The sequence below is a fragment of the Pollutimonas thiosulfatoxidans genome (assembly GCF_004022565.1).
Taxonomy (GTDB): Bacteria; Pseudomonadota; Gammaproteobacteria; order Burkholderiales; family Burkholderiaceae_B; genus Pusillimonas_D; species Pusillimonas_D thiosulfatoxidans.
This window is the reverse complement of record NZ_CP022987.1, coordinates 3417328-3474998: the sequence shown is the minus strand read 5'-3', so window position 1 is coordinate 3474998 and position 57671 is coordinate 3417328. Positions and strand designations below refer to the sequence as shown.

General features: G+C 61.8%; 42 protein-coding genes (2 of these 42 only partly in view). 23 read left to right on the top strand and 19 right to left on the bottom strand.

What is annotated here, in order from left to right:
• On the top strand, positions 1 to 486 hold the 3' portion of the coding sequence (locus CKA81_RS16675) for an EcsC family protein (protein ID WP_128356310.1). It extends 351 nt beyond the left edge of the window; only the last 486 of its 837 coding nucleotides appear in the window; its start codon lies off the left edge, out of view; the stop codon is at positions 484 to 486.
• On the opposite strand, the gene CKA81_RS16670 is transcribed toward CKA81_RS16675, so the two are convergent.
• Both CKA81_RS16670 and CKA81_RS16665 read right to left on the bottom strand, forming a co-directional pair.
• Positions 483 to 995 (bottom strand): DUF4142 domain-containing protein, encoded by a 513-nt coding sequence (locus tag CKA81_RS16670; RefSeq protein ID WP_128356309.1) that lies wholly within the window; start codon positions 993 to 995, stop codon positions 483 to 485. The two genes, CKA81_RS16675 and CKA81_RS16670, sit on opposite strands and share 4 nt — an antisense overlap.
• 64 nt (positions 996 to 1059) lie before the next feature.
• Positions 1060 to 2184 (bottom strand): DJ-1/PfpI family protein, encoded by a 1125-nt coding sequence (locus tag CKA81_RS16665; protein WP_128356308.1) that lies wholly within the window; start codon positions 2182 to 2184, stop codon positions 1060 to 1062.
• A 40-nt stretch (positions 2185 to 2224) separates the two neighbouring features.
• Between CKA81_RS16665 and CKA81_RS16660 the strand changes: the two genes are divergently transcribed.
• The gene (locus CKA81_RS16660) at positions 2225 to 3241 is read left to right on the top strand and encodes a GlxA family transcriptional regulator (RefSeq protein WP_128356307.1); all 1017 of its coding nucleotides are present in this window, start codon (positions 2225 to 2227) and stop codon (positions 3239 to 3241) included.
• On the opposite strand, the gene CKA81_RS16655 is transcribed toward CKA81_RS16660, so the two are convergent.
• The gene (locus CKA81_RS16655) at positions 3218 to 4099 is read right to left on the bottom strand and encodes a LysR family transcriptional regulator (protein WP_394342522.1); all 882 of its coding nucleotides are present in this window, start codon (positions 4097 to 4099) and stop codon (positions 3218 to 3220) included. The genes CKA81_RS16660 and CKA81_RS16655 overlap by 24 nt on opposite strands.
• A gap of 112 nt (positions 4100 to 4211) precedes the next feature.
• On the opposite strand from CKA81_RS16655, the gene CKA81_RS16650 reads away from it, so the two are divergent.
• The 5 genes from CKA81_RS16650 to CKA81_RS16630 all read left to right on the top strand — a co-directional run bounded on the left by CKA81_RS16650 (position 4212) and on the right by CKA81_RS16630 (position 8315).
• Positions 4212 to 5636: an MFS transporter gene (locus tag CKA81_RS16650; protein ID WP_199287555.1), complete on the top strand. Its 1425-nt coding sequence runs from the start codon at positions 4212 to 4214 to the stop codon at positions 5634 to 5636.
• 271 nt (positions 5637 to 5907) lie between these two features.
• Positions 5908 to 6102 (top strand): hypothetical protein, encoded by a 195-nt coding sequence (locus CKA81_RS16645; RefSeq protein ID WP_128356305.1) that lies wholly within the window; start codon positions 5908 to 5910, stop codon positions 6100 to 6102.
• A 247-nt stretch (positions 6103 to 6349) separates the two neighbouring features.
• A complete protein-coding gene (locus tag CKA81_RS16640; protein WP_128356304.1) occupies positions 6350 to 6700 on the top strand; it encodes a type II toxin-antitoxin system RelE/ParE family toxin in 351 nt (116 codons plus the stop codon).
• Positions 6681 to 6998 carry a helix-turn-helix domain-containing transcriptional regulator gene (locus tag CKA81_RS16635; RefSeq protein ID WP_128356918.1) on the top strand — a complete coding sequence of 106 codons (318 nt, stop codon included), beginning with the start codon at positions 6681 to 6683 and terminating at the stop codon, positions 6996 to 6998. The genes CKA81_RS16640 and CKA81_RS16635 overlap by 20 nt, the downstream gene beginning before the upstream one ends.
• Positions 6999 to 7010: 12 nt before the next feature.
• Complete coding sequence (locus CKA81_RS16630; RefSeq protein ID WP_128356303.1) at positions 7011 to 8315, top strand: DUF445 domain-containing protein; 1305 nt, start codon at positions 7011 to 7013, stop codon at positions 8313 to 8315.
• Positions 8316 to 8320: 5 nt separating this feature from the next.
• On the opposite strand, the gene CKA81_RS16625 is transcribed toward CKA81_RS16630, so the two are convergent.
• Both CKA81_RS16625 and CKA81_RS16620 read right to left on the bottom strand, forming a co-directional pair.
• Entirely contained in the window at positions 8321 to 8725 is a 405-nt protein-coding gene (locus CKA81_RS16625; RefSeq protein WP_128356302.1) for a c-type cytochrome, read from the bottom strand.
• The gene (locus CKA81_RS16620) at positions 8722 to 9288 is read right to left on the bottom strand and encodes a ferritin-like domain-containing protein (RefSeq protein WP_128356916.1); all 567 of its coding nucleotides are present in this window, start codon (positions 9286 to 9288) and stop codon (positions 8722 to 8724) included. Before CKA81_RS16620 ends, CKA81_RS16625 begins: the two co-directional genes overlap by 4 nt.
• A 182-nt stretch (positions 9289 to 9470) precedes the next feature.
• Here CKA81_RS16620 and CKA81_RS16615 point away from each other — a divergent pair, with 182 nt between their 5' ends.
• Positions 9471 to 10067, top strand: coding sequence for a DUF488 domain-containing protein (locus tag CKA81_RS16615; protein ID WP_199287554.1), 597 nt, complete (start codon positions 9471 to 9473; stop codon positions 10065 to 10067).
• Here the strand turns inward: CKA81_RS16615 and CKA81_RS16610 are convergent, their stop codons facing one another.
• The gene (locus CKA81_RS16610; protein WP_128356301.1) at positions 10068 to 10763 is read right to left on the bottom strand and encodes an RNA polymerase sigma factor; all 696 of its coding nucleotides are present in this window, start codon (positions 10761 to 10763) and stop codon (positions 10068 to 10070) included.
• 152 nt (positions 10764 to 10915) lie between these two features.
• On the opposite strand from CKA81_RS16610, the gene CKA81_RS16605 reads away from it, so the two are divergent.
• From CKA81_RS16605 to CKA81_RS16580, 6 genes are read left to right on the top strand one after another with little or no spacing between them, the layout of a single operon-like run.
• Positions 10916 to 11458, top strand: coding sequence for a carboxymuconolactone decarboxylase family protein (locus tag CKA81_RS16605; protein WP_128356300.1), 543 nt, complete (start codon positions 10916 to 10918; stop codon positions 11456 to 11458).
• Between the two features lie 11 nt (positions 11459 to 11469).
• Positions 11470 to 12594, top strand: a complete 1125-nt coding sequence (locus tag CKA81_RS16600) for an acyl-CoA dehydrogenase family protein (RefSeq protein ID WP_128356299.1) — start codon at positions 11470 to 11472, stop codon at positions 12592 to 12594.
• Between the two features lie 2 nt (positions 12595 to 12596).
• Positions 12597 to 12758: a rubredoxin gene (locus CKA81_RS16595; protein ID WP_317135166.1), complete on the top strand. Its 162-nt coding sequence runs from the start codon at positions 12597 to 12599 to the stop codon at positions 12756 to 12758.
• Positions 12759 to 12772: 14 nt separating this feature from the next.
• Complete coding sequence (locus CKA81_RS16590) at positions 12773 to 13588, top strand: ABC transporter ATP-binding protein (RefSeq protein ID WP_128356297.1); 816 nt, start codon at positions 12773 to 12775, stop codon at positions 13586 to 13588.
• An 8-nt stretch (positions 13589 to 13596) separates the two neighbouring features.
• Positions 13597 to 14802, top strand: coding sequence for an ABC transporter substrate-binding protein (locus tag CKA81_RS16585; RefSeq protein WP_128356296.1), 1206 nt, complete (start codon positions 13597 to 13599; stop codon positions 14800 to 14802).
• A gap of 7 nt (positions 14803 to 14809) precedes the next feature.
• Positions 14810 to 15595: an ABC transporter permease gene (locus tag CKA81_RS16580; RefSeq protein ID WP_128356295.1), complete on the top strand. Its 786-nt coding sequence runs from the start codon at positions 14810 to 14812 to the stop codon at positions 15593 to 15595.
• Positions 15596 to 15639: 44 nt separating this feature from the next.
• Here CKA81_RS16580 and CKA81_RS16575 read toward each other — a convergent pair whose 3' ends face one another.
• The 5 genes from CKA81_RS16575 to CKA81_RS16555 are packed head-to-tail and all read right to left on the bottom strand — an operon-like array spanning position 15640 to position 23069.
• Positions 15640 to 19302 (bottom strand): hydantoinase B/oxoprolinase family protein, encoded by a 3663-nt coding sequence (locus CKA81_RS16575; protein ID WP_128356294.1) that lies wholly within the window; start codon positions 19300 to 19302, stop codon positions 15640 to 15642.
• A 15-nt stretch (positions 19303 to 19317) separates the two neighbouring features.
• Entirely contained in the window at positions 19318 to 20601 is a 1284-nt protein-coding gene (locus CKA81_RS16570; RefSeq protein ID WP_128356293.1) for a TRAP transporter large permease, read from the bottom strand.
• Complete coding sequence (locus CKA81_RS16565; protein ID WP_128356292.1) at positions 20591 to 21196, bottom strand: TRAP transporter small permease subunit; 606 nt, start codon at positions 21194 to 21196, stop codon at positions 20591 to 20593. Before CKA81_RS16565 ends, CKA81_RS16570 begins: the two co-directional genes overlap by 11 nt.
• A gap of 2 nt (positions 21197 to 21198) precedes the next feature.
• Positions 21199 to 22254, bottom strand: coding sequence for a TRAP transporter substrate-binding protein (locus CKA81_RS16560; protein WP_128356291.1), 1056 nt, complete (start codon positions 22252 to 22254; stop codon positions 21199 to 21201).
• A 17-nt stretch (positions 22255 to 22271) separates the two neighbouring features.
• Positions 22272 to 23069 (bottom strand): putative hydro-lyase, encoded by a 798-nt coding sequence (locus tag CKA81_RS16555; protein ID WP_128356290.1) that lies wholly within the window; start codon positions 23067 to 23069, stop codon positions 22272 to 22274.
• Positions 23070 to 23178: 109 nt separating this feature from the next.
• Here CKA81_RS16555 and CKA81_RS16550 point away from each other — a divergent pair, with 109 nt between their 5' ends.
• Complete coding sequence (locus tag CKA81_RS16550) at positions 23179 to 24057, top strand: LysR family transcriptional regulator (protein WP_128356289.1); 879 nt, start codon at positions 23179 to 23181, stop codon at positions 24055 to 24057.
• Here CKA81_RS16550 and CKA81_RS16545 read toward each other — a convergent pair.
• Positions 24054 to 25232 carry an aspartate aminotransferase family protein gene (locus tag CKA81_RS16545; protein WP_128356288.1) on the bottom strand — a complete coding sequence of 393 codons (1179 nt, stop codon included), beginning with the start codon at positions 25230 to 25232 and terminating at the stop codon, positions 24054 to 24056. The genes CKA81_RS16550 and CKA81_RS16545 overlap by 4 nt on opposite strands.
• Before the next feature lie 42 nt (positions 25233 to 25274).
• The gene (locus CKA81_RS16540) at positions 25275 to 26312 is read right to left on the bottom strand and encodes a DUF1338 domain-containing protein (protein WP_394342562.1); all 1038 of its coding nucleotides are present in this window, start codon (positions 26310 to 26312) and stop codon (positions 25275 to 25277) included.
• Positions 26313 to 26460: 148 nt separating this feature from the next.
• On the opposite strand from CKA81_RS16540, the gene CKA81_RS16535 reads away from it, so the two are divergent.
• Together CKA81_RS16535 and CKA81_RS16530 are read left to right on the top strand one after the other, a co-directional pair.
• On the top strand, positions 26461 to 27354 hold the full coding sequence (locus CKA81_RS16535) for a LysR substrate-binding domain-containing protein (RefSeq protein ID WP_128356287.1): 894 nt from the start codon (positions 26461 to 26463) through the stop codon (positions 27352 to 27354).
• Between the two features lie 88 nt (positions 27355 to 27442).
• The gene (locus CKA81_RS16530) at positions 27443 to 27724 is read left to right on the top strand and encodes a peptidylprolyl isomerase (RefSeq protein ID WP_128356286.1); all 282 of its coding nucleotides are present in this window, start codon (positions 27443 to 27445) and stop codon (positions 27722 to 27724) included.
• Between the two features lie 15 nt (positions 27725 to 27739).
• Here the strand turns inward: CKA81_RS16530 and CKA81_RS16525 are convergent, their stop codons facing one another.
• Both CKA81_RS16525 and CKA81_RS16520 read right to left on the bottom strand, forming a co-directional pair.
• Entirely contained in the window at positions 27740 to 28591 is an 852-nt protein-coding gene (locus CKA81_RS16525) for a M90 family metallopeptidase (RefSeq protein ID WP_128356285.1), read from the bottom strand.
• A 64-nt stretch (positions 28592 to 28655) separates the two neighbouring features.
• Entirely contained in the window at positions 28656 to 29558 is a 903-nt protein-coding gene (locus CKA81_RS16520) for a LysR family transcriptional regulator ArgP (RefSeq protein ID WP_128356284.1), read from the bottom strand.
• 123 nt (positions 29559 to 29681) lie between these two features.
• On the opposite strand from CKA81_RS16520, the gene CKA81_RS16515 reads away from it, so the two are divergent.
• A complete protein-coding gene (locus CKA81_RS16515; RefSeq protein ID WP_128356283.1) occupies positions 29682 to 30311 on the top strand; it encodes a LysE/ArgO family amino acid transporter in 630 nt (209 codons plus the stop codon).
• A 10-nt stretch (positions 30312 to 30321) separates the two neighbouring features.
• Here the strand turns inward: CKA81_RS16515 and CKA81_RS16510 are convergent, their stop codons facing one another.
• From CKA81_RS16510 to CKA81_RS16500, 3 genes are read right to left on the bottom strand one after another with little or no spacing between them, the layout of a single operon-like run.
• Positions 30322 to 41268, bottom strand: a complete 10947-nt coding sequence (locus CKA81_RS16510) for a type I polyketide synthase (RefSeq protein WP_128356282.1) — start codon at positions 41266 to 41268, stop codon at positions 30322 to 30324.
• A gap of 16 nt (positions 41269 to 41284) precedes the next feature.
• Positions 41285 to 44107 carry an ATP-binding cassette domain-containing protein gene (locus CKA81_RS16505; RefSeq protein ID WP_164878435.1) on the bottom strand — a complete coding sequence of 941 codons (2823 nt, stop codon included), beginning with the start codon at positions 44105 to 44107 and terminating at the stop codon, positions 41285 to 41287.
• Positions 44094 to 44930 carry a thioesterase II family protein gene (locus CKA81_RS16500; protein ID WP_128356280.1) on the bottom strand — a complete coding sequence of 279 codons (837 nt, stop codon included), beginning with the start codon at positions 44928 to 44930 and terminating at the stop codon, positions 44094 to 44096. The genes CKA81_RS16505 and CKA81_RS16500 overlap by 14 nt, the downstream gene beginning before the upstream one ends.
• Before the next feature lie 85 nt (positions 44931 to 45015).
• On the opposite strand from CKA81_RS16500, the gene CKA81_RS16495 reads away from it, so the two are divergent.
• The 4 genes from CKA81_RS16495 to CKA81_RS16480 all read left to right on the top strand — a co-directional run bounded on the left by CKA81_RS16495 (position 45016) and on the right by CKA81_RS16480 (position 56660).
• The gene (locus tag CKA81_RS16495; RefSeq protein WP_228255748.1) at positions 45016 to 45876 is read left to right on the top strand and encodes a phytanoyl-CoA dioxygenase family protein; all 861 of its coding nucleotides are present in this window, start codon (positions 45016 to 45018) and stop codon (positions 45874 to 45876) included.
• A 168-nt stretch (positions 45877 to 46044) separates the two neighbouring features.
• Entirely contained in the window at positions 46045 to 46371 is a 327-nt protein-coding gene (locus CKA81_RS16490; RefSeq protein ID WP_180015982.1) for an antibiotic biosynthesis monooxygenase family protein, read from the top strand.
• 21 nt (positions 46372 to 46392) lie between these two features.
• Positions 46393 to 49641: a non-ribosomal peptide synthetase gene (locus CKA81_RS16485; RefSeq protein ID WP_128356279.1), complete on the top strand. Its 3249-nt coding sequence runs from the start codon at positions 46393 to 46395 to the stop codon at positions 49639 to 49641.
• Positions 49638 to 56660 carry a non-ribosomal peptide synthetase gene (locus tag CKA81_RS16480; protein WP_128356278.1) on the top strand — a complete coding sequence of 2341 codons (7023 nt, stop codon included), beginning with the start codon at positions 49638 to 49640 and terminating at the stop codon, positions 56658 to 56660. The genes CKA81_RS16485 and CKA81_RS16480 overlap by 4 nt, the downstream gene beginning before the upstream one ends.
• Here the strand turns inward: CKA81_RS16480 and CKA81_RS16475 are convergent.
• Complete coding sequence (locus CKA81_RS16475) at positions 56624 to 57340, bottom strand: 4'-phosphopantetheinyl transferase family protein (RefSeq protein WP_164878434.1); 717 nt, start codon at positions 57338 to 57340, stop codon at positions 56624 to 56626. The two genes, CKA81_RS16480 and CKA81_RS16475, sit on opposite strands and share 37 nt — an antisense overlap.
• A 105-nt stretch (positions 57341 to 57445) precedes the next feature.
• On the opposite strand from CKA81_RS16475, the gene otsB reads away from it, so the two are divergent.
• On the top strand, positions 57446 to 57671 hold the 5' end (the start) of the coding sequence (gene otsB / locus CKA81_RS16470; RefSeq protein ID WP_164878433.1) for a trehalose-phosphatase. 614 nt of this gene lie beyond the right edge of the window; 226 of the gene's 840 nt are visible here — the first part of the coding sequence; it begins with the start codon at positions 57446 to 57448; its stop codon lies off the right edge, out of view.

The following is a 57671-nucleotide window of genomic DNA, read 5'->3' as shown; positions in this document are numbered from 1 at the left end:
GTGGCTGACGTGGCACGCAGCGAAGGCTTCGATCTTCAGGATTTTGCCGTGAAACGCGCCTGCATTGAAGTCTTTGCGCTGGGCGGCAACACTGAAGGCGACGACGGCACAGACACCGGCTATTACGTGACCCGCAGCTTTACGGCCAGCGTGGTGACGCACTTGTCCAAGCCTTTGGCCGATATCGCGGCCAAGCAGGCTACAGCCGCAGCCGGTCGCGGTTTCTCGATGGCTCCGCAACAGGCCGCCGTCTGGCTGGCTGCGCTGATCGAAACCGTGGCCTCGCGCTTTGGCGTCGTGATTACGAACAAATTCGCCGCCCAGGCCGTGCCGATTATTGGTGCCGTCAGCGGGGCCGCGGTGAACGCGCTTTTTACCGACTTCTACCAGGACATGGCGCGTGGCCACTTCACTGTGATGCGGCTGGAAGAGAAGTACGGACCTGAACAGATCAAAGCGGCTTATCAGGCTATTGCCCGGGCTTAGTTGGCGGCGCCCTTCAGTTTCCGGGCAGCATCCAGATGCTGTTGCAGCACGGGGACGGTACTTGCGGCGAATTCCTTCACATCGTCGCGTTCGGATTGCTGGGCCGTTTCGGTGAACAGGGCCACAGCCTTTTCGTGCTCTCCAACCGCTACGAGTTCGGTATATTTCTTATCAAAATCGGCGCCTGTCACTTGCTGCAGCTCTGCCAGCAAACCTTGTCTATCCCCATCCATCGCGACTTGTAGTACAACATTGTGCTGGGATGCGAGGCGCTTCAGATCCGCGTCAATAGCCTCGTGTTCTATCAAAATCTGCCGCGCGAACTCCTTGATTTGTTCCTGACTGGCGCTTTGCAAAGCCATTTGGCTGGCCTGCATCTCGAAAATGCCGGACACCGCAGCCTCTTGCAGGAAGCGTGTATCTTCGTCCGCCAGCGCGCTGTCTTGTGCACTGACTGCGGCCGGCGCAGCAAGCAACAGCGCCAAGACAAAAAACGCTATATATCTCATGGCTGGCTCCTTAAGGTTACGCTAACATCCGAGACTGGCCAGCAAGCGCCTTGCCCGCTTTCTACTAACGGATAGCGCCCGAGTATTCCATTTCCTGCATCACCCAGTCCCGACGGGCATCGCCGTAGCGGGCCGCGATTTCCGACAAGGCGGCGTCCAACTGCCGTACCGGCTTGATGTTCTTCGCCAGCGGCAATCGCGGCATATCGTGATCGCCAGGTCGAGCATCCAATATCAGGCCGCTGCGCAGGGTGACTGGCCCGGATGGCGACGCGGCAACGACCCGTACATGGCCGGTGCGTGACCAAGCATCGGCAGCCAGGGCCAGTGCGATGTCGTCCATGCCATCGCTTACGTCGATGGCACTCTCCCGGTCGCGCCAGAATGCCGCCTTGTTCAGAGCGTATTCAAAGCCACGCGAGAAATTCACACCAAAGGCGTCGCTGTCGTGAGCAGGCCCCCAGTATTCCACGCCTAATTCCTCTGCCAGGCGAGCCGCCTTGTCGGGTCCGCCCAGAGCCGCTACCAAGGCGAGCATGGTGGGCACCGAAGCCGTGATGCCGGTCGTAGTGGCAACGCCGCGGTCTGCAAGGTAGCGCCGATCAGGCACGTGGACGGCACCGGGGTGGCGCTCCTGCAAGGTGCTGCGGTCGTACCAATGGCCGGCAAAGCGGCGGCCGTCCAATAGTCCGGCCTGCCCCGCGACCCGTGCTCCGGAACAAACGGCGATGATGCGCGCCCCCCATTGAGCCTGCCGTTGCAGCCAGGCCATGACCGCGGGATCGTTGTCGGGCTCCATGGCCGGCACGATCACGTAGTCGGCACCTTGCGGGTGCAACTGGTCGAAGCCTGCGAAGTCCTGCGTAGCCTGGACCTGCAATGCTGGGTATAGGGTGACCGGCCCGCGGCGAGGAGCCACCATCTGTATGTCTGCAATATCGGCGCGCTTGAGGACCGCATGAGGCACTAGCAGGTCGGTCATTTCGGTACCCTGGTTTAGGGCCACGATAGCAATTACCTGGCGTTGTGTGCCTTGCGGCGCCATGGCCTCGATGAAGGCTTGCTTGTGCTTGGCGGCGTCGGCGCCGTCATTGCCCGTAGCCGCAAAAGAGGCCGCTACGCCATAGCCCGCGAGGAAAAATACTGCAATACTTAGTGCTGCCAACCTGCCTGATATTGATGAAAACATTGCCGCGCCCGTTCAGAACATCAAGGACTTCAGTCTATTCATGCACGCCTCCACCCACAACGACGAAGAAGCCGCAGTTTCTGCCAGAACAATTGTTCTGATCGCGTTCGACGGCGTCGAGGTCATCGACGTGGCCGGGCCGGCCAGCGTGTTCAGCAAAGCGGAGGAACTGCAACCGGGCAGCTATGTGCTGCAACTGGCATCTCCTGACGGCGGCACAGTCACTACAAACAGCGGCGTCACCTTCGCCGCCACCAAGCCGCTCGACGAACTACCTACGGCCATCGATACGCTGATCGTCGCCGGTGGAGACGAGCCGGCCGTCCGCGCCGTCATCGCGCAAGGGCATATCGGCCGCTGGCTGGTCCACGTAGCGCCGCAAACCCGGCGGATGGCGAGCGTGTGCAGCGGCGCATTCGCATTGGCTGCGGCAGGCTTGCTGGATGGCCGCGAAGCAACCACACATTGGCGGGTCTGCGAAATGCTCCAGGCGCTGCGGCCTCAGGTCCGCGTGCAACGTGAGCGGATCTACGTACACGATGGCCCGGTATGGACATCGGCCGGGGTGACGACCGGCATCGAATTGGCCTTGGCCCTGGTGGAAGACGACTTGGGGCATGAGGCGGCGATGGCGATTGCCCGCACACTGGCACTGCCCATGTTGCGTGGCGCCAGTCAACCCCAGCTAAGCCCAGCGCTACAGGCCCAAGGACCGGCCAGCCACCGTCTGCGCGAGCTGGTGGCGTGGATCAGCATGCACCCGCAGGACGACCTGTCCGTACAAACGCTTGCGCGACTCGCCATGATGAGCCCCCGACACTTTGCGCGGGCCTTTTCAGCCGAGATAGGCTGTACACCAGCACGTTTCGTCGAACAGACGCGCGTAGCCATCGCTGAACAACTCCTGCGTCAGACGCGATGGCCCCAGCAGCGCGTTGCTGAGCGCAGTGGCTTTGGTTCGGTCGATGCACTGCAACGCGCATTCATGCGACGGCACGGAGTACCCCCCACCGCCTTTCGTAACAGCGACGGCCTAAGCGATGGAAGTGCGCAGTAGCTGCTCGATCAGGTTCTTGACCACGGGCGATCGTTCGAAACCGCGATAGACAGCAGCCACCTCCGAGTTGATCGGTTCGCCCGCCAACGGCTTGAAGACCACATTAGGCATATCCAACGCGCCTTGCAGAATGTCCGGCACAATGGCAACGCCCGCGCCGAACGAAACCTCCGTAAGCACTTGCAGCAAGCTGCCTGGCCTGCTGGGCGCATCCAAGGCAAAGCGCCCGCGTCGGCTGACCTCTTTGGTGCCGCTGTCTTGCTCCGGAACGATAAAGGTTTCAGTCGCCAGCTCGCGCGACTTGACCGGCCCTGATGCCGAAGCAAGCCTGTGCTCGGCCGGCAGGGCTACGCAATAGCGGTCGCGCAGGACCACTTGCGAGCGCAGTGAACGATCCAACACGATAGGCAGGCGCACGAAAGCGATGTCGACTTGCCCGTCCTTCAAGAGCTCGGGCAAGCGTGCCATGGGCTGCTCTCTTACCGTAACCAACACCTGCGGAAACGCCCGCCTGAACAGCCGTAGCTGCTGCTGTAATACTCCCGAGTACGCCGCCGAGCCCACATAGCCGATTTCGATACGTCCGAGTTGCCCGCGTCCTGCCAACTGGCCCACGTTGATAGTGCGCTCAACCTGACGCAGCGCCAGTTGCGCTTCTGCCAGAAACGCCTCGCCGGCAGCGGTCAGGCTGACCGCCCGCTTGGTGCGGGCGAACAAGCGTGCCTGCAGCCGGCGTTCCAGCTGTTGGATCTGGACGGTGAGCGTGGGCGGCGATATGCCCAAAGCTTCGGCTGCGAGTGCAAAGTGCAAGTGCTCGGCAACGGCAACGAAGTACTTCAAGTGTCTAAGCTCGATCAAGGCAGCATCCTTTAATTAGACTGTAGCTAATTAACGGTTCAAATGATAGCAATGACTGGAATGCTGTTCTTTGCTTGAATGATAGGCTACGCTTCTTCTTCTGGTTCAACTGATGTCCACACTCGCACTTCCTGCCACCCGCTATAACAAGACTGCAGTACTGCTCACCGCGTCGGCAGGTTGCGCCATGCCCGTGCTGGACACCAACGTCGTAGGCATCGTGTTGCCGACCATAGCCGGCGACCTGAACGCATCGCTTGCCGATGTCGCCTGGGTAGTCAGTACTTACGTGCTTTGCTTTGCCGCCCTGCTGCTGCCTGCAGGTTCAGTCGCGGATCGCTATGGCCGCAAGCGGGTGTTCGTGGGCGGCATCCTGGTTTTCATGCTGGCATCGCTGGGCTGCGGCCTTGCACCCAATATTCCGGTCCTGTACATCATGCGGGCTATACAGGGCGCCGGCGCCGCCTTTCTGCTTGCCCCGGCGTTGGCCATCATCGCACATACCTTCCATGAGGAATCCGCGCGTATCCGCGCGTGGGCCACCTGGGGTGGCATCATGGGGCTGATGATGGCCGTTTCGCCATTGGTAGGCGGAGCCGTCGGCACTTGGCTGGGCTGGCGCTGGGCCTTCTTTATCAACGCGCCGATATGCGCCGTGCTGGCGCTGGCCGTATTTAAAACCATAGCGGAATCCCGCGATCCCACGCCACGAAGGCTGGACCTTCCCGGCATGGCGCTATTCACCGCCGGCATGTTCCTGGTCACCCGCAGCCTGATTGTGGGGCCCGAGCGCGGCTGGCTAAGCAGCGACGTCATGACAGGCCTGCTTGCCAGTGTCCTGGTTTTTTCGGCGTTTGCTATCGTGGAGCGGCGACGCGTCCACCCCATGCTGGACCTTGCCGTGTTCCGATCGCGCGCTTTCGCCGCGGCGGTCCTGGCCATGTTCGCGTACGCGGCCAGTGCGCAAGTCATGGCGGTGCTATTGCCCATGTATCTGCAAAACGCGCGGGGGGCGACCGCTATGCAAGCTGGTGTCGGGATGCTGCCTTTTGCCGTTGCCATGATGCTACTGCCTTACGCTGGCCGTGCTTTGGGCAAGCACTGGGCTTCCTGGAAAATCCTGACACTGGGCCTGCTGGTAGTCGCCTTGGGCAATCTGCTGATGATGTGGGCGGCAAGCGCCGGCGGCCTGCCCTTGCTGGTTGTGGCCATGGCGGTTCTGGGCAGCGGCGGCGGCCTGCTTAACGGCGAAACGCAACGGGCCATCATGGCCACCATACCGCGCGAAAAAGCCGGCATGGCTTCAGGCATCAGCACCACAGCGCGCTTCAGCGGCGTGCTGCTGGGCTTCGCCAGCTTGGCGGGAGTGATGTCGGCTGGCGTCAGTGCCACAAGCCAGGAACAAACAGTGCTGCCGGACTATTCTCGGCTGGCCTATGCGGCAGGTTACGCGGACGCCTTTCTATTGGCAGCACTGATTGCGCTCCTCTCGGCCATTATTGTCCGCGCCTGCATGGGGTCGCCCGTGAAAAACTAGGACCTCGCCTCGAAGATTTTCTGACCTACCGGCTACACCGGGTCAACAAGCTGAGCGACCGGGAAACCCACTGCGCCTATTTGGACGAGTGCGGGCTGCCGCTGGGCGAAGCGCGATGCGCGCTATCGCGAGGTTAATCGACGCCCATAAATTGTGTATCAGCCCCGACCGAGTGCCGTAATGCAACAACCCTAGGGTAAACCCTAGCTATTTACTAGGGTTTACCCTATAATGGGGCATCCACCCACTCGTTTACTTGCGGAGTTCAACAATGGCTAATTCTCTTTTTGGCAAGCTGGTGCCTGCCGGCAACCTGCCGGTCAACACCGGCCAGCGTGTTCGCCAGCAATCTTCCTGGGTAGAACGCGCCACCCGTGTGGTGCGCAAGCTCGACCGCCGTGCGCAAGGCTATTTCGCCGCACTGGCTGAAGCGCGTCGCCGCCCTTGGGATGACACGCGGATGTAATGCAACAGCCGGGCATAGGCCCACCCACAAAATGCCCCGAGCTTACTCGGGGCATTTTTTTTTGATCATGGCTTCTACCGACCGTTTTGAACGCTTGCGCGCTCCGCATATGAAGCAAGACCGATATGGCACCAACAGCACAGACCTGTAGCGATGTTCATGCGAGATGTCCATACTCAGAAGGCTCTAACGGACCAGCTGCCTCGCCAGCTTAATCTCATTGACCACTCTTCGTTAATAAACGAAAATGACCCTCTATCGGATCAAACACTACCTTACGGTCGACGGGCGGAACGATCAATACCTCCACTGGCTCAGTTGTCTCCGGGACCGTCGAGCACAGGTGGCGGTTATCCGGCGTATCAACCGGATCGAGCAAGGCAACTTTGGCGACCATAAGTTCTGTCGGGATGGCGTATGGGAGCTGCGAATCGACGTCGGTTCGGGCTACCGCGTGTATTACGCCCACGCCGGGCTACGCGTAGTCTTGCTGCTGTGCGCTGGCGATAAAGGCAGGCAGAACGGCGATATCCACCGAGCCGTACGTTATTGGCAGGACTGGCAACGGAGAAACAATGATGACAAGCAGACTACATGATGAAGCCATGGCTGAGTTGTATCGCAACGACCCGACACTGGCCCTTGATGTGATCAACAGCATTCTCGAAGACGGCGACCAGGCGGAGTTGTTGACAGTACTGCGCCAACTCGCCCAGGCGTTCGGTGGTGTACAAGCGGTAGCTGAGCAAGCCCATCTCAATCCGACGCAGTTATATCGGACCCTATCACCTAAAGGTAATCCTGCCTTGAGCAGTTTGGCCGCCATTCTTAAGGCGATGGGGCTGCGATTGGCGGTGCAGCCTCTGGACCCATCAGCACCTGCTCGTGTAGCTTGAAGCTCGAGTTCCATGCGGCCCTCTTACCTTCCCCCCAACGCGCTGGACCCCCGACGTACCGCCTTGCGCCGCATGAAGATAGGCGCCGCCGCGCTGTTGGTGGCGATGATTTGCGGATTCATCACCAGCCACCTCATGGGCGGCCAGGGGATGTGGGCATGGGTGCGCGCATTCTGTGAAGCGGCAACGGTCGGCGCGCTGGCCGACTGGTTCGCAGTCGTAGCGTTATTTCGCCACCCGCTGGGCTTGCCCATCCCCCACACCGCGATCATTCCGGAAAACAAGGAACGCATCGCCGACAACCTTGCGACTTTCGTACGCGATCACTTTCTTGAGCCCGAAACCTTGCTGGAGAAACTGAAAGTATTCGACCCCGCCGGCCGGCTTGGGCTCTGGCTGAGCGAACCCGCCCAGGCGCGCCAGCTTAGCGAAGCTGCTCGACAAGTGGCCGTTCAGGTGCTGGATCTGCTGGACGAGTCTGCCGTACGCAAGGTGATCCAGGAGTTCGTCACCACCACCCTGCAACGCTGGGACGCCGGACGCACCGCCGGCGACATATTTGGACTGCTTACCCGCGACGGCAGGCACCAGCGTCTGTTGGATCAGGCGCTACAACGCCTGGCGACTTATCTGGACAGCGAGGAGGTCAAGCAGCGGGCCTCCGACCTGCTGCTCAAGCACGCCCGTAAGGAATGGCCACGCGTTGTCGGCGCGGTAGGCCTGGTCTCATCCACCGATGTCATGGCCGATAAGCTGGCCGACAAACTGGCGCGGGCGCTGGTTAACGAATTGCACGACATCCTGGCGCAGCCCGATCACCCGGTGCGTCGCGACTACGAAGCATGGGTAAGCGACTACATCGAGCGGCTGGGAACCGACCCCGACGTGGCGGCGCAGGTGGAAGCGCTGAAGCAGCGCATTATTGCTAACCCGCAAGTGCAGGACTACGTGCAGAACCTATGGACTGAGATTCATGCAGCGCTGCGGCGCGACCTCGCCGCGCCGGAATCCCGCTTGTGCCGTCATCTGGAAAAAGCCCTGCTGGCAATGGGACGCAAGCTGGCCCAGGAGCCTACCTTGCGCGAGGCCATCAACAACCACGTGCTTTCAGGTGCCCAGCGGCTTACCGAGACCTTGCGCAGCGGCGTGACCGAGCATATATCGCGCACCGTCAAGAATTGGGACGAGCGCCACCTGGTCGACGAACTGGAGCTGAGCATAGGCCGCGATCTTCAGTACATCCGCTATAACGGCACCCTGGTGGGCGGACTGATAGGGGTGCTGCTGCATGGCATCGTGCTGCTGTTGAACCCCTGATTCCTCTACTTTGCCGCACACACCTCGGACGCGTCCTGCTGCTTCAAATACGCAATCAAGTCACTGCGCTCCTGTGCATCCGGAATACCCGCATACCCCATCGACGTGCCGGGCACCGCCTGCATGGGCGCTGCCAGAAAGTCGTCCAGCGTTTCTTCCGTCCAGACAAACTGCGCATTTTTCATGGCTTCTGAGTAAGAGAAACCGGGCACACTGCCGGCTTGACGGCCCAGCAGCCCACAGTGGCGCGGGCCTGTGCGGTCGTACGCCAGCGCATGGCACGCGAGGCAGCGGGAATAGACCGCCTCGCCCCGGAGGGCATCGCCAGGCGCTGCGAGTGCGAACTGCGTGGCGCCGAACCAGCTGAAGATGGCACCCAGCAGCAGCAACTGCCAGTGCGCGCCTCTCATACCATGAAGGCGGAAGGCACAGGCGCTTGTCCCAGCGCATGGCGCAGCACCGCCCAGTGCATGGCCTCGTCGCCCAGTATGCTGGCGGCCGCTTTAGACAGGTCGCGGTTATCGAAGACCGGGACTGCGCCCAGATAAGCGCTGACGGCTCCCTTCTCCAACATGGCGGCAAATTGCAATACATCCCCCTGGGACTTCAAGGTCTCAACAGGAAACGCGTACTTGTCTTTGGCGTCTACCGCTTTACCCCCCAAGGTCTGTATGGTTTTGGCAAGCAGTTCGGCATGCTCTTTATGGTGTCCCTGGAATACCACTGCCAGGTCCAGCACAGGTTTCTGCAGCAAGCCGCTTTCAGCGCCCACCTGGTAGGCAGCTATTGCCTCCAGCTCCGCCGCAAGGGCGGTATTGAGAATACGGACATCAGACGCGCCCGCATCCTGACCTTTGGCCAAGGCATCGCGGCCAGCCATCAAGGCGACGGCAGCGCCGGAAAGCAAAAGACCAGACTGGCCCAGGAAGGCGCGGCGTGCGTCGCGCGTCTGGGGGTTATGGACGAAACTCATGAACGACATGGCACTTCTCCTGAAAGAGGCAGCACGTCAGGTCGAACAAAAGCGCTCGCTGTTGCCGGGCTGTCATCGAATAAAGATCAACTGTCCAATTAGAGGACGCCCGGTCTGCTCGCGTTCCCGTCTTCTTGCCTTGGCATGCCTCTTGCCGCCAGCGGCTAACCTGGAGCTTAGCCATGAACCTTGCAGCACCTGAAAGCGATGACGATATCCTGCATGTGGAAAGTCGGATGGGCGACTTTATTCCGCGCTCGAAAACTATCTGGACGATAGGCCACTCCACGCGAACACTGGATGAGTTCGTCGCTGTACTGGAGCAATATGGCGTGCAGGCGATTGCCGACGTGCGCCGTCACCCAGGGTCGCGGCGGCTACCGCAGTTCGGCCAGGCGGCCTTGCAAGAAAGTCTGGAAAGTCGCGGTTTTGGCTATTTATGGATCGCCGAGCTGGGCGGGCGGCGACGCCCTGTCAAAGACAGCCCTAATGCGGCATGGCGCAATATTTCGTTCCAGGGTTATGCAGACCACCTGGAAAGCCATACCTTCAAGCAGGGTTTAAAAGCCTTGCTGGAGTTTGCCGATACACAACGAACAGCCATGATGTGCGCCGAATTATTGTGGTGGCGCTGCCATCGCGCGCTGGTATCAGATGTGCTGAAGCTGCATGGCATGGAGGTATTGCATATTCAGGACGACAAACACCTGACCGAGCATCCCTACACGTCGCCCGCCAAAGTTGAAGACGGTCGCTTGCGCTATGTGGCGACCGACTGACTATGAGCTTGCGCTCACCCGGGCCAACACGGTTGCCACGATACGGTCGCAGCGATCACCGGCAAATGAAAACACATCGCTGACGCCGTCATCCATTTGCTTGCGCAGGGCCTTGCGCAACAAGGCTCGCGCGCGGAAATAGCGGGTTCGTACGGTAGCTGGCGGAATCCCCAGGCAGGCTGCGGTTTCTTCCACACTGAACTCCTCGACCGCACGCAAGACAAAGACTGACCGGAACACATCGGGCAGGCGGTCTATATGGCCTTCCAGTATCTGGCGCGTTTGAGCGCGCAGCAACGTCGGCTCGGGCCGGTTGCAGGCTTGTTCATCCATGGTGGTGTCCGTCGTCATGTCGTCGGGTTGTGCATCGCTGTTGAACTCCAACCAGGTGGACAGCCGATTGATCTTGCGCAGACGCCGATTCGATTCGTTGACCACTATGCGCACCAGCCAGGTCGACAGCGCCGACTCGCCGCGAAATTGTCCCATGGCCCGGTAGGCGCAGAAGAACGCTTCCTGCACGGCTTCTTCGGCATCGGCATCGTTACGCAGGATGCTGCGGGCCACGCGATACAGGCGCTGGTTATAGCGACGCATCAGCTTGGTGAGCGCATCGGGATCGCCCAGGGCTATATGCCGGGCGATTTCGCTATCGGCCTCACGGGGAACGGCGCTGGGTACTAGGGTAAGAGTCATGGCGTATTAGAGGCAACGTGCATTGCTTGCGTTCCCGGAAGGATGGCGACATAACGGAACCGTATAACTTAATACCTTCATATTCGTTCCGTATTAGACACGCCTTCGTTAGACTGAATGGCAATAACGTTACTGTCATCAGGACTATCCCAATGAGCCGCATTACCATCCATACCGTAGATACCGCCCCCGCAGAGGCCCAAGACCGCGTCGCAGCGGCGCAAAAGAATAATGGCTTCCTGCCCAACCTTATCGGCGTACTGGCCAATGCTCCCACAGCCCTGGAAACCTACCAGGTTGTAGGCGCCATCAATGCGCGCACGGGCTTGTCTGCGGAAGAGCGCGAAGTCGTCCAAATTACGGCAGCCACTCTGAACGATTGTGGCTTCTGTGTAGCCGGGCACACCGCCCTGGCGCGCAAGAAACTGCAAATGCCCGAAGAAGTGATTCAGGCCTTGCGCAGCACAACCGCCATCGACGATCCAAAGCTGAATGCGCTGGCCCGGTTTACTGCCGAGGTCATCGAGACCAAGGGGCAAGTCAGCGACGCCATCCTGGCCAAGTTCCGCGATGTTGGATATTCCGAAGCCAATGCGCTGGAAGTCGTGCTGGGCGTCAGCCTGGCCACCTTGTGCAACTATGCCAACGGCCTGGCCCGCACCCCCATCAACCCGGAACTCCAGGCTCACGCCTGATAGGCAGCACCATGACTACAGCACAGCACGATAAGGCGCTGATCGACGCTGTTGCGGCACTGACCAAAACAGACCTGGCCCCATTGGCCAACGCTATCGATCAGGACGGCCTTTACCCCGCGGACTACCTGCGCAAGCTCGGCGCCCTGGGCGGTTTCGGGGCCAGCATTCCCGTTCAGCATGGCGGCTCGAACACTGGCCTGGCCACGCAAATTGGCATCACCAGCGCCGTGGCGCGCGAATGCGGCTCCACCGCCTTCCTGGTGTGGTGCCAGTCCAGCTGCGCGCAGTATCTCTTGAATACGCCGAACCAGGCCGTACGCGATCGCTATCTACAGGCCGTTACCCGCGGCGAGCTCTTGTCGGGCACCGGCATGTCCAATGCCGTGAAGCATCTGGCCGGCATCGAAAAAATTCACCTGAGCGCCCATCGGGATGGCGACGCCTATGTGGTCAGCGGTTCACTCCCTTGGGTCTCCAATGTGGGCAGCGACCACCTGGCCATCGTGGCGGCGTCCGTCGAAAACGAAGGCTACATCATGTTTGCCGTCCAGGGCAGCGCACCAGGATTAAGCCTGCACCCCTGCCCCGACTTTTCCGGGCTGGAAGGCACGCAGACGCTAAATTTACGCTTCAAGGATGTACGCATCGCCAACGATGACGTCCTGGCGCACCCCGCACAGTTCAAAAGCTATATCGCCGCCATCAAACCGGCCTTCGTGCTCGGCCAGACCGGCATGGGCTTTGGCATTGTGGAAGGCTCGCTCAAAACCATACGAGAAAGCAACATCGTCACGGCGCACGTTAACCAGTACCTGGACGATCAGGGCGAAGATCTGGCGCTGGACCTGCAAGCACTGCAGCAGCAGGCCGACACCCTGGCCGGCCAGGCGCAGGCGGGCACGGCAGCTGTGATTGATGTGCTGCGCTTGCGCGCCGCAACGTCCGAACTGACCTTGCGTGCCGCCAACGCGGCGGTCCTGCATGCTGGCGCCAAGGGATACCTGATGCGCCATCCTGCCCAGCGGCGGCTGCGCGAAGCGGTCTTCGTAGCCATCGTTACACCGGCACTGAAGCACTTGCGCAAAGAGATCCACGACATCGAGCAAGCCCAACGTCAAGCCGAGGCTGCCTGATCATGCAATGGATGTGCGGCCCATGCGGGCTGATCTACGACGAAACAGCAGGCATGCCTGAAGAAGGTATTGCACCCGGCACGCGGTTTGAGGATATCCCGGACGACTGGGTCTGCCCTGACTGCGGCGTCACCAAAGCCGATTTCTTTGCCATTCCCGACTAGACGGCTTCCCCTTCATGCAAACGCAAACAGCCCCTAACGGATCGATCGTCCTGGACGCTCAGGACATCCGCCTGAGCTACGCCCGCCCCAACCAACCGCCCAATACGGTCTTGCGCGACTTTTCCCTGCAACTGTCTGCGGGAGAAGTCGTTGCCATACTGGGCCCCAGTGGCGTGGGCAAGTCTTCCTTGCTGCGCGTACTGGCCGGACTGCAAACGCCGGACGCCGGGCAGGTACACGTGAAGGGCGAGTTGCTGCAAGGCCCGCACCCGCGCCTGGGCTTCGTGTTCCAGGACCCGGGCCTGTTGCCCTGGCTTACGCTGGAAGAGAACGTAGGCTTCGGTCTGGACTTCAAACATCAACCCAAACTGGACAAAACCGTACGCAAGACGCGTGTGCGAGATGCCATCGCCGAGGTCGATCTGCAAAACGCCAGCGAGCGCTATCCGGCGGAACTGTCCGGCGGCATGGCGCAACGCACGGCCCTGGCGCGCAGCCTGGTGCGGCAACCCGAAATACTGCTGCTGGATGAGCCATTCAGTGCGCTGGACGAGCTTACGCGCGGCGAAATGCAGAGCTTGCTGCAGCAGATCACCAGCAGGCATGGCACGTCCGCCATCCTGGTCACCCACGACATTGACGAAGCCCTGATCCTGGCGGATCGGCTGCTGCTTATCGGCGAATACCCCGGACGCCTGATCGGAGAGTGGCGCATGACGCAACCGCATCCGCGCGATCCACTGGCGCCTGCGCTTACCGCAGTACGTATCGAAATCATGCAGTTGCTGCGCGACGTACGCAAAGCGGCTACACGCAGCAATCACCACTAGGGACACCCATGAAAAAAAACAGCTCCATCATCACGCCGTCGCTGGACGCGCGCCGCCAGTTCATCAAGCTCTCGGGCTTGTTTACCGCCATGGGCGCGCTGCCTCTGCTTCAGATGCATAACGCCGCCCGCGCGGCGGAACCCGATGCGCCGGTGCGTATCGGCTATTTGCCCATCACCGACGCAACGCCCCTGCTGGTGGCGCACCACAACGGCATTTTTCAAGAGCAAGGGCTGAACGTCGAGAAGCCGCGCCTGTTCCGCAGTTGGGCCCAGTTGGTAGAGGCATTCCTGGCAGGCCAGGTCAATGTGGTGCACCTGCTTGCGCCCATGACGGTGTGGGCGCGCTACGGCAGCCAGTCCAAGGCGAAGGTGGTGGCATGGAACCACATGTCCGGCTCGGGCCTGACCGTGCATCACGACATCAACGACCTGGAAGACCTGGGCGGCACGACGGTCGCCATCCCGTTCTGGTATTCCCTGCACAATGTCGTCTTGCAGCACCTGCTCAAGAGCAAAGGGCTGGAGTCCATCAGCGACGGCGAACCTGGACCACGTCAAGTCAAGCTGGTTGTGATGGCGCCTTCCGACATGGTGCCCGCGTTGGCCAACAAACAGGTGTCCGGTTATATCGTTGCCGAGCCCTTCAATGCTTCGGCGGAAGTGCTCAAGGTTGGGAAGATCCTGCGCTTTACCGGCGACGTCTGGAAAGACCATGCATGCTGCGTTGTACTGATGCACGAGCAAGACCTCGAACAACGACCCGAGTGGACACAAAAAGTCGTCAACGGCGTGGTCCAGGCACAAGCCTGGATACAGGAACACCGCAGCGAGACCGCACAGATCCTGTCACGCGACAATGCCCAGCGTTACACCCCCCATACCTACGAAACCCTGGCGCAAGTGCTCGAGCCCGCACGCATGGACGCCGCCCTTTACGAGGGGTCGGGTGCCATCGTTAATACCGACTGGAAAGAAAAGCGCATCGACTTCCAGCCCTATCCCTTCCCCAGCTACACGGAAGAACTGATACGCAAACTGAAGACCACCCTGGTGTCCGGCCGCAACGAATTCCTGCAAGACCTCGATCCTGCCTTCGTGGCGCGCGACCTGGTCGACGATCGCTTCGTCAAGAAAGCCATCATCGACATGGGCGGCATGTCGGCATTCGGGCTACCTGAGTCCTTTGCCCGCCAGGAAACCATCACTGTCTGACCCTCGTATGATCAAGACACTCAAGTTCTTTGCCCCAGGACCCCGCATAGGCTTTGGCCTGGGCGGCCTGCTGGCGCTGGTCGCATTATGGGGAGTGGGCTCGCATTGGCTGCAGGGCAGTATGTCGATGGCCGCCTTGCTGGGGCCGCAAGAAGCGTTCAAAAGCCTTTACGAGCTGCTGGTGCAGAACCAGCTTACCGTGCATACCATTGTCAGCCTGAAACGCGTCTTGGTGGGACTGGGCCTGGCGCTGCTGCTGGGCGTGCCCATAGGCCTGGCAGTGGGCAGTTCGCGCGCATTGGAAAACTGCACCAGCAGCGCCTTCCAGTTCCTGCGCATGATCTCGCCCTTGTCATGGATGCCCATCGCCGTGATGGTTTTTGGCATCGGCGATGCGCCGATCTATTTCCTGCTGACCTTTGCCGCCGTGTGGCCGGTCATCCTGAATACCGCTGCGGGCGTACGGCAACTGGACACCCGTTGGTTGATGTTGGCCAAAAGCCTCAGTGCCACGCGGCGCGAGATGCTTTTCAAGATCGTGCTGCCGGGTATCCTGGGTCATATCTTGACCGGCGTCCGCCTGGCAATCGGCATTATCTGGATCGTGCTGGTGCCCTGCGAAATGCTGGGCGTCAGTTCCGGCCTGGGCTATTTCATTCTGGATACGCGCGATCGCCTGGCCTATTCTGAGCTGATGGCCGTCATTGTCCTGATTGGCGCGTTGGGCTTCATGCTGGATGGCATGGCGCAAAAGCTATACAAGTACTGGTCGCGCAGCCCCAGCAAGGCCTGACCAAATGCCAAAAAAATGGGAGCCGAAGCTCCCATTTTTACTGCCTACTGCGGCGTGCCGAAACCGCCGCCTCCCGGCGTCTCGATCACGAACACATCGCCCGGCTGCATGTCGGCCGACCCGGTCGCGCCCAGTTCGAGCCTGCTGCCGTCCGTGCGGATGACATAGGTCTTGCCAGGCTCACCCGGTTCGCCGCCTTCCAGGCCAAACGGTGCGATCCGCCGGCGATTGGCCAGGATGGACGCAGTCATGGGTTCGAGGAAGCGTACACGTCGTATACCGCCGTTGCCGCCGCTGGCCTTGCCACGCCCACCGCTGCCTTCACGAATGACGTAGCTTTCCAGCAAGACCGGGAAACGCCACTCCAGCACTTCGGGATCCGTGAGGCGCGAGTTCGTCATGTGCGTCTGCACGACATCGGTTCCGTCGAAGTAGACGCGCTTGCCGTCGGGGCCGCGCAAGATGCCGGCACCCGAACCGCCGGATATCGTCTCGTAATACTGATGACGATCATTACCGAAGGTGAAGTTGTTCATCGTGCCTTGCGCTGCGGCCATCACGCCCAGGGCGCCATAGAGCGCGTCGGTCACGCACTGCGAAGTCTCGACGTTGCCTGCCACCGTTGCCGCGGGCGGCAATGGGTTGAGCATGGAACCCTCCGGAATGATGACTTTCAGCGGCTTCAGGCAGCCGGCGTTCATCGGGATCTCATCATTGACCAAGGTGCGGAAGACATACAGCACAGCAGCCATGCACACAGCCGACGGCGCATTGAAGTTGTCCGGCAACTGCATGGAAGTGCCCGTGAAGTCGATCTCGGCGCTGCGATTGGCAGTGTCCACACGCACGGCGACGCGAATAAAGGCGCCGTTGTCCAGTTCGTAATGGAACTCGCCATCTTGCAGCACACCGATTACGCGGCGCACAGCCTCTTCGGCGTTGTCCTGCACATGATCCATGTAGGCGTGCACGACATCCAGGCCGAACTCGCGCACCATGCGGCGTAGTTCCTGCACGCCTTTCTCGTTGGCCGCGATTTGTGCGCGCAAGTCGGCGATATTCTGCGCCGGGTTGCGCGCAGGATAACGACACTCGGTCAGCAAGCGACGCAGTTCGGCCTCGCGCATGCGACCACCTTCGACGAGCTTGAAGTTATCGATCAGCACGCCCTCTTCTTCTATCGTCCGGCTGTTGGGCGGCATGGATCCAGGAGTGATGCCACCCACATCGGCATGGTGCCCGCGTGAGGCAACGAAGAACAATATGGTGCTGCCGTCTTCGTCGAACACCGGCGAGACGACGGTGATATCGGGCAAGTGCGTGCCGCCGTTGTAGGGATCGTTAAGCACATAGGTGTCGCCCGCGCGCATGCGTCCGGCGTTCTTGCGGATCACGGTCTTGATGCTCTCGCCCATGGATCCCAAGTGCACCGGCATATGCGGCGCGTTGGCAATAAGGTTGCCGTCCGCGTCGAACAAGGCGCAAGAGAAGTCCAGGCGTTCCTTGATGTTGACCGAGAAGGCCGTGTTGGCCAGTGTCGCCCCCATCTGCTCGGCGATCGACATGAACAGATTGTTGAAAATCTCGAGCATGACCGGGTCGGCCTCTGTACCGATGGCACGCCGTCCGGCCTTGGGCACCGCCCGTGTCAGCAGGATTTCGCCGCCGCCCAGGATTTCAAGTTGCCATTCGGGCTCGACGATGGTTGTGCCGTTGGCATCGCACACCACGGCCGGTCCCAGCAGACGCATGCCCGGGCTAAGATCATCCCGATAGAATACCGGCGCATCATGACGCTCTTTCTCGAAATAAAGCGCTACGCTGGCTTGCGCAACCGGAGCAGCGCCGTCAGCCGCCGCTGCAGCGGACTGCTGCGGAGCCACGCCGCTAAGGCCGATGGCTTCCACAGAAACCGCTTCAATGACGAGCCGCTTGTCGGGCATCAAAAAGCTATAGCGCTGGGAATAAGTCTGTTCGAAACGCTCGCGCATCTCGGCCGCCGTGCCGTAGTTGACCACCAGCGCGGCATCCGTACCTTCGTAGCGCAAATGGGCGCGCTGGATCAGTTGCGTGCGATCAGCCGGAATACCCTGGCTGGCGACTTCGTCGCGCGCCGCCTGCCCCAGCTCTGCCAGCACGCGCTCGCAAGCTTCAAGTTCGCTGCCTTCGAGCACCAGCTCTACGCTGGCCTCGCGCATGGCGGTGATATCGGCCAGGCCCATCCCATAGGCCGAGAGCACGCCCGCCAGCGGATGTATCAACGCCCGGGTCATGCCAAGTGCATCAGCCACCAGACAGGCGTGTTGTCCGCCCGCCCCGCCAAATGACACCAGCGTGTATTTGGTGACGTCATAGCCGCGCTCGACAGAAATCTTCTTGATGGCGTTGGCCATATTGGCGACCGCAATATCAAGAAAGCCTTCGGCTACTTCTTCGGGCGTGTTGACGCTACCGGTAGCGGCCTGGATCTCGGCCGCCAGCTCGGTAAACTTGCGGCGCACCGTGTCGACGTCCAGCGCTTCGTTGCCCTGCGGACCGAAGATCTTCGGAAAGAACTCGGGTTGCAGTTTGCCCAGCATGACGTTGCAATCGGTGACGGTCAGCGGACCGCCATTGCGATAGGCTGCCGGACCCGGGTTCGCACCGGCCGAATCAGGACCCACGCGCATGCGCGAACCATCGAAATGCACGATAGAGCCACCGCCAGCCGCAACGGTGTGGATGTTCATCATGGGGGCGCGCAGGCGCACGCCAGCCACCTCGGTTTCAAAGGCGCGTTCGAATTCGCCGTTGTAATGCGAAACGTCGGTCGACGTGCCGCCCATGTCGAAGCCAATAAGCGTACTGGTCCCCACGGCCTCAGCCGTGCGCGCCATGCCGACGATGCCGCCGGCCGGACCGGACAGGATGGAGTCCTTGCCCTGGAAGCGATCAGCCGCTGTGAGGCCGCCGTTGGACTGCATGAACATCAGGCGCACGCCGTCCAGCTCACTGGCCACGCGGTCCACATAGCGACGCAAAATTGGCGACAGGTAGGCATCGACGACGGTTGTATCGCCGCGCCCTACCAGCTTCATCATGGGGCTGACTTCGTGCGATACAGACACCTGATTGAAGCCCACTTCGCGAGCCAGGGCAGCCACTTGCTGTTCGTGCTGCGGGTAGCGATAGGCATGCATCAGCACAATAGCGATCGAGCGAAACCCTTCGGCGTAAGCCTCTTGCAACTGGCGGCGCACCGCATCGGCGTCGAGCGCCTGCAGGACATCGCCCTGTGCGGTAACCCGCTCGTTGACCTCGTCGATGCGGCTATACAAGAGCTCGGCCAGCATGATGTGGCGATCGAAGATACGGGGACGCTCTTGATAGCCGATACGCAAGGCATCGCGAAAGCCCTGGGTGGTAAACAGCACGGTGCGATCCCCCTTGCGCTCGAGCAAGGCGTTGGTGGCGACCGTAGTACCCATCTTCACCGCTTCGATCTCGCGGCCCGGTATCGTCTCGTCTGCCCGCAAGCCCAGCAGTTTGCGTATACCCGCCAACGCCGCGTCCGGGTACTGGCTGGGGTTTTCCGACAGCAACTTGTGCGTTAGCAAGGTGCCGTCGGGGCGGCGAGCAACAATATCGGTAAACGTGCCGCCTCGATCCACCCAAAACTGCCAGCGTTTATCGAAACCTGCCACGTCGCTCGTGGTGTGTGTAGCCATTTAGCTTTGTCCTTCTCAATAAAACTGTTGCGGCAACCAGGTAGCCACGCCCGGCACAAAGGCCAGCAATGCCACCATGGCCATCAAGGCGAAAACAAAGGGAATTGCCCCAAAGATAACGTCATTCAGCGAGCCACCCCTGCGCACGCCCTGTACGACAAACAGGTTAAGCCCGACAGGCGGCGTGATCAGTGCCATTTCAAGCAGCACCATAACCACGATGCCAAACCAGACCGGATCGAAGCCCATGCTTATCATCAACGGCGCGGTGATTGGTATCGTTGTGACCATCATGGACAGCGTTTCCAGGAAACAGCCCAACACCAGGTAAAACAGCACAACTGCCATGAATGTCTGCATGGGCGTCCAGCCCAGGCTCAAGATGGTGCTTGTCAGTTTATCGGTCAAGCCGATGCCCACCAGTACGAAATTCAGGAAGTAGGCCGCCAGAACGATCAGAATGACCATCGACGACGTACGTATCGTACTTTCTGCGGCCTCGCGCAGCATCGCCCAGGAAAGGCTTTTATACAACGCAGCCAAGGCCAGTGCTGCCATGACGCCGACGGCAGCAGCTTCTGTAGGCGTTGCGATCCCGGCATAAATCGATCCGACCACCACCACGAAGATCAGCAATGGCGGCACCAGGTTAATCAGCGACGCAAACCGCGCACGCCAGGTAGTTTCCTGACGGACGCCTCCCCAGGCGGGCCTGAAGTAGCAAGCAACGACCACGGTCAGCGAAAAGATGACCGCCAGTACCAGTCCGGGAAAAAAGCCCGCAAGGTAGAGCTGTGGCACCGAAGTATCGGTGAGCGTGCCGTAGATGATCATGTTGATGGACGGCGGAATCAAGATGCCTAGCGTACCGCCCGCGGCCAAGGTGCCCAGAAATAGCGGTGGCGAATAGCCGTGTCGCTCGCCCTGGGGAATCGCCACCGTTCCGATGGTGGCAGCCGTGGCCACGCTGGATCCCGATGTGGCGGCAAAGGCGGCACAGGCGCCAATGTTGGCGTGCATCAGACCGCCGGGTAGCCAGCCCAGCCATTTTTCCATGGCATCGTACAGGCGCTCGGCCATGCCGGCCCGCAGCATAAGCTCGCCCAGCAATATGAACATCGGTATGGAAACCAGCAGGAAATCGGTGCTGGTCGACCAAAATACTTCGCCGCTGGCTCTATATAAAGGCAGCATTGAATAGAGCTGATCCAGGACCAGCCCCAGTATGCCCATGGCCGCAGCCACAGGAACGGCCAGGGCCAGCATCCCCAGTAATAACATCAAGGCGTTAACGAGCATGGGGCACCTCTGATTGAATCGCCTGCAGCGTCTGCGGCGACACCTCGTCGCTGACTTCCTCTTCAACGCTGCGGATGCCTGCGATAAGGCGAACGCCTGCCGTGTCGCCACGGACCAGCAAACCTACTACGCGCAAGATGAGAACCACCAGAACAAACATGAACAGCATGAATCCGGCGACCCACAAGCCTTGCGGAATAATCAGCGGCGTCTGCAATTGTGTACTTGCAGTGGCATTCATGGTTGCCGAACTGATCAGCATCTGAGTGGCGAACCACGTCACAAACGCCATGAAGATACCCATCGCGATCAGGCCCAGCAGATCCAGCCAAACCGTCCAGCGCTGCGGCAAGCGAGAGTACAGAGCGTCTATCCGGATATTGGCGCGCCGCAACAGGGAAAACGACAGCCCCCAGCTCGTGCTGATGGCAAGGGCGTAGCCGGCCAGCTCATCGCTGCCGTGCAGCGATATATTCAGCAACTTGCGCATGACCACGTCAAGGGTGATGTAAGCGGCCACGGCAAACAGCAAGGCCGCGCTACCCCAGGTAGCGGCCCTGCTGAGCCGCTCGGCCCAGGTGTAGAGCTTTTGCATGATTAGGGCAGGGTAATGCCGACGACCGGGCCGACGGTTTCATTGAAATCGGCGCTGCACGCCGGGCCGCAGCGCTGGCTCCAGGACTTGACCACGACATCTTCAAGCAGCTTGTGCAGTGCATCGCGGTCGGCATCCGAGAACTCGACGGCTTGCATCTTGGCTGGATCTCCGTAAGGGCAAGGAGCGTTGCCTGTATTGCAGGCGATGCCTTCAGCTGTCTCTTTGTCGGCTGCGATCCAGATGCGGTCTTCGAGACCTTGAATTTCCTTTTGCAGGAAAGCCTGCGTCTTGGGATCAAGCTTGTCCCACGCCTTGTTGCTGACGCTATGCACGACCTGGCTCCAGCCTACCGGCAAGGTGTACAGATAGTCGCTGACTTCGTACCACTTGGCCGAATAGCCCGACAGCGTGCCGGTAATGGCGCAATCGACCACGCCGGTTTGCAAGGCTTGCACGACCTCGGCAAAGGTCAGCGTTACGCCCGTACCACCCAGCGCGCCGACAAAATCGGTAAGCGTGCGATTCCCCGTGCGCACTTTCTTTCCGGCCAAGTCCTTCAAGCCCGTGATGGGCGCCTTGCAATACAGCACCTGGCTCGAGAACGGCCATACGCCCAATAGCTTGGCGTCATATTTTTCCGCGTACAGTTTTTCCAGGACGGGGCGATAGGCTTCGGTGACCTTGCGAGCGGTTTCGATATCGGGGCTCAGGCCCGCCAAGTCGATCACTTCGTTACGCGGGTCGTCGCTGGCGAGGTAGCCGGGAGGGATGGACGCGAACTGGATCACGCCCTGCTGCATCAGTCGGCCGATTTCGCCGCCTTTCAGGCCGAGTTCATTCAGGCCCTTGATCTGCGCGGTAATCGCACCGTTGGATTTCTCGGGGATTTCCTTGGTCCAGAACGGGTATTCGAAGTCTTTGTACTGCGACAGGTTGCTCCAGCTACCGACAACGTTCAGTTTTGCCTTGGGCAAATCTTCGGCCACGGCGATTGTGGATACGCTAGCGGCAAGGGCCAGGGACAGCAATGGCTTAAGCCATTTTGAATGTGACATGTCTACTCCAGTTATCGTTAGAACAGCGAGATCTCGCTGATGCGAAGATCAGTGATCAGCATGGATCCGGGCGCATGGGTAATGCAAAACGGGGGTTTGCTGGTCTGCAGTACGGCTTGCGGCGTAACGCCACAAGCCCAGAACACCGGCACCTCGCCGGGTCTTATCTCGACGACGTCGCCGTAGTCGGGTTTGTTCAGGTCCGCAATGCCTATGGCTGCCGGATCGCCAAAATGCACGGGTGCGCCGTGCACGTTCGGAAAGCGGGTACAGATCTGGATGGCACGGATGGCGTCGGCCGGCGTCATCGAACGCATGGACACCACCATCGGACCTTGAAACCGGCCGGCAGGGGCGCATGGAATATTGCTGCGGAAGATCGCGACATTGCGCCCTTCCTCGATATGGCGCAGCCTGATGCCGGCGTCCATCAAGGCATGCTCGAACGAGAACGAGCAGCCGATGGCAAAGCCGACCAGATCATCGCGCCATAAGGACGAAACATCCGTCGTTTCCTGCACGCGTACGCCGTTTTCCCAGACGTAGTAGCCAGGCAGATCGCTGCGCAGATCGATCTCTTCGCCCAACAGCGGCAGGAAGGGATCGCCCGGCTGAGTCATGCCGATGACCGGACAGGACTTGGGGTTCACATGACAAAAGGCCAGGAAGTCGTCGGCCCAGTCCTTGGGCAGGATGGCCAGATTGGCTTGTACGAAGCCGGGCGCCATACCAGATGTCTGGCCCTGTATCGCGCCTGTGCGTATCTGTTGACGAAGTTCGCGAGGGATCAATGAATTGCGAGTCACGCCGTGCATCCTAAAGAAAATAAGCTGAGACCGGCTATTAAAAGGCAGTCGGGCTATACAAACAAACGATTTAAAGTTATGGTCTGCCATCACTTTTTATGATGGCATAAAGAAAAACATGATTACCCTTAAAAACCTGGAAACCTTTGTGTGGGTGGTCCGGCTCGGCGGATTTGGTCATACAGCGAAACGCCTGAACACCACGCAATCTGCGGTGTCGCAGCGCATAGCACAGTTGGAAAGCACCATAGGCATGCCGCTGATAGATCGTCAGCCACGACGAACGGTGGTCACGCCCAAGGGCCGCGAACTACTGCCTTATGCGGAACAGATGCTACGGCTGCAATCCGAGATACAGCACACGGTCGGTACATCGGATACCTTGCGCGGCCATATCCGCCTCGGTGTGGCCGAGACCATCGCGCATACCCAACTGGTTGGACTGGTGCAGAAGATGCAGACGGTCTATCCCTCTGTTGTTGTCGACATCGAGGTAGACGTTTCAGCGAACCTGCGGGATTCCCTATTGCGGGGTGATCTGGACATGATCATTCCGTCGATGCCCATACTTGCGCCCAACGTGCGCAATCACGATTACGTGCGCTACCCCATGGCCTGGGTAGCGCCGCCCTCGCTGCCCCTGCCCGCAGGCCGCATCACCTTGAAAGACATTGCGCAGTTTCCGATCATCACTTATTCCAAAGTGACTCATCCTTACCAGGGCCTGCGCGACATGTTCGTGCGCGCTGGCATTGCCGACTTCAAGCTATACGGCAACACCTCTTTGTCGGCCATCGCCCGCATGTGCGCCGGAGGCATCGGCGTATCCGTCATGCCGCCCACAATCATTCAGTCCGAACTGAAAAGCGGGGAACTGCGCATCGTCGATGTGGTCGACGGACAACTGGAGGACCTGCAATTTACCATCAGCTATGTCTTGTCCGCCGACGCCTACCTGCTGGAGGCCATCGCCAGGCTGGCCCTGGACCACCGTTAGGCAGCCAACCCGGCAAGCGCAGCATCCATGGCGTGCAGCGCGGCATCGACCTGATCTCGCGTAATGACCAGCGGGGGCAGCAGGCGAACGATGTTGTCACGCGCCGTCAGTGCCAGCACGCCTTGCTGCCGGAAAGCGCTCACGATTTCCGTATTGGGCGCGATGGCCGGCAGGCCTATCATCAGGCCTGAGCCGCGCAGCGGTGCCCGTATCAGTGCAGGATGCCGATCGACCAGATCGGTCAGGCCCTTGCGCAAATACACGGCAATATCCTGCACGGAATCCAGGAATCCGGGCTCGGTCAGCACGTCCAGGACGGCATTACCCACCGCCATGGCTAGCGGGTTTCCGCCGAAGGTGGTGCCGTGGTTACCCACCCCAAAGCCCTGCGAGACCGCCTCGGTTGCCAGACATACGGCCATCGGAAAGCCGGCACCCAGGCCTTTCGCAGTAGCCATGATGTCGGGCGTGATGCCCGACCACTCATGACAATACAGCTTGCCGGTACGGCCATTGCCGCTTTGCACCTCGTCCAAAATAAGCAGCAGACCATACTCGTCCGCAAGTTGGCGCAGGCCCGCCAGGAACTCAGCGCTGGCAGCCCGCACGCCGCCCTCGCCCTGTACGGGCTCTACCATGATGGCCGCCGTGTTTTCGCGTATCAGTGCCCGCACGGAATCCAGGTTGCCGAACTGGGCACGGTCGAATCCATCCATATGGGGGGCATAGCCCTCGCGGTACTGTTCGCCGTCGCCCGCCATGATGGAGGCGAACGTGCGCCCATGGAAGGCCCCATCGAATACGATGGTGCGCCATCGATCGGGCTGCCCGCTGACATCGAAATAGCGGCGCGCCAGCTTCAAGGCGCACTCGACAGCTTCCGCACCGCTGTTGGCAAAGAATGCGCGATCAGCGAAGCTCGCCTCGCACAGCCGATCCGCCAGCCGCTCCTGACCCGGAATACGAAATTGATTCGATACGTGCCATAGCTTGCCGGCCTGCTCGGTGAGCGCCCGTACGATGTGCGGATGGCTGTAGCCCAGGTTGTTCACACCGATCCCGCTGGTCAAGTCCATATAGGGGGTGGCGTCATCGGTGTACAGGTAGATGCCCTCGCCACGGCTGAAAGCCAGCGGTGCGCGACGGTAGGTGTCCATCAGGTGTTTGCTCGACATAGAAACCTTGGTTGTAATGGTTAACGTAGCCCGGCCAGCCGCTCAGCCGACTGCCTCTGCCGCAGTCATCTGAAAAATCGCTGTGGCGTTGCCGCTGTCAAAACCCAGGTCCAGCTTCTTGCCCTCTTGGGCGTGATCTACGCGGTCGCGCGAAATAAACTCGTAAAACGAGCCGGGCACGCGGCGCAGCACACAACCCTGCTCGCTGCGGAACACGCGCTCGACCTGGGCTGCACGGTAAGCAGTCTGACGCACGCTGCCGCGGGCGGCAACTTCTACATTCGGCTTGATGGACCGCCCCAACTGCTCTTGCTCATCGCGCAGCTGTTCTACATTAGGCACCCGGTCAGTTACATGATTGAAGGCATTGCCTTCGGTGCTGATCCAGGCCATTTCCTGTGATTCTGCCTGAAGGATCTCATAATCCGCCAGGGCCGGCGTGCCATGCTGACGATCAAAGCAACGGAACATCGCCGTCAGCAGGGCCAGGGCATCGCGCCAAGGCAAGGCGCGCTCTGCCGCCAGTGTGTTCAGCAAGTCATGATGAATGGCGTCCAACGGGTCGACGCTATCGGCCACCACGCGTTCCGCCGCCTTTTGAAAAGCGGGAGAGAACCGGTCGACATGCAGCTCGCTGACGAAGAACTGAGGCATCTCTTCAGGCAGATCGTCGTGCACATAAGAGCGCCCTGTCATCTTCAGGCGCGGCAAGGGATAGATTTCGTTAAGCCGATAGCCCAGCGGCGCCAGCACGCGCGTCAAGCATTCCTCACCGCCCGGCAGGGCACCGCAGCGCGGCAACGCGACCGTGCGCACGGCACCGTGGTCGAAGAAAACACGCCCACCCGTAGCCAAGGTATCTTGTGTGTAGGCCTTGCCCTCGGGCACCCGCTCCAGCAAGTCGCGGAACAACAACATGTTCAGTGCGAAAGCCAGTTCAGCCCGGCTGACGAGGTTCTGGTCGGGATCAGGATTAATGCCTTTGTGGAATACTTCCGGGATATGCATCAATTGCATGAGCTCGCCGCTGCGGGCCTCGCCCAGACAGGCGTTTAATAGAGTAACGAGAGGGGTCGACACAGTAGACATAGGAAATCGCTTGCAAGGATAATGAACGAAGGCGCCTGGCAGGGCGCCGGATGCAAAGATTATCGAAATGTTCGACAGCAGCGTAAAGCGAAATTAACTTGCCCTGGCATTCCTGGCTGGAATACCATGGCGCTATCTTATGAGAACCCGCTACCCTCCTCTTCCGGCCCTGACCGCCTTTGAAATCGTCTACCGCCTGCGCAGCATCAGCAAGGCCGCACAAGAGCTGTCCGTTACCCAAAGCGCCGTCAGCAAGCAGATACAGAGCCTGGAAAGCTTCTTTGACCTGACGCTGTTCGAGCGTCGCCCGCGCAGTTTGCATCCGACAGCCGCGGCGGACCTGCTCTGGGCGCGCCTGGTTCCGTGCCTGGATGAACTTGAAGGCGTCGTTCGCGAGATGATGGCCACCCGGCAAGGCGGCGGTGTACTGAACCTGGCCGTCGTGCCCACCTTCGCCACGCGCTGGCTGATGCCGCGCCTGCGCAAGCTGGCGCATACACATCCCGGTCTGGTGCTGAATCTTTCCACGCAACTGGACCGCTTCGAATTCTCGGGCACCGGCCTGGACGCGGGCATCATCTTCGGGCAGCCCGACTGGCCCAACTGCGACTATGACCTCATCGCCGAAGAAAGCCAGGTGGTCGTGTGCAGTCCATCCTTTATTGCCCAGCATGGGCGCCCAGCGGCACACCCCGACATCGCGCGCTTCAAGCTGCTGCATTCCGCATCCCGCCCTAACGCCTGGCCCCGGTGGTTTGAGTTTCACGGCCTGCCCGAGCCGGCCGGAGCGCCGGGGCCGCGTTTCGATTTGTTTTCCATGGTGGCCGAAGCGGCGAAGGCCGGACTGGGCGTGGCCCTGCTGCCCGAACTGTTGATCGATGACGAGTTGAAGCAAGGAGCCTTGATCCGCTTGTTTGCGGTGGAGCCGTATTCGGCTGGCGCCTACTACTTTATCTACCCACGCCCGAAAGCCAAGATGTCGGGCTTGCAGGCATTTCGCGACTGGCTGCTCGATGAGGCCAAACAAACATAGCGGGCCGACAGCAGTGGCCCCGACGGGCATTTGCACCGGGCCGCGATTGCTTTTAAGCTGTCGGGTTCATTCAGAAGGAGCACACATCATGACCCAAGCCACAGCCCGCCACATCCTTGTCGCCACTGAAGAACAGTGCCAAGACCTGAAAACCGCGATTGAAGGCGGCGCAGATTTCGCCCAAGTGGCAAAAGATAATTCCAGTTGCCCATCCAGCCGCGACGGCGGCAACCTGGGCAGCTTTGGCCCCGGCGACATGGTGAAGGAATTTGACGAAGTCGTCTTCAGCGCCCCGCTGAATGTCGTGCAAGGGCCAGTCAAGACCCAGTTTGGCTACCACTTGCTGGAAGTCACAGATCGTCAGGACTGATCGCATCAGCCCTGGCTACCGTGTTGCACCTGAAGCCAGGCGCAGCACGGTATCCTGGCGGTAATAAAGCGCCAGCAAGCCATACCACTCGGGCAGTGCGCTCGCCAGCGGAGCCGGATCCACAAAGAACGCCTCCGAGCTGACAGCGAAAAACTCCGCCTTGTCAGTCGCTGCGTAAGGATCCAGCGGCAAGGTATCGAACCAGGCGGCGCCTTCCTGCGATTCGGGGTCGACATCAGCGGGTATGGCTTCTTCTACCAACGTCAAGGCACGCTCGAAGCGATCGAACGCATCGTCCAGAACTTGCCGCCACCGCGCGGGCGCAAGCTCGCGATGCGCCGACAGGCTAGGCATGCCATCGGCTTCGCCGGCATAAAGGTCCAACTTGTGAGCGAACTCGTGAATCACAACATTGGTGCCATCGGCCAAACCGCCACTGCTGTCTTCCCACGACAAGATAACGGGTCCGCCTTCCCAGGCCTCGCCGGAAGCCTCTTGCACGTATTCGTGCACAACGCCGTTCTCATCGACATCGGTGCGTGGAATAAGAAAGCCACCCGGATACACCACGATTTCCGTCCAGCCTTCGTATACGGCCAGATCCAGGTGCAGCACAGGCAAGGCAGCCTGGACCGCAATGGACAGACGGATTTGGTCCGAAATAACCAGCCCATGCACGCCGGTGAAGCTTTTACTTGCAAGCAGCCAGGCTACCCGCTGACGCAGTGCGGCGCTTTCTTCAGCGGAAAGTCCTGACAGAAAATGATGCGCGCCCAAAGCCTCTAGCCAGGCGCTATCGGGAATGCGGGCCAGCTCGCGCGCTGTTTCGCGCAGCGATGCCCCCCGTCCGGCCAACCATCGGAACATAGAAACCATCCACTCGTGTGATGAACTGCCTTCTGTATATTAACTGCCGCCACCCCGGAACGGGCTAGCCGGCGCGCCGTTTGACAAGGCTGCGAGACGCCTGCAGCACGGCATCAGTCAATGCCTGCATCGCCTGGGAATTTACCCGCCAATGTTGCCAGTAAAGTGGTACGTCCTCCCATGCGCGTGCTCGTAACGGCAACAGCCTACCAGCATCCAGATGGTGCTGGACCAGCGGCAGCGGATTCATGGTCCAGCCCAGGCCGCTTAAGGTGGCCTGTACAAACGCACGCGACGACGGCAACCACCACACCGGAGGCTGCCATGGCGCGGCGCCCATAATCCTGCCGGCAAACTGGCCTTGCAAGGCATCCTTGCGGTTAAAAACCAATACGGGTGCCTGCGCGACGCTGCGTGCGTTGACCCCTTTGCTGAAGAAGCGCGCATGAAACGCCGGCGAGCAGGTGGCGACATAGCGCATGGAACCCAGCGGATGCAGCCGACACCCCTGCACTGGGTCGGCCAGCGTCGTGACCGCTGCCAGCACCGAACCGTTGCGCAGCAATGCCGCCGTGTGGTCCTGATCTTCCGACTGCAGATCCAGCGTGGCACTGGACTGCGTGGCGAATAGTTCGGCAGCGTGCATGAACCAGGTTTCCAGGCTGTCGTGATTGACCGCCACCGCGATGCTGGGTTGAGCCGCCTGGTCATCCAGGCCCAGGCGTTCAAGCGCGTCGTGCTCCAGCACTGCGGTTTGCTTGGCCAGTTGAACCAGCACCTGGCCATCGGACGTGGCAGTCACGGGCACAGTACGTAGAACCAGCAGCCGTCCCATGCGCTCTTCCAGCGCCTTGATACGTTGCGAGATGGCGGAAGGCGTGACGGACAGCGCCATCGCTGCGCGCTCGAAACTTCCTTCATGCACCACTGCGGCCAAAGCTCGCAGGTTTCCGTGATCGATTCTCATGTCATTAGCGAAACTTAATGTGCTTAACTTTAATTAGCTTTAGTTTACACGGCGCTTAAGCCAGAATGACATCCCGGACCCGGCACAAACACTGTCATTACCACCTGGAAAGTTATTCAGAACATGCTGTCATTCGTTTCTTCTTCCGCGCAACTCACTGCCTGGGCAAGTGGCACCGCCACGGGCCTGGGACTATTTGCCGTGGTTGGCGCGCAAAGTGCGTTCATCCTACGGCAGGGGCTGCTGCGGGCGCACCTGATCAGCATTCTTTTGCTCTGCGCACTGATCGATGCCGTATTCATCTTCGCCAGCGTATGGAGCTTGCAGACGATCACGCATTGGTTTCCCTGGTTGACCGACGCCATCTTGGGGTTCGGCGTCTGCTTTCTTTTCTGGTATGCCTTGCAGTCGGCGCGGCGCGCCTGGCGGCCTCAAGCCGCTGCCGCCATGCACCGGGCAGTTCCCTCGCGCCGGGCGGCCTTACTGGGCGCCTTGGGCTTCACATTGCTTAATCCGCATTTCTGGCTGGACATGATGGTGGTCGGATCGCTGGCGCATGGTTTTGCCGACGGCCGGCTGGCGTTTGCAGCCGGCGCCCTGTCAGCCAGCGTACTGTGGCTGGCAATCCTGGGGGCCGGTTCGCGCCTCCTGGCGCCGGTCTTTGCCGATCCGCGCGCCTGGCGGGTTCTGGACGGAACCATTGCCGTCGTGATGGCCGGGCTGGCGCTGCGTCTGGCAACCGGCACGACCTAGGCATCCGCGGTCAAGATTCGCCCAATTCGCCCATCAACCGGTCCAGCTCGTCTTGCGAAAACTCCATGCCCGTGAAATCTGACGGCGTATAAACCGCCGTCGCAGAGGACGCGCAAGCTTGGGCCAGGGTCACAAGCTGTTGCTCGAAGCGCTCGAGCAAAGCCTTGATGGTCTGCGTCGTGTGTTGCGCGCCATGGCGGCAAGACAACACCAGACAGCCCTCTTCCTGCCAGCTATCGAAAGCCAGTAAATGGCGGCGACCGGCCTGCGGGCTACGCTCCTGACCGGCACCCAGGCGCATCAGGGCCAGCTCGCTTCCCCCGAACTGCTTCAATTCGCCCACAAAATTGAAAGAGATGGCTGGCTCGATCTGCAGATCCGCTTGCCCACCATAGCGCAGCATGCCGTAGCCTATGCCCTCGTCCGGTATCTGTCGCAAACCCTCCTTGGCGACGATGATCCAGGCAGCAGCGTCTTGCAGGGGCGCGGGCAGCATCAGGGGATACCGTGTCGTAAACCAGCCCACTGTGCGGGACAGGTCGACGGTGGCATCGAAGGGTCGTCGTCCATGGCCTTCCAGTTCGATGGCCACCGCCCCGCTGGCCCAATCAACGAGACAACGGCCCAGGCAAGCCAATACCGCTTCGTGCGCGCGCAAGCCGAATACCTCTGCCATGCCTGTCAGATAAGGGCTTGCCGTATCGGGGGCTATGCGCAACTGCACCGCTTGCACATCGCCTTCGCGGTTCGACGCTTCGGGAAGGTCGGCAGGCACCGGCATGCTTGCTTGGGCTTGCGCCGCGACCCTATTCCAGTAGGCCTGCGAGCCCGATACGGCACCAAGCTGCTGTGTTAGTGAATGCGCCCACCAGGACCACGAGGTTGAAGCAGCGGCAATGGCATCCGGACCTTTACTGAGGCCGGCTTCAAGGTCATCCGCAATAATGCCCCAGGACACCATGTCGGTCATGCCATGATGGACGGCGACGACAACGCGCGAGCCCTGCTTGCCTGCCCGGATCGCCCCGAGCGCGATGATACGGCCGGCGGCCAAATCGATGCCGTCCATCAACTGGTCGGCCAACTGGTCGGCCAACTGGTTCTCCATGGCGTGCAGGCTTGCGGCGCTAGCGTTGTCGGCCTCAAGGACCACAACGTCCAGCACATCGCCGGCGCCCACTTGCTGTACCAGCTCGCCCCCCGCTGCATTCCAGCGGGTTCTTAGCGCATCGTGCCGGCTTACCATTGCTTGAAGTATCGACTGCAGGGTAGCGTGGTCCACATCAAGGGTCGTATGAAACACCGCCGTCAGGCACCACCGGTTACGATCCGCCATGGGTGTTTCCAGAAACCAGCGCTGGATGGGCGTCAAGGGCACCGGACCTGTTATCGGCGACAAACCCGCAGCGGCGCCCTGAACGGGCACAGCCAGTTGCGCCAGCGAGCGCAAGGTGGGTGCCTGGAACACCTGTGTAGGCGTCAGGGCCCAGCCCGCCGCCCGGGCTCGGCCTACAATCTGGATGGCCATGATGGAATCGCCGCCCAACGCGAAGAAGTCGTCGTCCAGGCCAAGGTCGTCACATTGCAATACCTCGCACCATAAATCATGCAGAATATTGGTGGCCGGCGTCGACGCTCCTGGCCCGGCTAGTTTGCTGTCATCTTCAGCCACTGGCACGGCAAGCTCGGCAAGGCTATGCAGCACAGCCTGCCGGTCGATCTTGCCGTTCACTGTCAATGGCAGCTCCGGCAATACGATGGCGCGTGCCGGCACCATGGCTGCCGGCACGCGCTCGGCAAGCCAGGACAGCACGGCTTTTTTCTCGATGGCCCCCGCCATCGCAAGAACCAGGCTGGCCTCCCTGCCAGCGGTGGCATCCACCAATACGACAGCATCGCGCACGCCTGGGTAGCTCCTGATCAAATCGGCGAGCCCGGCCGGTTCGATACGGTGGCCGCGTATCTTCACCATATCGCCCATGCGCCCGACAAACACGATGGCGCCATCCTGACGTCGGTACCCTCGATCACCCGTGCGATAGCTGCGTTGCCCCGCTGCGTTGACGGAGAATGCCTGGGCCGTGGCATCACTGTGGGTGTAGCCGGCCGCGACAGCCGGGCCGCTGATGGCGATTTCGCCTTCACCGCCGTCCTCCACTGCGCGCCCCTGGTCGTCCACGATACTGACGCAATATCCGAGCAGGGCGGGTCCAATCGGCACAATCGCCTCGCCTTCCAAGCGTAAAGCCGGGGCAGCTTCGGTCATGCAGGCCCCGATCGTAGTTTCGGTGGGGCCGTAGTGGTTATAGATTCGGCAAGTTTCCGATAAGGCGCGTATGCGATCAAACAAACGCCAGGTCAAGGCATCGCCGCCCAGAATCAGGGCGCGTTGGGGCAATAGCGCAGCCGCCTGGGGCGAATCAAGCAGCGCTGCCAGATGGGCCGGCACAATCTTCAATGCATCTACCGGCGTTTGCGTGAACCAGCGCTGCATCGCGTCCGGATCGCGGGCGGTCTGGGCATCCACGGCGTGCAGCAGGCCGCCCGACCATAGAGCGCCCAGCACGGAGGTATAACCCAGGTCGGCCGCAAATGAGGTCACGATGGCAAAGGACATGGGCCCGTTTGTTTGCAGCCGCTGGAACAAGGCCGAGACATAGGTCTGGACAGCCTCAAATGAAATGCGCACGCCCTTGGGCCGGCCGGTTGAGCCGGAGGTGTACAACACATAGGCAATATCGTCAGCCGCCACGGCCCTGCAGGGTAAAGCGGCGCCTTGGGCCTGGAGCGGCGCAAGGGCGGCACGCGTCCATGGCACGGTAGGTATGGAAGTCGGCTGGCGACCCGCGGCAGGGTCAGCCACCAACACGGTGGCGCCGCAGTCTTGCAGGATGGCGGCGTGATGGGCATCCGGGTGCTCGTCGTCCAGCGGGACAAAGGCAGCGCCCAGGCGCATGATGGCGAGTATTGCGACCACCGGCCCCAGACCGCGCTCCAGCCTGAAGGCCACATGGTCCCCGGCGCGCACCCCCGCTTGCACCAGGCGGCCGGCCAGCTCTGCGGCCTGTGAGTCCAGCGTCTGGTAGTCAACGATGCCATGACGATCCCTCACGGCGGGCGCCGCAGGCGTCACTGCGGCGTGGCGGGCCACCTGCGCCGACAAGGTGTGCGCGCCGTCCCAGGCAACTCGGGTCGCCGTAACCATGCCGGCGTCGTCTGGGCCATCCACGAACTCTTCCAATATCGACACATACTGATCCAGCCAGCCTTCCGCGCGGACAGCATCGAAAAGGTCGCGGTTGTAATGAGCATCGATACGCAGGCCGCGATCGTCGATCTGCATGTTCCAGTTCAGGTCCCAGCGTACAGCGCCGTGGGTGTTGGCATCGACCGCTGTCGTCAACCCCGCAAACTGGGGTGCGGCCGACATGCGATCCAGATTGAATGACACCAAGGCCAATGGCGGACGGGACGGATCGCGACGCAGCTTCAGATCCTTGAGCAGTCGCGCATAGGGATAATCGCGATGCGCCATGGCTGCAGAGACGGCCCGCTGTGTGTCATGGATCAACTCGGCATTGTCAATGTTGGACCCGGTGGCCAGCCGCAAAGGCAGCACGCCTACGCAATAGCCTACCAGGGTGGGCGCCGCAAGCTCGGGCTGCCCCGCCGAAAATATCGCGACCACGGTCTCGTCCTGGCCGCTAAGGCGCGACAGCAGACGGCCATAGGCGGCAAGACATATCGAAAACAACGAGCAGCCATTGCGCCGACCCTGCGCTTCCAGCCGTTGCAGCAAGCCTGCAGGCAATCGGTCGCGGCTTGCCCGGGCACCGGCAAAGGTCTGCAGCGCCGGGCGCGGCCTATCCAGCGGCAGGGCCAAGGGCGCCGGCACGTTGGCATAGAGATCCTGCCAGTACGCCGCCAGCTCTGGCAGTGAGGCACGTTGACGACAGTGGTCGATATAGCGGCGATAGGGCACCGGCGGCTCGAGCACCGCTGGCCGCTGTTCAATGCGTGCGCTGTACATTTCTGCCATCTCGAGCGCCATCACTTGCATGGACCAGCCGTCCGTCACGACGTGAGGCATCACAACCACCAGCCTAAACCGTTGGGGGCCATGGCGGACCACACAGGCTCTCACCAGCGGCCCCTGTTCCAGGTCCAGCGGTGCCAGCACCATGCGATCCAGCCATGCCTGTTCAGGGCCGTCGTGCTCGGGATCGAAATCGATCACGCTAACATCGGGCACCAGCGCGGAATGAATCAACTGGCTGCTGCCCTCCTCGGGAAAGGTGCTGCGCAAGGCTTCATGCCGGTCAACCAAATCGGCCAACGACGCTACGAGCGCCGCCACATCCAGATCACCTGTGAAGTCAAAGATGAGCGATTGGTTGTAGGCGGCGGACGTCTCGGGGCTGAAGGCGGCCAGCAGTCGCAAAGCCTGTTGCCCAGGCGTGGTCGGCACCCGCTCCGGGCCGGTTTGCGCGGCGGGTTGTGCCGCTGCTTGTCCTGCGCGGGCGCCGGTAGCGAGCATGCCGGCCTTTTGCATGCTGCACACCGACTGGCGCACCGCGTCTTCGATCTGGTCAAGGTCCTGGTCGGTATGCGCGGTCGAAAGAAAGCAGGTGCGCCCTTCCCAGACATATACGCCATGCTGGATCAGGTGGTTGTAGAACAGATCGCTGCCACCCACGAAGCGGAATAGCGACGAGAAATTGTGTACGGATATGCCGGCTTCCAGTGCCTGCAGCACGTCATTAAGACGAGCCGCGAATGATGCCGTCCGCTGGTTCAGCGATTCCTGCAGGCCGGGTCCCGCTGCCTCCAGATGGCAAAGTACGGCCTGCGCCGTCGCCATGGTCAGTGGATTCTTGTTGAAGGTGCCGGCAAAGAAGGTGCGTTCGTCGCGCGGCGGATCGTTGCCATCGAATGACCACGCTCCGCCATCCAGTGCGTCCAGGTAACGGGCCTCGCCGGCCACAATGCCTATCGGCAAGCCGCCACCCACGATCTTTCCGTAGGTGACGAGATCGGCGCGCACACCAGCCCAGGCCTGCGCCCCGCCTTGCGCCACGCGAAAGCCCAGCAACACTTCGTCGAAAATCAACGCGGTGCCCGATTCACGCGTAAGCGTGCGCAGCTGCTGCAAAAAAGCGCGCGGCTGGCGGTCGGGGCGGCGACCCTGCACTGGCTCGACGATGACAGCAGCAAGGGTATGGCCCTCGCGGGCGAGTATTTCCAACGCGCCCGCTTCATCGCCATAATCCAATACCAGTACATCGCCCACCATGCCCGCCGGAGTCCCACCCGCCAGCGCAACCGTTGCTCCACCGGCGCCCACCTGTGCCAGCGTACCGTCGAAGTGACCGTGATACGAGCCGGAAAACATGGCGATGCGCTGCCGACCCGTTGCGTGACGAGCCAGGCGCAAGGCCGTCATGACGGCTTCCGTACCGCTATTGCAGAAAGCGGCTCGGGCATTGCCGGTAAGGCGGCAGATACGCTGCGCCACGTCGCCGGCAAGATGGGCTTGAGGACCAATGAACAGGCCGCGATCACGGATATGATGATCGATGGCATCGACGAGAAAGGCCGGGCTGTGGCCGAACAACTGCACACCAAAGCCCATCGCGATATCGACGTACTCGTTACCATCAACGTCGACCAGCCGGCTGCCCGATGCCCGCGCCCCCACGATGGGATACAACATGGAGCGGGTCTCGGTACGGAAGCCCGCCACGGCCCGACTGTCCGCCAGATACGGCCCGTACTCGCGCCGCTGCGCCTGAGAGCCACGGCTGCGGTCTACATAGGCTCGCGAGAAACTGGCCAGGGCCTGAAGATCACCCAGCGCTGCCAATGGGGCTGCCGGCAAGGCCGACTGCGGTGGCGTGCTTGCCCCTGCCGCGACCGTCGGCGACACTGTTGCCGCCGTCGCTTGGACAGCAGGAGCTTGCGCCAGGTTCTGCACGATGTAATCAAGCAAGCGCCTGGGGCTGCCCAGGTTCTCGAACAAGGCCCGGCGCGGAACGGCGACTGTCCAACGGCGCTCCAATGTCGCTACGGCTTCAGTCAAGGCCAGGGAATCCACACCCAGCTCCAGGAATCCGCGATCAGAGTCCGCGTCAGCCGACGCCAATTGCAACGATCTGGCCAGGGCTTCGGCGATCTGTTGCCGTTGTTCTTGTGGGCTTTGTAGCTGAACAACCGAGGCATGGTCTGCTGTCTCAGTCGCTACAGATGCCAGCGCAGCGCCAACTGCGACTGACGCCTCTGATGGCGCCATGGCCACCGCCTGCTGCAAAGGCACCCAATGCCGTTGATCGGCAAAGGGATAACCGGGTGCGGCGATTCTTTCCGATGGCGCATAGATCTTGTCCCAGCGGACATCGACACCGCTGACAAACAGGTGCGCCAAGACATTGCCCAAGGTTTGCGAGGCCGGTCGGTTGCGCCGCAAGGTAGGCACCAGAACAGGCGCCTCGCCGAACCCGGCGGCTCGAGACGCCGCAGCCATCAGTGCCGGCGCCGCTCCCACCTCGATCAGCACACGGGCCCCGGTCGCCGCCAGCGCGGACATCCCTTGAGCAAAACAAACCGGCTCGCGTATGTGCCGGACCCAATAGGCTGGCGTGTCGAAGGGCGCGGCCAGCGTACCGGTCAGGTTGGACACCAGTGCAGCGGTGGGTGGGCGCAAGACGACGTCAGCCATGGCAGAAGCGAAAGGTTCGAGCGTCGGTTCCATCAGCCGGGAATGAAAAGCATGCGAGGTGCGCAGCAACTGGCAGCCAATGCCCTGGGCCTCCAGGCCGGCGCATAAGGCAGCGACATCTGCTGCCGGACCCGACACCACGAACTCGTCAGGCGCGTTAATGGCTGCAATATCGACTTTCGATAGCAGTGATTCCACTGCGGATGGCAAGCTGGCCAGGGACGCAAAAACCGCGGCCATGCTGCCTGCCTCAGATACTGAGGCCATGAGCCAGCCGCGCTGCACCACCATGCGCAAGGCATCGTCCAAATTGAAGACACCAGCGCGGCATGCGGCCACCCACTCACCCAGGCTGTGCCCTATCGATACCTGCGCCTCGATGCCCCAGGCCTGCAGCCTTTCCGCCAGCGCATAACCCAGGACGAACAAGGCTGGCTGGGCCAGCCTTGTGTCGGCCAGTTCGTTGTCCGGGCCATCGTCGAACATGGTTGCCACCAGCGAACATCCGATCAATGGGTCGACGATGGCGGCGCAATGGTCCACGACACCTCGAAACACAGGGTCGCTGCCGTAAAGGTCCTTGCCCATGCCTACCCACTGGCTGCCTTGTCCGGTGTACAGGAAACCCACCTTGGGCGCGTCCGCGGGCGCGATGCCGCGGGCACCGATGACCGGCGCTTCGCCTGCAGCGACTGCGCGCAGGCCGGCTACGGCTTCGGCTAAGTCGTTCGCCACGATGGCCGCACGCACGGGAAACCGACCCCGTCCAATGGCCACGCTGGCAGCCAGACCGCGTAAATCAACGCCGCCTTTCTCGAGCCAGTCTGCCAGCGTGGCGGCCAGCCGATCAAGACCTGGTGCATCGGGCGCCGACAAGGGCAGCACGATAGGGCTGTGATCAACAGCTGCGACGTGCTGGGCAGCCGCCTGGAGAATGACATGCGCATTGGTCCCGCTGAAGCCGAAACTGCTGACGGCGGCGCGAGCCGGCCCGCCTTGGGGCCAGGGCCGGGCCGCAGTCACTACCTGGACGGGCAGGCGGTCCCAGGCAATGCGGGGGTTCGGCTCGTGCTGATGCAAGGTGGGGGCAAGCTTGCCGGACTCCAGCGCGAGGATGGCCTTGATCATGCCGGCAATGCCGGCGGCCGCTTCAAGATGGCCAATATTGGTTTTAACCGACCCCAGCAGCAAGGCTGCGTTGCGGTCCTGGCCATAGGCATCCGCCAGCGCCTGGACTTCGATGGGATCACCCAGCGGCGTGCCCGTGCCATGGCATTCCACGACCTGCACATCGGCAGGCTGCAGGCGCGCGTCGTGCAAGGCCTTGCGTATGAGGGCGGTCTGGGCAGACGCATTCGGCGCTGTCAAAGAGCTGGCCCGCCCATCATGATTCACGGCCATACCGCGCACGATGGCGCGCACATGATCGCCATCACGCAAGGCATCGGACAAGCGCTTCAACACCACAAAACCCCCGCCCTCGCCGCGCACATAGCCGTCGGCTGCGGCATCAAAGGTTTTGCAGGCACCCGTCGGGCTAAGCATGCCCGCCGCAGCAAAGCCCCGAGTCAGCGTGTCGTTGATCAGGAGGTTCACCCCGCCGGCCAGGGCCATGTCGCATTCGCCCTGCCGCAAGCTGCGACAAGCTGCGTGGACGGCGACCAGGGAGGAAGAGCAGGCGGTATCTACCGCCATTGCCGGGCCGGTCACGTCCAGCAAGTGGGCCAGACGCCCAGCCGCTGCGCTGGCCGAGTTGCCCGTCGTGGCCAAAGGCGTGTAGCCAGTGCCGGCACCCTGAAAGCGCACGCCGTAGTCGTGGGTGCTGATGCCGACGAACACGCCAGTGGCGGGCGGGCGGCGCTGCGCATCCGCCGCCCCGGCGTCCTCGAGCGCATGCCAAGCGACCTCCAGCAGCAAGCGATGCTGCGGATCCATATAGGCCGCTTCGCCGTCCCGGATGCCAAAGAAGGCGGCGTCGAAACGATCGATATCTTCAATATAGCCGCCCGCCGGCAAACCCTCGCCCTCGGGCCTGCCAGCAGGCGCTGGTCCAACTGCGGCCTGCCCCGACGCCAACAAACGCTCGTAAGCCAGTGCGTCGGGTGCGCCCGGGAAGCGGCAGGCCAGGCCGACTACCGCGATCAGGTCGTTGGATGCCGCATCGTCGTCCCGATTGTGGAACTGAGCGCCTTGCTCGGCGGCTTCTGCTGGTGCACTGGGCGCAAAATGAGCCAGCAGCCGTGCCAGCGTTGGATAATCGTAAGCGGCGGTTTCGGGCACTGGCACACCCAGCCGTTGCTCCAGCGCGAAGGCCAGTTCCGTCGAAGCCAAAGAGTCCAGGCCCAATTCGGCAAATCCACGGTCCGCCTGCAGATCGGCTGCTGGCAGGTTCAGCCGCTGCGCCAGCCAGTCCACCAACCAGGCGCGCAAGCTGTGGTGATCCAGGCCCTGATCCGCTGCAGCTTCCGATGCTGCAGCCTCAGCGACGACCGGTGCTTGCGCTTCCCACTGCGCAATTGCGGTCAACTCGCCAGCCAGGTACGCCCGCTTGTTTGCCATGCGCTGTATCTTGCCGCTGGACGTACGCAAGACCGTGCCAGGCGGCACCAGCAAGATACGCGACAAGGAAATCTCGAGCTCCTGCCAGACGGCTTGCGTAATGGCCGCGAAGATAGGCTCGGGTGCAGTGCCGCGTTGCGAGCGCTCCAGTTCCTGCACCAGCACGACCTGCTCGCGGCCTGTGCCCGACGCTGCAGGCTCCAGATAAAAGGCGGCGCCATTATCGCGCCTCAGTGCCGCATGCGAACGTTGCGCCACCCACTCGATATCTTGCGGATAAAAGTTGGCGCCCGCCAGAATAATCAGATCTTTGATGCGGCCCGTAATGAAGAGCTCGCCATCCACCAAAGCCCCCAGGTCGCCAGTGCGCAAAAAGCCGCCCGCCTCGGGCTCCTGCGCTATCGTGGCGCCAAAAGCCGCTGCCGACTCTTCCGCACGCCGCCAATAGCCCGCGGCAATGGTCGGTCCGCCAACCCAGACTTCACCCACTTGATCAGGCGGGCAACGTTGCAAGGTTTCAGGATCGACGATGGCGATGGGCACATCGGGCAAGGCACGGCCGCTACCCGGCATCAAGCGCGTAGCAGGCCCCGCCTCGTCCACCACCAGCACCCGCCCATCGGCCAGTGCATCCGTATCGAAATACCTCAATACCGGCAACTGACCCACCGGATTGGCAGTCACCGCCAAGGTACTTTCGGCCAGGCCGTAGGCCGGTGCAAACGCTTCCCGCTTGAACCCGTATTCGGCGAACTCCTCCACAAACTGATCCATGACGGCCGGGTTGATGGGTTCGGCGGCGTTCATGGTCATGACCATGGTGCTCAAGTCCAGCCCGGCCCGCTCTTCTACAGCGATACGCCGGCTGCACAGATCATAGGCAAAGCTGGGCGCTGCCGAATGCGTGCCGCCAAAGCGCGACATGGCCTGCAGCCACAGCAAGGGCTTCTGCAAGAACGTATTGGGTGCCATCTGCACGGAGCCACAGCCAGAATACAGCGGCTGCAACAGGCCGAAAATCAAGCCCAGATCATGGAAGGCCGGTAGCCAGCTGACCATGACGGACTTCTCTTGCAGTCCCCAGACATCACCCATGCGTTGCAAGTCATCCAGCAGGTTGCCGTGACTGACCCTGACCCCCTTGGGCATGGCGGTCGAGCCGGATGTGTATTGCAGGAAAGCCGTGTCTTCTGCCCTGATATCCGCCGGCATAAGATCTTCCTGATCAGGAAGATCATCGATGGCCACCCACGACAAGGCCCCAAGGTGCTCGTTCGATACGCGCCACTCGTCTGTGGCGCCCAAGAGCGCCTCGCTGGTCAGCGCTACCCGTGCTCCCGAATCAGTCGCGACGGCCACCAGCCGCTCGATCAGCCGGTTGCGGCGCGGCGGGTTGATCGGCGTGGCAAGCCGACCGCTCCAGAGGCAGCCCATGAAGGCGGCAAGAAAGTCGGCCCCGGCGGGAAACACCAGCAACACGGGCTCGCCGGGCTGGGTGTCGCGCATCAGGCGGGCGGCGATGGCACGTGCTCGCGCCGCAAGCTCCGGTGCCATCCAGCGGCACTGCTCTTTGCCCTGGCTATCAAGAAAGGCGTACCACCAGCCATCGCCCGGCGAGCGCGCACGCTGATCCAGTATGTGAGGCAGGAAGAACGGGAGGCTTGGCTTGTCGTTGTCGCTCATGAATGGCTCCAGGAAATTAGGCGATCGCCTCGCTATCGGCTTGCCGCTCTCCCAGTCGCCGTTTCAGCATTTCCTCCAACTTGGCATCCAGGCGACGATCCAGCGTTGCTGCAATGGCTTTTTCCAGCTCGGACTGCTCGTCGCTGCTGCGCGTCAGGTCGGCGACACGAGCCAGGTCTTGCCGGCTTAGCGACAGCAGCATGCATGGCAGGCGCGTGCGGCACGTGGTCGGGTGCGGTATGCCGTCCAGCAAGGCGAACTCGCCAAAGAAATCGCCCACCTCGAGAACTTCCATGGTCAGCGAATTGCCGTCGGGCAACAGCACCGTACTTTCCACCGCACCACGGGCGATGATGTAGAAGCGACCCTCGGTGGTGCCCTCGATGGCCAGCACAGTGCCCGACTCGACTTCTTCGACGCGCAGCATGCTGCGTATGCGTTCCAGCTCTTGCTCATCGGCCGTCGCGAATAGCGGAATCTTGCGCAAGCGGTCCACGGTGATTCCGACGTCCCGACCTGCATTGACAATGGCGATATCGGACTGCTTCTCCCACATACCGGCATACAGGCCACGATTTGCCAAGAGTTCTTCATGCGTGCCCGACTCAACCAGGCGCCCATCCTGAAACACACACACCATGTCCATGTCCGGACAGGAGTTCAATCGGTGAGTGACCGAGAACAGCATCCGGTCGGCGCTGATGCGGCCCAGGGTTTCGTTGATGGCCGCCTCGGCCTCGGCGTCCAGCGCCGAAGTGGCCTCGTCCAGCAACAGAATTTGCGGATTGCGCAACAAGGCGCGAGCAATCACGATACGCTGGCGCTGCCCACCGGACAGCAGCTTGCCGCCTTCGCCGACATTGGTGTCGTAGCGGTGGGGCAAGGTTGTAATGAAATCGTGGATCTCTGCCGAGCGCGCCGCCTGCTGGACCTCGGCCTCGGTGGCCTCCATGCGTCCGATTCTGATGTTGTAGGCGATCGAAGCCTCGAACAACGTGGTGTCCTGATTGACCACCGCCATCAAGGACCGCAGGCGCTCGTTGTCGACCTGGCGAATGTCGGTGTCGTTAAGCAGGATGCTGCCGCTCATGGCGTCATAGTTGCGCGACAATAGGTTGATGATGGTGCTCTTGCCCGAGCCCGACGGCCCCACCAGCGCGATGCGGCGAGGCGCGGGCGACTCCAGCGTGACGTCCTTCAGGTTAAGGCGGTCGCCGGTATAGCTGAAGGACACATTACGGAATGCCACATGCGACAGGGGCTGATCCAGCTTGTTATCGGCGCTGCCCTCGGGCAGGTCGTCCGGGTGATCCAGCAGGCCATCAATGCGCTGCCAGCTTCCTATGGCCTGGATGGCAGCCGGAAGCAAGGCCGCAATGCCGCCCGCCGCGCCGCCAAACGCCAACAATAAGCCGATATACGCCACGACGACGCCGCCTGACACCGTACCGCTCAAGGACAGTATGGCGCCCAGGCCGATGATGCCCAGTTGCGCGGCACTGATCGCGAAAACGGTAGCGCGCCCGGTCAGCTCACCCAGCAGGTATTGGCGATAGCTGGCATCGTAAATGGTCTTGCTGCGGTCATCGAACTGACTGCGACGATGGTGGGCAAGATTAAGCGTGCGTATGACCGGCAACAACTGCACGGTCTCTTTGATGAAGCCCACCACCTTGCCGTCTTCGACTTTGCGCGCATACGAGGCCTTGATGGCCAGCCGGCCAACCAGCTTGGGCGCCCACAGAGCAATGGCAAGCAAGGTGATCGTTGCGATCGCCATGCGCCAATCCAGTAAGACCGCGGTGATCAAGGAGCCTATCATCAGGAATGCCTTCGAGATGATGCCCGGGATGGCCCGGACGATGGCGTTCTCTACGATGAAGATGTCGTTGGTGAAAAGCGAAACGATATCGCCGCTTTTGAAGCGGCTGAGCGAGCGCGATGACAAGCCCAGCAGTTTGTCGAAGGTGCGTTGGCGTACGTCGTTCAAGGCACGCGGCCCCAGCGTGGAAACGCTGAAGTCGATCGCCAGGCCCGCCGAGGCGGTAACCAGGAACCCGCCTATCAGATAAGCCAGGGTGCGCCAGATAACGTCGGCGCGTTGCGGCGTAATGCCATCGTCGAATAGCTCGTTAAGCCAGATCGGCATCAGCATGGCGTAAGCGGTTTGTATCAATACACCTATGGCCAGGGTGGTGCAAAAAAAACGATATGGGCGTAGCTGCTGTGCAGTCCAGCGCAGGAAAGGCCAAGCGCCCTTGGCCGGCTGCTCGTCTGCCAGCGACTCTTCCCATTGCAACTCCAGCATGGCCTGCGACTTGCCGGTGCCTTGGCGACACACCTCGTCCATGGGTAGGCCCGAAGCCAACGCCCGCGAGAAATCGATCAGCCCCTTGGGGCCATAGGTTTCCAGCATGAATCGGCTGAACGCGCCGACGCGGACGGCATCGCGTTCGGTGCCCGAGCCGGTCGACAGGCGCTTGTGCAAGCCGGCAAGATCACCCGCTTCGGCAACACTGATGCTGCTGGACCCATCGGCCAGCGCGGTCGCATGGCGCAGTATGCCGAGGCCAAAGAAAGACAGCGCGCTCGCAGGCATGTCCAGCCGCTCGACAAGCAGGCGTTCAACCAGACGCCGTGCTGGATCCTCGGCGGGATGTCGACGCGATTCGCCCAGGACGGCGGCCGCCAGCCCCTGGTCGCGCTGCGGTGCAGGCAAACCCAACATGGCACACAACTTCTGCTCCAATTGCTCAAGGCGCCGGGCACGCGGTCGGAACCAGCCTTGGAGCGTAGCCTGCAGTCGTGATTGTGGCGGGGCGGCTTTAACGTTCAGCATGCACGGAAACCTTTTCGTGGGAGATGGGGCTGGAAAGCGCGGCCGCATCCAGCAGGATGCGCGCAAAGTCGGTACTGTGGCTGGCCCAGAAAAAATGCCCGCCATCACAAGTGACCAGGCGGGCAGGGGCACAGGTGACGGTTCTCCACGCCAGCAGCTCTTCTGGCGATACCGAGGGATCGCTACGCAAGTGCATGACGTCGATCGGCAGGCTCAGAGGCGTGGTGTGCCTGTAGCGATAGGTGTCACAGGCTTCCAGGTCTGCGCGCAGGGCTTGCTCCAGACCCAGGCAGCCCCAATCGACGCCATCGCCTCCGGCCATGCCGAAGCGAGCGACTAGCTCGGCCCGTAGTTGCTTGACAGGCAAGCGATACAAAGGCGTCTCGGCCGGCGGCAAACAGGGCGAGCGGAAACCCGAGACGATCAGGCGTGCGGGCCGCAGGGCGGCAGTGGACAGGCGTGCGGCGGTTTCGAAAGCCAGCAAGGCGCCGTAGCTGTTGCCAACGAAAATCAGGGGCTGGAGTGGGGAAGCTGAGGTATCAAGGGCAAGCGCATCGAGCGCCCGAACGATGCCTTCTACGGCATCGGCTACCCGGCGGGGTGGGCCGGCCTCGGTACCGGATGCCTGACGTGGAAGTTGCAGGGCCATGACGCCCACGCTATCAGGCAAGGCGGCTGCCAGGCGCCCAGCCGACAAGGGCGACCCGCCGGCGTGGGGGAAGAACATGAAGGTTGGTTTGCCTTGGGCAGCTTCGCGCAGCCTGACTATCCACTGCCTGCGCGTCGCGCTTATGGCCGGGCTGGTACGCGCCGCTTCGTGCATAAGCAAACATTCCGCCAACTAGTTGTAGCAAGCAGGAATTCTATCAGTTATTGTATCTAAACATCTCTTTTGTATTGACTTGTTTATGCGAGACGCCATGGCGGGTACCGACAACTTTGACGCTGACATGCAAGCCTATGCACGCGATGGGGCGGTATGCCTGCGCGGCGCGTTCGATCAGTCCTGGGTAGCCCTTGCCCAAGAGGGCATCGCGCGCAATATTGAACAGCCCAGCCCCCTTTTTCGGAATCTGGGCAGCCAGGATGGCGGCTTCTTATCCGACATCTGGTCGCGGCGGTATATCTCCGAACTGGAGCGCTTCTGCATGGAGTCCCCCGCGGCAGCCATCGCAGCCCGCGCCCTGCAATCAAGCAAGGTACGCCTGGCCCAGGACACCTGGTTCAGCAAGCTGCCGGGCGCATCGGTACGCACTCCCTGGCATCACGATACCGTTATCGAAGGCCCCTTCTGTTCCATCTGGGTGGCGCTGGATCCCACGCCGCGTACCGCCACGCTGGAGTTCGTGCGCGGCTCACATGCCTGGGGCAGAGCCATGATGCCGCGATCCTATTTTTCGGAGGAAGGTGACGCCGCAGAGCAGTTCTATACCGAGTTTCACGGAGACGCTACCGACGCGGTGCCGCAAGACTACGACCAAGTGCCCGACATCGAAGCCAACCGCAGCGCCTACGACATCATCGGGTGGGAGCTCCAACCTGGGGACTGCGTCCTGTTCGACGCGCGGACCTTGCACGGTGCCCCGGGCAACCACCTTCAACACCCCATACGTCGCTTCGTCACACGTTGGATCACAGACGAGTCGGTGCTGGCTCCGCATGGCAAAGATGTTATCGCTGCACTGGCCGCTGCGGGCTTGCCTGCCGACCTGGAGGTTGGCAAACCGGTGCGCGGCCCCCTGTTTCCCAGCATCACGGTCCTGCCCTAGGCGCCACCCATTTGTAAGAAATGAATGACATGTATGTCAAATATTGACGGGAAACGCTCTGTAGGTATACAGTTTCGTCTCTGTCGACCGGCAGTCGATCCAGATCAATAGCAACACGGCCGCCAGGACGCAGTTCTTTGTAGTTCAACCTTCAGGAGACTCACAATCATGGCTGGTATGTTCCTCACGATCACACGCGCGAATATCAAGGCTGGCAGCGAAAAAGAAGCACGCGCATTGCTGGAAAAATCGCTGCTTCCCAATGACGGCTCCAAGCCTGGCGACCACATTCCCGGTCTCATCGGCTTTGGCCTGATGCGCTCCAAGAAAGATCCCTCCATGTTCGGCCTGGCCACTGTCTGGAAAGACGAAGCTTCGCTTGATGCCCTATCCAGCAACCCCAACGCCAAAACCGGCGGCCACTGGGTTGAGAAATTCATGAAGTTCACCCAAGGCAATGTCCAGGGCGAAGGCTTCTACATCGAAAGCCTGTAACAACTTCTGCGGGGGACGTCCTTGCCGGCATCCCCCGCCTCTCCCGTGCAAGCACAGCCTCACGCCGCACTGCGGCCTATCGAAGACGCCTACCCCCTTACACGGATGCAGCAGGCATTGCTTATGCGTTGCCTCGCCTATCCCGACCAGCCTCTTTACATGGGGCAATGGTGGGCCATGCTGGAGGGCGCTCTGGACGGCGACCGGTTCAGTGCCGCCTGGCAAGCCGCCGTAGACCGCCATACCGCTCTGCGTAGCGGCTTCCATTGGGACTTAAAAGATCATCCGTTCCAGGTCGTACACCGTCAGACGCCGCTGAATGTAAGCGTGCTGGACTGGACCGACCGCGGTGCCTGGCGACCCAGGCTGGACGAGTTTCTGGCAAACGACAGGGCACTGCCCTTCGACATACGCAAGCCGCCGCTGATGCGCATCGCGTTGCTGCGCCTTACACCGACACGCCACATCCTGGTGTGGACCCGGCATCACCTTACGGTCGACGGCTGGTCGCTGGGCATTATCCTGAACGATGTGTTCGCGCTTTATCGTGCGGCGCTGGAGGGCCGGCAACCGGGGTTGCCGCCGGCCCCGACTTATCGTCGCTATGTAGACTGGGAAAAATCCTGCGATCCCGAAGCTGGCCGACGTTATTGGCGGGCCTTGCTGGCCGACGAGGCGCAAAACGAAGAAAGAGCGACAGCCGCCCGACGCGCCTCCACTACCGATACCGCCAGCCCTGTTATCAAGGCCCACCGAACAGATCTGCCAGCCACGCTGGCCAAAGCACTGGACGAGCTGGCCAGATGCACCCACGTTACCGTGAACACCCTGGTTCAAGGCGCGTGGGCGCTGGTACAGGCCCGCCTGCACGACAGCGACACCGTGCTTTTCGGCGCGGTTGAAGCCCTGCGGCCGGCGGCCATAGACAGCGAAAGCCATGCCGGATTGGTCGGTATCCAGATACAGATACAACCCGTACTGGCAAAGGTCGACGAGCGTCCACTGGATGCATGGCTGCGGGCCTTGCAGGCGCAGGCCGCCGCTGCGCGCGATGCCGGCCCGGTGGGCATGGATGACTTGCGCTCTTTGCTTGCGCTCGCGCCTGATGCGCTACCGTTTGACAGCCTGGTAGGCTTTCAGAACTACCCGCTGGACGAAGCCGGTGCGCTGGCGGGCAGCGGATTGACGCTGCTTGAAACCGGCGACGTCACCCTGCCTGATATGCCGCTGAACCTGATGGTAGAGCGCCAGGCAGGCGGTCTGGTGCTGCACTTGATGGTCGATGAGCGTCACATCGACGCCTCAGGCGCCAGGTTGCGGCTGAATATGTTGGCCCACACGCTGGCCAGCCTTCCGGACCAGGCACAAACCGCCGTCCGTGACATAGAGGCCCTACCTGCGGGCATCATGCAAGCTCAGCTCGAGGGCGACGGCGAGACGCCGGCGCTAAGTGCATCGACCGTCATTGACGCCATACTGGGCTATGCAACACAACGGCCCGACGCGCCGGCCGTGGTGCATGGCACCGAACAAATAAGCTATGCAAGGCTGCTAGCCCAAGCCCATGTCATTGCCGCCCGACTGTCAGCAGTCGGTATTGGACGCGGTGACCGGGTAGGCATCCATCTGGAACGCAGCCCTCTGGGTATTGCCGCCATCCTGGGAACCTTGCTGGGCGGCGCCTCTTACGTCCCCCTGGATATGGACGCCCCCACCGAGCGCAAGCGCTACATGGCGACGCAGGCCAACCTTGCCGCAGTCATTGCAATCGGCACGCTGGATTTCGCAGACGCCGCCGCGATCGACGTATCGGAACTCCATGATTTTGCAGCGCCCGCTACGCCGCAGGCGACACCGGCCATGACGGCGCAGCGGCCCCAGGTCTCGGATGAAGCCTATGTCATCTTCACCTCCGGCTCCACCGGCCGCCCCAAGGGCGTGTCGGTCACCCATGGCAACCTGGCCTACCACGTAGCCGCGCGTCTCGCGGCCTATCCCGACAGGCCCAACCGCCGCTTGCTGCTTACCTTCCCTCTAATATTTGATGGCTCGGTAACCGGCATATTCGGCACGCTGGCCACTGGCGGCACCCTGGTGCTGCCGCGCGCTGTCGAGGCCAACGACCCCGACCGGCTGGCGGCGCTGATACGCCGCGAAGGCGTCACGCAAACCATCATGATTCCGTCCCAATGGAGCCTGCTTATATCAGCCGGCGAGCCGACGGATTTCGCGACCCTCCAATTGGCGGTGGTCGCAGGGGAAGCCTGCCCGCGCGATTTGGTCGAACGCCATGGCGCGCGCCTACCCACTGTGGCCCTGTCCAATGAATACGGACCTACCGAAACGACCGTATGGGCCAGTTGGGAAATATGCCGGCCGGGCGACGACGGGCCGGTATCCATCGGGCGTGCCATCCCGGGCATGCGTTGTTATGTGGTGGACAGTCGCGGCCGATTGTGTCCGCCCGAGGTCCCCGGCGAACTATGGATCGCCGGACCAGCGGTGGCCCGGGGTTACGTTGGCCAGCCTGAGCTGACGGCCGAGCGCTTCGTCGCTAATCCGTTCAGCAACGATAAAACGTATGAAACCGCCTATCGTAGTGGCGATCGCGTCACCCGCGGCCGGGACGGCAAACTGCGTTTTGAAGGACGCACTGACGAGCAGGTGAAGATCAGCGGCTACCGTATCGAGCTGCCCGAAATCGAAGCCTGCTTGTGCGAAATGCCGGGCATAGACGAAGCCATTGTTTTGGCGCAGCGCAGTGGCCAGGCAACGCCACAATTGGCGGCCCATGTGGCGGGCGCCCAGTTGCCTTCGCGCGAGGCCATCCTGCGCCATCTCCAGCACTTATTGCCTGATTACATGGTGCCGCAGCATGTGATGCTGCACGATCAGTTGCCACGCACACCGACGGGCAAGGTCGACAAGCGCAATCTGCCCGAAGTCCAAAGGCAGCAAGCCGCCACTGTAGCGCCGCAAGGCGAGCTGGAATGCAGCATTGCTTCGGTGTGGCAAGCTGTACTGAGCTGTCCTGGCATTGGCCGACACGATAACTTCTTTTCTATCGGTGGCCGCTCGCTCGATGCCATGCAAATGGTGTCGCGACTGCGCCGTGATCTGAAGCTGGCGGTCGAACTTATCGACCTGTTCGAGGCCCCGCGGCTGGCCGATTTCGCTGCACGGCTGGCCGGCCGCGACGCCGACGAGGGCCCGGGCTTGCGCAAACGGACACGCACCCGCGTAAACCTGACTCCCGGCGCTGCGCAATGAGCAGCGGCTACATTGCCGCCGCCACTTTCGCGCAGCAGCAACTGCGCTATCAGGATCTGCTGCAGCCCGGCGGATCCGAATACGCGGTTCCCCTGGTCATCAGTATTGAGGGCGAACCCGATCTGAACGCCCTGCAGCGCGCTTTTGACGCCGTGATCGAACGCCACGACGTGCTGCGCGCAGCGCTGCCGCTGATCAATGAAGTGCCCATGCTGGCCATCGCGGATGACCGCTTGATCGAACTGCCGCACATCGGCATCGTGGCAAGCACAAATGATATCTGGCAGCGCGAAATAACTTCGCTGGTCGCCGCCCTGATGGCGCCGCCCTTCGACATGGAGAACGGTCCGCTGGTGCGCGCGGCCCTGGCTCTGCCCGGCAATGGCTCGTGTGCCGAATGCCCGTCGGCGCTGATCGTGATTTTGCACCATGCCATCGCCGATGGCGGCTCGCTTTCGATACTGCTGGACGATTTGGTAGCCGCCTACGATGGGGCGCTGCGCGACACGCCGCCCCAGTGGAGCGAACTGCCGCTGCAATATCCTGATTACGCCGATTGGGAGCAAGATCGCTTTGGTGCCCCGGATGCGCCAGCGCTGGCCGCTGCGATGGAGTACTGGCAGGCTGCGCTGGACCAGGTGCCTGCCGCCCTGGACCTGCCGCTGGATCGGCGGCGCCAGCATGGCGGGACGCCCTCGGGTGCGGCCCAGCGGCTGACCCTGGCGCATGGCGCCGCCCACGCGTTGGACGAACTGGCGCGCCAGCGCGGAACTACGCCTTTTCTGGCATATTTGGCGGTTTTCTTTGCCGTATTGCACCGCTGGAGCGGTCTGGACGATTTGGTGGTCGCCGTCCCGGTGTCCAAGCGCACCCGCCCGGAACTTACCCGGCTGGTCGGCATGCTGGTCGATACCCTGCCGCTGCGCGTGTCCTGTTCAATGGATACGAGCTTTTCCAACTTGCTCGACCAAGTGCGCGTGGCCTTCCATGACGGACTGCGCCACCGGGATGCCCCGTTTCAACGCATCGTCCAGACCATAGGCATCGAGCGCCAGGCGAACGTGCCTCCGCTGATGCAAGTGCTGTTCGGCACGCTGGAGCCTGCCTCGCCCCCGCAGCAGGCCAGCGATGGCACCCGTTTCGCAATTATTGATGACCAGGCGGACCAGGCTGCAAAGGCCGACCTGTCTTTCATCTACCAAACTGGAACCGACCAACTGGACTTATGGTGCCGTTACGACGCGTCGATTTTTAACGCCGGCACGGTGCAGCAACTGCTGGCGTGGTTTGGCACCGTGATGAGGGCTGTGGCTGACGCACCCGGACGGCCGCTGAGCGAACTGCCCTTGATTGATCCGGCCGATGGCCGGGCACTGCTCGCCCAATACAACGACAACCGCAGCGCCTACCCGCGCGAGCACTCCATCGCAGCGCTCTTTTACGAGACAGCAGCCAAGTTTGCGCAACATACCGCCATTGACGACCAGGGGCATCGCGTAAATTACGCGACCCTGAGCGACCAGTCTGCGCGTCTGGCCAGCGCGCTGGCCGCCTCGGGCATAGGCCAGGGCGACGCAGTCTTGCTGGCGCTGCCCATGTCCGCCGACTTCCTTGCCCTGGTGCTGGCATTGCTGCGACTGGGAGCAAGCTATGTACCCCTGGATCCCAGCCACCCTCCGGCCCATCGCTTGCGGCTGGCTGCGTCCATCGGCGCACGCGCCGCGATCGCCCAGGGGGACGATGGCGCAGAGCATGCTGCGTTGATCCTGTTGAGCGTCCAGGGCCTAAAGGATGCCGCCGCCCGCTTGCCTCCCTACGATGGCAAGGAGGTGCCAGCGAACGCCACTGCCTACGTCATGTTTACGTCGGGGTCGACAGGCGAGCCCAAGGGCGTCGCGGTTCCGCATCGGGCCGTCGTCCGTCTGGTCCGCGACACCAACTTCGCGCAATTCGGTCCCGACACCCGTAGCGCCGTCTACTCAAATCCCGCTTTTGATGCCTCTACTCTGGAGATCTGGGCGCCGCTGCTCAATGGCGGCACCGCCGTCGTCGTTGATAAGGAATCCATACTGGATTGCCAGCGGCTGAAGCAGTTATTGGCCCGCGACCGCATCACTCTGCTGTGGGTCACTGCCGGTCTGTTCCAGGAGCTGGCCGGGGTCGACCCGGGTGTATTCGCTGGCGAACGCTTGGTGATGACCGGCGGCGACGCTGTCAACGGCGATGCCGCGCGTGCGGTGTTGGCTGCCGGGGCCGAAACCGGGCTGCGCTTGCTTAATGGATACGGACCGACCGAAAACACCACGTTCAGCACCGTCTACGACCTTGCCTTGCTGGAAGGGGACAGTCTGTCCGTCCCCATAGGGCGGCCCATTGCCAACAGCACCGTCTATATATTGGATCGCTGCGGACAGCCGCTGCCGCCCGGCGTCGTCGGTGAGATCTACGTGGGCGGTGATGGCGTGGCTCTGGGCTATGCCGGCGACCCCATGCGTACAGCCGCTTCCTTTCTGCCCGATCCTTTTGACGATCGCGCCGATGCCCGCATGTACCGTAGCGGCGATTACGGTCGCTGGCGGAACGACGGCACCGTGCTCTTCGCCGGCCGCGCAGACGACCAGATCAAGCTGCGAGGCTTCCGAATAGAGCTGGCGGAGATCGCCACGGCGCTGGGACAGCATCCCGATATACGCAGCGTACATATGGCCGCTCCACGCCAACATGGTGGAGACCGCCAGTTGGTGGCCTATCTCGTTCCGCAGGCCGCTCCGGGTCCCGCCCCGGCCGATCTGCGCGCGTTTCTCGAGGGTCAATTGCCCGCATACATGTTGCCTCATGCCTACGTGGTGCTGGACGCCTTGCCGTTGAATGCAAACGGCAAGGTCGATCGCAAGGCATTGCCGGCGGTTCAGGATCAGCACTACGATAGGGTCGCGGAGCTGGCGCCGCCACAGACCGAAGAAGAGTGCATCTTGCACGGCATCTGGCTGGAGCTGCTGGGCCTGGCTACGGTAGGCATTACCGATAATTTCTTCCATGTGGGCGGAGACTCGATCACCGCCATCCGCATGGCTGCCCGCGCTGCCGCCGCGGGCCTGCCCCTGGCACCCACCGATGTCTTTCAGTTGCAAACCATCAGGCAACTTGCCGAGGCGGCCGCGAACGCGCGGGCACGTGTGCGCCGTGTGGCTCGCGAACAGATTTTCGACGCCGAACTTGTGCCGGCTGCAGCCCACGGTGACCGGGGCTGCGACTTCCTGTTGGCCAGTCTGCGCATGGACCGCTCGGTAACGGTGCTAGAGCTGGCCCTGGCCATGCAACGGTTGGCCGAGCGCCACGATGCCCTGCGCCTGCGATGGGTCAAGGATGGCGAAACCAGCCGCGTCGAGATCATGGCCTACACCGCGCGCCTGCCTATCCGCACCATAGAAGTGCCCGAGCTTGCCGATGCACAATTGCACGACTGGGTCGACGAACATGCGAAGCGCCTTGGACGGGGCTTGCACCTGGAAAGTGGGGTCATGGTCACCTCCACCCTGATCGACCGCGGACCGGCAGGCGGCGCCATTATTGTCCTGGCCCTGCACCGGGCCATCGGCGATGAAACGACCGCTGGCCTGATACTGTCGGAGCTTGACGGTGCATTGAGCACCGGAGCAGCCGTCACCACGCCACTCGAACAGGCCAGCAACCTGGGCCGCTGGCTGAACTGGCTTAGGGATTACGCCGACATCCAAGCTTCGGGCGCAGGCCTGCGCGCGCTTGAAGCAACAGCACATGCTACTGCCCAGCCACTATGGTCCAGCCCGGACGAAGACACCGACCAGATCGTCGCTCGCCTCACGGTCAGCCCCGCCGTTACGGCAGCTTTGCTGACACTTGCACCAACGCGGCTGCGGACTACGCCTATCGATCTGTTGTGTACGGCTTTGGCCCAAGCACTGGAGGTGCATCCGCGGGGCTCGGCCCTGCTGATTGAGGCCATCGACACGCAACGCAACATGCCGTTGGACGCCCCCGCTGTTGACACCTTACCGGGCAACCTGGAGTGCGTGCTGCCGATCGCGGCTCCAACGGGCCCCATGGATCCCATCGAGCACCTGAAAGCCATAAAAATTGCCCGGCAGACTGTAGCACCCGCCGGCCCGGTCTTCCGCGTCCTCGCCCATACCTTTGACCTGCCATCGGCCAGCGTCGGCGTCGCGTGGCAAACTGCCGTCGCCGGCGCTGCAGGCGCCATCGCGCTGCATTCTTCACCGGCATTCAGCCTCTCTGTGCGGGGCATCCTGCTTGCGAGAACATTGGGCGATCAGATTCAGCTTGCCTGGGCAGGGGTCTCGCCCGCTGGCGGAGCCGCTCAGTTGCTCCAGCGTGTGGCGACCGCACTTGAACAGATGGCCCTTGCCACCGAGCATGTTCGGCAAGCCCTGTACACGCCAGCGGACTTCCCGCTGGCTGCTCTTGATGTAAGGGAGTTGGACTCTTTATTGGCGAACACGCCTGAGGTAGCCGACATCTACCCCTTGTCGCCCATGCAGGAAGCGATGTTGGTGCATACGCTGGGGGCCGCGCAATCCGAGATCAACTTCGAGCAAAGCTGCATGCGCATACGCGGCAGGCTGGATCACGCCGCGCTGGCTCATGCGTGGAAGACAGTTATCGACCGCCACGATGTATTGCGTACCGCGTTCCACTGGCGTGGGCTTTCACGTCCTTTGCAGGTCGTGCACCGCTCCACGGCCCTGCCGCTTGAATTTCACCGCTGGCCGGCCTTCGATGCCGCAAGACTGGACGCCTTCCTGGCAGCCGATCGCGCGCAAGGCTTCGATATGACGACCGCGCCGCTGCTCAGGCTGCATGGCATTCAGGTCGCCGAAGACGACCTGTATTTGGTAGCCAGCTTTCACCACCTGCTGGTGGATGGGTGGTGCCTGGGCCGGCTGGAGCGCGAGGTACGCGCGATTTACGAGTCTGTCCGCAGCGGTCGCCCCGCCCTGCTGGATACTCCGGCGCCATATCGCAGCTATATCGCTTGGCTCGCGCAGACCGACAGCGCAGCCGGCAAGAACTATTTTTCCAGCATGCTGCGCGGGCTGCCCGCCGGACGTCGCCTGTATCCGCCCGCACAGCAGGCCGCCACGGGCTACACAAGCACCAAATTGGCCTTGTCGCGCGAGGCAACGCGCGCGCTGGTAGCCTTTAGCCGCAGGCGCGGCCTGACGCTTGCCGCCGCGATTCACTTTGCCTGGGCCGTATGGCTCTCCAGCCGGCTGGAGAGCCAGGACGTCACATTCGGTACAACAGTCAGCGGGCGACCTGCAGACGTACCGGGCGTCGAAAGCATCGTCGGCCTGTTCATCAACAACCTGCCCGTACGGTTGCAACTCGATGCACACACCACCATCGGCCAATATCTGGCGCAATTGCACACCCTGCTGGGCCAACTGCAACAACATGCCCACCTGTCCGGGGCTGATATCGCGGAAACGGTCAGTACCAAGGCCGGTTCCGGGCCGATCTTCGATACTCTGGTCGTCGTCGAGAACCTGGCTTCCGGAACCAGCGCCTGGGCCGGCGCTGAAGGACTGACCGTAGAATCAGTACAGTCCCGCCTGAAGACCGCCTACGACCTGACTTTTATTGCAGTCCCCGGCGACGCCATGGTGCTGTCCGTGGTGCAACCGGACGATGACCGCGAACACGAGAGCGGTTCGGACATCCTGGCAGCACTCGCCGCGATACTGACAGCGCTGCCCACCGCGGCCGATCTCCCCATTGGCCATCTGCCCCGTCCCACCGGCATGCACAGAGTGGTACAGCTCAACCCCGTTGTCGCCCAGACACTGCGCTTCTCCACCCGGCCGCGAAGCACGCTGGAAGCGCGCATCACCGCCATCGTCGCCGACCTCATCCCCGCCGAGCCGCAACACGGAGGCAATGCGAATGGCTACGAACTGGACACGGAGTTCTGGCAACTGGGCTTGACCTCGCTGCAGCTTAGCCAACTGGCCTTGCGGCTGGGGCAGGCGCTGGAGAAGCCAGTTCCGATATCGCTGTTGCTAGAACACCGCTCCATCGCGGCCCTGGCTCACGCCATACAAGCAGGGCAAAGCTGGTCGCCCGTCGTCGACATGAGCGGCCGGCAAGCTGAAGAAGGCCCTTTCGAGCCCTTTATCTGCGTACATCCAATCGCTGGAGACGTCAGTGTGTTCCTGGATCTGGCGCGTGCCATGCCGCCCCATATACCCTTGTGGGCTATCCAGGCACCCGGCCTGGAAGAGGGCCAGACCCCGCTCGACAGCGTTCAGTCGCTGGCCAGCGCCGGCCTAGAGGCGCTGGCCGCGCGCGGACTGGCAAGCCCGCGCTGGATCGGCGGCTATTCTTTCGGTGGCATCGTCGCATTCGAAATGGCTCGCCAGCTTGCCGATCAGGGCCGCGCCCCGGAGCGCGTCATCATCCTGGACACCCCGGCACCACTGCAGCGTGCTTCCATCCTGAGCGGGGACGCCGCGCAGGCCGACGCACAATGGCTGCTCAGAATGGTGGATGTACGCGCTCGCTTTCAAGACGTGGATACGCCCATCACCTTGGACGAACTGGTGGCCGCACCTGCAGCGCAGCGCTTCGAGCTGGCGCTGGCGCGCTCGCATGCCGCCGGTCTGATACCGCCGGCAGCCACAGTGGAGTGGCTGAAGCGCGTGCACCATTGCAGCTTGGTGCAATATGCAGCCTATCTGGCCTACCAGCCGCAACCAGGGGACAACCGCGACTTGCGGTTGGCTATTATCAGGGCGGCGCACCCGCGCGCCGGCGACCTCAGCGACGCGGAGGCGCAGCAATTGGCCATGTCGGCAATGGGCTGGCAAGCGTATACCGATGCCGAGATTCCCGTGTGCGAAGTTCCCGGGGATCATGTCAGCATGCTGGGGCCAGACATTGCGCAGCAAGTGGCCGCCGCCATTTCTGATTTACTGCAGTGTGATCAGGCAGCAAGCCGCAACGCAAGGGCAGCAGAATAGCCATCGGGAACCGCTAAGGAACAAAAAGCACAGGGGCCGTACTCGCCGGCGATCACCTGGACTCCGTCACACGTGTCGCCGTCCTGGCCAATACCCGTATCCAGTGTTGCAAAGTCCAGTTGCAGCCCTTGCCCCACCGCCTTGGATACCGCTTCCTTGGCGGTCCAGGCAAAAAAGAAGGCGGCAATTCTGGCCTGGTCGGGTAGTTTTCGCCAGCGCTGCATTTCGGCGGGAGACATGATAATTTCCGCCAGCGAAGCCAGGTCGCGCGGTGCGCGCATGCGCTCTATGTCGACGCCCACTTCATACCCTTGCGCCACGGCGATCAGCGCATAATCGCCCGAGTGAGCCACATTAAAGTGGCTGTCGCTGCTATTTTCCAGCAATGCAGGCTTGCGAAATTTGCCGTACTGGAAGCGGATGTCAGCTGCCGCCGTATTCAGCCGTTCGGCCAGTAGAAGGCGCAACACCGCACGCACTTGAACGAAGGTATCGCGTGCCGGTTGAGCCAAAAAAGTGTGGGCACGGTGTTGCTCGTCGGCGGAAAGCACCTGCAGCAAGGCAGCGAGTGTGGCAGAGCAGTCGGTCAGCTTCCATTGCCAGATGTGGCAGTTGCCCTGGCCGACCCTTACCATAGTGGGCTGCAAGCTATCGATACACCGCAAATGGTCAGTTTCCATTGAAGTCATTATCTGGCCCGGATTGCATAATGCGTAGAATACGCGATCTTCGCATGGGACCGCCCGCCACAAGCCGTAACATGGCCCATGTGCACGAGACTTGCTATGGTGCATACTAGTGGTGCACTGCGACGAGGCAAACTCATGACGGTAGATCCGAAGCTAGGCCCGGCGGCGGGTGGCCCGGGCGCGACAGTGTCCGCACAGCCAGACATGACGCCGCCGCGGCACCCATTGACCAAATTGGCACTTTTCCTGGACCTGGACGGTACGCTGGCACCTATCGCCAACACGCCGAATCAGGCCTGTGTGCCCTCAACGACCCTGGTTC

Bases quoted from the DNA above. Each gene is read 5' to 3' on its own strand.
- CKA81_RS16605 (WP_128356300.1), top strand. From the start codon at position 10,916: ATGAGCCGCATTACCATCCATACCGTAGATACCGCCCCCGCAGAGGCC.
- CKA81_RS16510 (WP_128356282.1), bottom strand. From the start codon at position 41,268: ATGAGCGACAACGACAAGCCAAGCCTCCCGTTCTTCCTGCCTCACATA.
- CKA81_RS16475 (WP_164878434.1), bottom strand. From the start codon at position 57,340: ATGGAAACTGACCATTTGCGGTGTATCGATAGCTTGCAGCCCACTATG.
- CKA81_RS16480 (WP_128356278.1), top strand. From the start codon at position 49,638: ATGAGCAGCGGCTACATTGCCGCCGCCACTTTCGCGCAGCAGCAACTG.
- CKA81_RS16515 (WP_128356283.1), top strand. From the start codon at position 29,682: ATGCTGTCATTCGTTTCTTCTTCCGCGCAACTCACTGCCTGGGCAAGT.
- CKA81_RS16550 (WP_128356289.1), top strand. From the start codon at position 23,179: ATGATTACCCTTAAAAACCTGGAAACCTTTGTGTGGGTGGTCCGGCTC.
- CKA81_RS16635 (WP_128356918.1), top strand. From the start codon at position 6,681: ATGACAAGCAGACTACATGATGAAGCCATGGCTGAGTTGTATCGCAAC.
- CKA81_RS16495 (WP_228255748.1), top strand. From the start codon at position 45,016: ATGCGAGACGCCATGGCGGGTACCGACAACTTTGACGCTGACATGCAA.
- CKA81_RS16615 (WP_199287554.1), top strand. From the start codon at position 9,471: ATGAACCTTGCAGCACCTGAAAGCGATGACGATATCCTGCATGTGGAA.
- CKA81_RS16580 (WP_128356295.1), top strand. From the start codon at position 14,810: ATGATCAAGACACTCAAGTTCTTTGCCCCAGGACCCCGCATAGGCTTT.
- CKA81_RS16590 (WP_128356297.1), top strand. From the start codon at position 12,773: ATGCAAACGCAAACAGCCCCTAACGGATCGATCGTCCTGGACGCTCAG.
- CKA81_RS16535 (WP_128356287.1), top strand. From the start codon at position 26,461: ATGAGAACCCGCTACCCTCCTCTTCCGGCCCTGACCGCCTTTGAAATC.
- CKA81_RS16640 (WP_128356304.1), top strand. From the start codon at position 6,350: ATGACCCTCTATCGGATCAAACACTACCTTACGGTCGACGGGCGGAAC.
- CKA81_RS16555 (WP_128356290.1), bottom strand. From the start codon at position 23,069: ATGCACGGCGTGACTCGCAATTCATTGATCCCTCGCGAACTTCGTCAA.
- CKA81_RS16625 (WP_128356302.1), bottom strand. From the start codon at position 8,725: ATGAGAGGCGCGCACTGGCAGTTGCTGCTGCTGGGTGCCATCTTCAGC.
- CKA81_RS16600 (WP_128356299.1), top strand. From the start codon at position 11,470: ATGACTACAGCACAGCACGATAAGGCGCTGATCGACGCTGTTGCGGCA.
- CKA81_RS16665 (WP_128356308.1), bottom strand. From the start codon at position 2,184: ATGTTTTCATCAATATCAGGCAGGTTGGCAGCACTAAGTATTGCAGTA.
- CKA81_RS16660 (WP_128356307.1), top strand. From the start codon at position 2,225: ATGCACGCCTCCACCCACAACGACGAAGAAGCCGCAGTTTCTGCCAGA.
- CKA81_RS16645 (WP_128356305.1), top strand. From the start codon at position 5,908: ATGGCTAATTCTCTTTTTGGCAAGCTGGTGCCTGCCGGCAACCTGCCG.
- CKA81_RS16670 (WP_128356309.1), bottom strand. From the start codon at position 995: ATGAGATATATAGCGTTTTTTGTCTTGGCGCTGTTGCTTGCTGCGCCG.
- CKA81_RS16500 (WP_128356280.1), bottom strand. From the start codon at position 44,930: ATGCACGAAGCGGCGCGTACCAGCCCGGCCATAAGCGCGACGCGCAGG.
- CKA81_RS16545 (WP_128356288.1), bottom strand. From the start codon at position 25,232: ATGTCGAGCAAACACCTGATGGACACCTACCGTCGCGCACCGCTGGCT.
- CKA81_RS16595 (WP_317135166.1), top strand. From the start codon at position 12,597: ATGCAATGGATGTGCGGCCCATGCGGGCTGATCTACGACGAAACAGCA.
- CKA81_RS16630 (WP_128356303.1), top strand. From the start codon at position 7,011: ATGCGGCCCTCTTACCTTCCCCCCAACGCGCTGGACCCCCGACGTACC.
- CKA81_RS16650 (WP_199287555.1), top strand. From the start codon at position 4,212: ATGTCCACACTCGCACTTCCTGCCACCCGCTATAACAAGACTGCAGTA.
- CKA81_RS16610 (WP_128356301.1), bottom strand. From the start codon at position 10,763: ATGACTCTTACCCTAGTACCCAGCGCCGTTCCCCGTGAGGCCGATAGC.
- CKA81_RS16565 (WP_128356292.1), bottom strand. From the start codon at position 21,196: ATGCAAAAGCTCTACACCTGGGCCGAGCGGCTCAGCAGGGCCGCTACC.
- CKA81_RS16505 (WP_164878435.1), bottom strand. From the start codon at position 44,107: ATGCTGAACGTTAAAGCCGCCCCGCCACAATCACGACTGCAGGCTACG.
- CKA81_RS16620 (WP_128356916.1), bottom strand. From the start codon at position 9,288: ATGAGTTTCGTCCATAACCCCCAGACGCGCGACGCACGCCGCGCCTTC.
- CKA81_RS16530 (WP_128356286.1), top strand. From the start codon at position 27,443: ATGACCCAAGCCACAGCCCGCCACATCCTTGTCGCCACTGAAGAACAG.
- CKA81_RS16520 (WP_128356284.1), bottom strand. From the start codon at position 29,558: ATGAGAATCGATCACGGAAACCTGCGAGCTTTGGCCGCAGTGGTGCAT.
- CKA81_RS16570 (WP_128356293.1), bottom strand. From the start codon at position 20,601: ATGCTCGTTAACGCCTTGATGTTATTACTGGGGATGCTGGCCCTGGCC.
- CKA81_RS16575 (WP_128356294.1), bottom strand. From the start codon at position 19,302: ATGGCTACACACACCACGAGCGACGTGGCAGGTTTCGATAAACGCTGG.
- CKA81_RS16585 (WP_128356296.1), top strand. From the start codon at position 13,597: ATGAAAAAAAACAGCTCCATCATCACGCCGTCGCTGGACGCGCGCCGC.
- CKA81_RS16490 (WP_180015982.1), top strand. From the start codon at position 46,045: ATGGCTGGTATGTTCCTCACGATCACACGCGCGAATATCAAGGCTGGC.
- CKA81_RS16525 (WP_128356285.1), bottom strand. From the start codon at position 28,591: ATGTTCCGATGGTTGGCCGGACGGGGGGCATCGCTGCGCGAAACAGCG.
- CKA81_RS16560 (WP_128356291.1), bottom strand. From the start codon at position 22,254: ATGTCACATTCAAAATGGCTTAAGCCATTGCTGTCCCTGGCCCTTGCC.